The 55149-nt window shown below is 67.7% G+C and carries 55 protein-coding genes and 3 tRNA genes (2 of these 58 only partly in view); 37 read left to right on the top strand and 21 right to left on the bottom strand.

The window, feature by feature from the left end; all coding sequences use genetic code 11:
- Positions 1 to 331, bottom strand: partial view of a GNAT family N-acetyltransferase gene (locus tag N177_RS16215; RefSeq protein WP_160170938.1) — the start only. 830 nt of this gene lie to the left of the window's left edge; only the first 331 of its 1161 coding nucleotides appear in the window; it begins with the start codon at positions 329 to 331; its stop codon lies beyond the left edge, outside the window.
- 149 nt (positions 332 to 480) lie between these two features.
- Between N177_RS16215 and N177_RS16220 the strand changes: the two genes are divergently transcribed.
- A complete protein-coding gene (locus tag N177_RS16220) occupies positions 481 to 1539 on the top strand; it encodes a polysaccharide deacetylase family protein (RefSeq protein WP_023433476.1) in 1059 nt (352 codons plus the stop codon).
- Here N177_RS16220 and N177_RS16225 read toward each other — a convergent pair.
- Complete coding sequence (locus tag N177_RS16225) at positions 1528 to 1746, bottom strand: DUF2842 domain-containing protein (protein WP_023433477.1); 219 nt, start codon at positions 1744 to 1746, stop codon at positions 1528 to 1530. The two genes, N177_RS16220 and N177_RS16225, sit on opposite strands and share 12 nt — an antisense overlap.
- 213 nt (positions 1747 to 1959) lie before the next feature.
- On the opposite strand from N177_RS16225, the gene N177_RS16230 reads away from it, so the two are divergent.
- A complete protein-coding gene (locus tag N177_RS16230) occupies positions 1960 to 3081 on the top strand; it encodes a COX15/CtaA family protein (protein ID WP_023433478.1) in 1122 nt (373 codons plus the stop codon).
- A 40-nt stretch (positions 3082 to 3121) separates the two neighbouring features.
- Here the strand turns inward: N177_RS16230 and N177_RS16235 are convergent, their stop codons facing one another.
- From N177_RS16235 to N177_RS16245, 3 genes are all read right to left on the bottom strand, one after another.
- Positions 3122 to 4408 carry an O-acetylhomoserine aminocarboxypropyltransferase gene (locus N177_RS16235; RefSeq protein WP_023433479.1) on the bottom strand — a complete coding sequence of 429 codons (1287 nt, stop codon included), beginning with the start codon at positions 4406 to 4408 and terminating at the stop codon, positions 3122 to 3124.
- A 64-nt stretch (positions 4409 to 4472) separates the two neighbouring features.
- Positions 4473 to 5015 (bottom strand): CoA-binding protein, encoded by a 543-nt coding sequence (locus N177_RS16240; protein WP_023433480.1) that lies wholly within the window; start codon positions 5013 to 5015, stop codon positions 4473 to 4475.
- Entirely contained in the window at positions 5012 to 5845 is an 834-nt protein-coding gene (locus N177_RS16245) for an enoyl-CoA hydratase (RefSeq protein WP_051402427.1), read from the bottom strand. The genes N177_RS16240 and N177_RS16245 overlap by 4 nt, the downstream gene beginning before the upstream one ends.
- A 105-nt stretch (positions 5846 to 5950) precedes the next feature.
- On the opposite strand from N177_RS16245, the gene N177_RS16250 reads away from it, so the two are divergent.
- From N177_RS16250 to N177_RS16270, 5 genes are all read left to right on the top strand, one after another.
- Positions 5951 to 6397 (top strand): PaaI family thioesterase, encoded by a 447-nt coding sequence (locus N177_RS16250; protein ID WP_023433482.1) that lies wholly within the window; start codon positions 5951 to 5953, stop codon positions 6395 to 6397.
- Between the two features lie 190 nt (positions 6398 to 6587).
- Positions 6588 to 7052 (top strand): 50S ribosomal protein L13, encoded by a 465-nt coding sequence (gene rplM, locus N177_RS16255; protein WP_023433483.1) that lies wholly within the window; start codon positions 6588 to 6590, stop codon positions 7050 to 7052.
- Complete coding sequence (gene rpsI, locus N177_RS16260) at positions 7052 to 7543, top strand: 30S ribosomal protein S9 (RefSeq protein ID WP_023433484.1); 492 nt, start codon at positions 7052 to 7054, stop codon at positions 7541 to 7543. The genes rplM and rpsI overlap by 1 nt, the downstream gene beginning before the upstream one ends.
- Before the next feature lie 106 nt (positions 7544 to 7649).
- A complete protein-coding gene (argC, locus tag N177_RS16265) occupies positions 7650 to 8681 on the top strand; it encodes an N-acetyl-gamma-glutamyl-phosphate reductase (RefSeq protein ID WP_023433485.1) in 1032 nt (343 codons plus the stop codon).
- 143 nt (positions 8682 to 8824) lie between these two features.
- The gene (locus N177_RS16270; RefSeq protein WP_023433486.1) at positions 8825 to 9091 is read left to right on the top strand and encodes a GlsB/YeaQ/YmgE family stress response membrane protein; all 267 of its coding nucleotides are present in this window, start codon (positions 8825 to 8827) and stop codon (positions 9089 to 9091) included.
- 49 nt (positions 9092 to 9140) lie between these two features.
- Here N177_RS16270 and N177_RS16275 read toward each other — a convergent pair whose 3' ends face one another.
- Positions 9141 to 9983, bottom strand: coding sequence for a DMT family transporter (locus N177_RS16275; RefSeq protein WP_023433487.1), 843 nt, complete (start codon positions 9981 to 9983; stop codon positions 9141 to 9143).
- Positions 9984 to 10130: 147 nt separating this feature from the next.
- Here N177_RS16275 and N177_RS16280 point away from each other — a divergent pair, with 147 nt between their 5' ends.
- Positions 10131 to 10949, top strand: coding sequence for a lipid-binding SYLF domain-containing protein (locus N177_RS16280; protein ID WP_023433488.1), 819 nt, complete (start codon positions 10131 to 10133; stop codon positions 10947 to 10949).
- 38 nt (positions 10950 to 10987) lie between these two features.
- Here N177_RS16280 and N177_RS16285 read toward each other — a convergent pair whose 3' ends face one another.
- A complete protein-coding gene (locus N177_RS16285) occupies positions 10988 to 12730 on the bottom strand; it encodes a DEAD/DEAH box helicase (protein ID WP_051402461.1) in 1743 nt (580 codons plus the stop codon).
- 338 nt (positions 12731 to 13068) lie between these two features.
- On the opposite strand from N177_RS16285, the gene N177_RS16290 reads away from it, so the two are divergent.
- Entirely contained in the window at positions 13069 to 13602 is a 534-nt protein-coding gene (locus tag N177_RS16290) for a DUF6790 family protein (protein ID WP_023433491.1), read from the top strand.
- Between the two features lie 34 nt (positions 13603 to 13636).
- On the opposite strand, the gene phaC is transcribed toward N177_RS16290, so the two are convergent.
- Positions 13637 to 15457 carry a class I poly(R)-hydroxyalkanoic acid synthase gene (gene phaC / locus N177_RS16295; protein WP_051402462.1) on the bottom strand — a complete coding sequence of 607 codons (1821 nt, stop codon included), beginning with the start codon at positions 15455 to 15457 and terminating at the stop codon, positions 13637 to 13639.
- A gap of 194 nt (positions 15458 to 15651) precedes the next feature.
- On the opposite strand from phaC, the gene N177_RS16300 reads away from it, so the two are divergent.
- The 5 genes from N177_RS16300 (at position 15652) to recJ (ending at position 21524) form a co-directional block, all read left to right on the top strand.
- Positions 15652 to 15975 (top strand): hypothetical protein, encoded by a 324-nt coding sequence (locus N177_RS16300; protein WP_023433494.1) that lies wholly within the window; start codon positions 15652 to 15654, stop codon positions 15973 to 15975.
- 17 nt (positions 15976 to 15992) lie between these two features.
- Entirely contained in the window at positions 15993 to 17213 is a 1221-nt protein-coding gene (locus N177_RS16305; protein WP_040486079.1) for an LL-diaminopimelate aminotransferase, read from the top strand.
- A gap of 37 nt (positions 17214 to 17250) precedes the next feature.
- Positions 17251 to 18555: a homoserine dehydrogenase gene (locus tag N177_RS16310; protein ID WP_040485956.1), complete on the top strand. Its 1305-nt coding sequence runs from the start codon at positions 17251 to 17253 to the stop codon at positions 18553 to 18555.
- A 124-nt stretch (positions 18556 to 18679) separates the two neighbouring features.
- A complete protein-coding gene (gene glpX / locus N177_RS16315; protein ID WP_023433497.1) occupies positions 18680 to 19666 on the top strand; it encodes a class II fructose-bisphosphatase in 987 nt (328 codons plus the stop codon).
- Positions 19667 to 19691: 25 nt separating this feature from the next.
- Positions 19692 to 21524, top strand: coding sequence for a single-stranded-DNA-specific exonuclease RecJ (gene recJ / locus N177_RS16320; protein ID WP_023433498.1), 1833 nt, complete (start codon positions 19692 to 19694; stop codon positions 21522 to 21524).
- A gap of 8 nt (positions 21525 to 21532) precedes the next feature.
- Here recJ and N177_RS16325 read toward each other — a convergent pair whose 3' ends face one another.
- The 4 genes from N177_RS16325 to N177_RS16340 all read right to left on the bottom strand — a co-directional run bounded on the left by N177_RS16325 (position 21533) and on the right by N177_RS16340 (position 27674).
- Positions 21533 to 23551, bottom strand: coding sequence for a transglycosylase domain-containing protein (locus tag N177_RS16325; RefSeq protein ID WP_023433499.1), 2019 nt, complete (start codon positions 23549 to 23551; stop codon positions 21533 to 21535).
- A gap of 171 nt (positions 23552 to 23722) precedes the next feature.
- Positions 23723 to 26245 carry a DNA ligase D gene (gene ligD, locus N177_RS16330; protein ID WP_023433500.1) on the bottom strand — a complete coding sequence of 841 codons (2523 nt, stop codon included), beginning with the start codon at positions 26243 to 26245 and terminating at the stop codon, positions 23723 to 23725.
- Position 26246: 1 nt separating this feature from the next.
- Entirely contained in the window at positions 26247 to 27200 is a 954-nt protein-coding gene (ku, locus tag N177_RS16335; protein ID WP_023433501.1) for a non-homologous end joining protein Ku, read from the bottom strand.
- Positions 27201 to 27308: 108 nt separating this feature from the next.
- Positions 27309 to 27674, bottom strand: a complete 366-nt coding sequence (locus tag N177_RS16340; protein WP_023433502.1) for a PRC-barrel domain-containing protein — start codon at positions 27672 to 27674, stop codon at positions 27309 to 27311.
- A 108-nt stretch (positions 27675 to 27782) separates the two neighbouring features.
- On the opposite strand from N177_RS16340, the gene N177_RS16345 reads away from it, so the two are divergent.
- The gene (locus N177_RS16345) at positions 27783 to 28154 is read left to right on the top strand and encodes a PH domain-containing protein (protein ID WP_040485957.1); all 372 of its coding nucleotides are present in this window, start codon (positions 27783 to 27785) and stop codon (positions 28152 to 28154) included.
- Here the strand turns inward: N177_RS16345 and N177_RS16350 are convergent.
- Positions 28151 to 28660: a CYTH domain-containing protein gene (locus tag N177_RS16350; RefSeq protein ID WP_051402428.1), complete on the bottom strand. Its 510-nt coding sequence runs from the start codon at positions 28658 to 28660 to the stop codon at positions 28151 to 28153. The two genes, N177_RS16345 and N177_RS16350, sit on opposite strands and share 4 nt — an antisense overlap.
- Positions 28661 to 28803: 143 nt before the next feature.
- Between N177_RS16350 and N177_RS16355 the strand changes: the two genes are divergently transcribed.
- The 3 genes from N177_RS16355 (at position 28804) to N177_RS16365 (ending at position 31404) form a co-directional block, all read left to right on the top strand.
- Positions 28804 to 29676, top strand: coding sequence for a DUF3750 domain-containing protein (locus tag N177_RS16355; protein ID WP_023433505.1), 873 nt, complete (start codon positions 28804 to 28806; stop codon positions 29674 to 29676).
- Positions 29677 to 29710: 34 nt separating this feature from the next.
- Entirely contained in the window at positions 29711 to 30733 is a 1023-nt protein-coding gene (locus N177_RS16360) for an LLM class flavin-dependent oxidoreductase (protein WP_023433506.1), read from the top strand.
- 158 nt (positions 30734 to 30891) lie between these two features.
- Positions 30892 to 31404 (top strand): flavin reductase family protein, encoded by a 513-nt coding sequence (locus N177_RS16365; protein ID WP_023433507.1) that lies wholly within the window; start codon positions 30892 to 30894, stop codon positions 31402 to 31404.
- A 15-nt stretch (positions 31405 to 31419) separates the two neighbouring features.
- Here N177_RS16365 and ppc read toward each other — a convergent pair whose 3' ends face one another.
- Positions 31420 to 34206: a phosphoenolpyruvate carboxylase gene (gene ppc, locus N177_RS16370; protein ID WP_023433508.1), complete on the bottom strand. Its 2787-nt coding sequence runs from the start codon at positions 34204 to 34206 to the stop codon at positions 31420 to 31422.
- A 420-nt stretch (positions 34207 to 34626) separates the two neighbouring features.
- On the bottom strand, positions 34627 to 35274 hold the full coding sequence (locus N177_RS16375) for an SOS response-associated peptidase (RefSeq protein ID WP_023433509.1): 648 nt from the start codon (positions 35272 to 35274) through the stop codon (positions 34627 to 34629).
- A gap of 471 nt (positions 35275 to 35745) precedes the next feature.
- Between N177_RS16375 and N177_RS21470 the strand changes: the two genes are divergently transcribed.
- From N177_RS21470 to N177_RS22115, 3 genes are all read left to right on the top strand, one after another.
- Positions 35746 to 36936, top strand: a complete 1191-nt coding sequence (locus tag N177_RS21470) for a hypothetical protein (protein WP_152527945.1) — start codon at positions 35746 to 35748, stop codon at positions 36934 to 36936.
- 91 nt (positions 36937 to 37027) lie between these two features.
- Positions 37028 to 37306 carry a hypothetical protein gene (locus N177_RS22110; protein ID WP_040485958.1) on the top strand — a complete coding sequence of 93 codons (279 nt, stop codon included), beginning with the start codon at positions 37028 to 37030 and terminating at the stop codon, positions 37304 to 37306.
- The gene (locus tag N177_RS22115) at positions 37266 to 37550 is read left to right on the top strand and encodes a tyrosine-type recombinase/integrase (protein ID WP_244444294.1); all 285 of its coding nucleotides are present in this window, start codon (positions 37266 to 37268) and stop codon (positions 37548 to 37550) included. Before N177_RS22110 ends, N177_RS22115 begins: the two co-directional genes overlap by 41 nt.
- 65 nt (positions 37551 to 37615) lie before the next feature.
- Here N177_RS22115 and N177_RS16390 read toward each other — a convergent pair.
- Positions 37616 to 37690 (bottom strand) — tRNA-Glu (locus N177_RS16390).
- 55 nt (positions 37691 to 37745) lie between these two features.
- The gene (locus N177_RS16395) at positions 37746 to 38186 is read right to left on the bottom strand and encodes a VOC family protein (RefSeq protein ID WP_023433513.1); all 441 of its coding nucleotides are present in this window, start codon (positions 38184 to 38186) and stop codon (positions 37746 to 37748) included.
- An 86-nt stretch (positions 38187 to 38272) separates the two neighbouring features.
- Here N177_RS16395 and N177_RS16400 point away from each other — a divergent pair, with 86 nt between their 5' ends.
- The 6 genes from N177_RS16400 (at position 38273) to N177_RS16425 (ending at position 40843) form a co-directional block, all read left to right on the top strand.
- A complete protein-coding gene (locus N177_RS16400) occupies positions 38273 to 39031 on the top strand; it encodes an SIR2 family NAD-dependent protein deacylase (RefSeq protein ID WP_023433514.1) in 759 nt (252 codons plus the stop codon).
- Between the two features lie 107 nt (positions 39032 to 39138).
- The gene (locus tag N177_RS16405) at positions 39139 to 39711 is read left to right on the top strand and encodes a cold-shock protein (protein WP_023433515.1); all 573 of its coding nucleotides are present in this window, start codon (positions 39139 to 39141) and stop codon (positions 39709 to 39711) included.
- Positions 39712 to 39722: 11 nt separating this feature from the next.
- A complete protein-coding gene (locus N177_RS16410) occupies positions 39723 to 40175 on the top strand; it encodes a DUF192 domain-containing protein (RefSeq protein WP_023433516.1) in 453 nt (150 codons plus the stop codon).
- A gap of 83 nt (positions 40176 to 40258) precedes the next feature.
- Positions 40259 to 40335: transfer RNA gene (locus N177_RS16415), tRNA-Pro, on the top strand.
- A 72-nt stretch (positions 40336 to 40407) separates the two neighbouring features.
- Entirely contained in the window at positions 40408 to 40713 is a 306-nt protein-coding gene (locus tag N177_RS16420) for an ETC complex I subunit (RefSeq protein ID WP_023433517.1), read from the top strand.
- Between the two features lie 53 nt (positions 40714 to 40766).
- Positions 40767 to 40843, top strand: a tRNA-Arg gene (locus N177_RS16425).
- 95 nt (positions 40844 to 40938) lie between these two features.
- Here the strand turns inward: N177_RS16425 and N177_RS16430 are convergent.
- The gene (locus N177_RS16430; RefSeq protein ID WP_023433518.1) at positions 40939 to 41562 is read right to left on the bottom strand and encodes a Stf0 family sulfotransferase; all 624 of its coding nucleotides are present in this window, start codon (positions 41560 to 41562) and stop codon (positions 40939 to 40941) included.
- 375 nt (positions 41563 to 41937) lie between these two features.
- Between N177_RS16430 and N177_RS16435 the strand changes: the two genes are divergently transcribed.
- Complete coding sequence (locus N177_RS16435; protein ID WP_081718613.1) at positions 41938 to 42900, top strand: GSCFA domain-containing protein; 963 nt, start codon at positions 41938 to 41940, stop codon at positions 42898 to 42900.
- A gap of 310 nt (positions 42901 to 43210) precedes the next feature.
- Here the strand turns inward: N177_RS16435 and N177_RS16440 are convergent, their stop codons facing one another.
- On the bottom strand, positions 43211 to 44017 hold the full coding sequence (locus N177_RS16440; protein WP_023433520.1) for a sulfotransferase family 2 domain-containing protein: 807 nt from the start codon (positions 44015 to 44017) through the stop codon (positions 43211 to 43213).
- Between the two features lie 131 nt (positions 44018 to 44148).
- Between N177_RS16440 and N177_RS16445 the strand changes: the two genes are divergently transcribed.
- The 4 genes from N177_RS16445 (at position 44149) to N177_RS22405 (ending at position 48082) form a co-directional block, all read left to right on the top strand.
- Positions 44149 to 45036, top strand: coding sequence for a sulfotransferase domain-containing protein (locus N177_RS16445; RefSeq protein ID WP_040485960.1), 888 nt, complete (start codon positions 44149 to 44151; stop codon positions 45034 to 45036).
- Complete coding sequence (locus tag N177_RS16450) at positions 45033 to 45866, top strand: FkbM family methyltransferase (protein ID WP_023433522.1); 834 nt, start codon at positions 45033 to 45035, stop codon at positions 45864 to 45866. The genes N177_RS16445 and N177_RS16450 overlap by 4 nt, the downstream gene beginning before the upstream one ends.
- Before the next feature lie 137 nt (positions 45867 to 46003).
- On the top strand, positions 46004 to 47107 hold the full coding sequence (locus N177_RS21140) for an exostosin domain-containing protein (protein WP_160170939.1): 1104 nt from the start codon (positions 46004 to 46006) through the stop codon (positions 47105 to 47107).
- A gap of 102 nt (positions 47108 to 47209) precedes the next feature.
- Positions 47210 to 48082: a sulfotransferase family 2 domain-containing protein gene (locus N177_RS22405; protein ID WP_425280806.1), complete on the top strand. Its 873-nt coding sequence runs from the start codon at positions 47210 to 47212 to the stop codon at positions 48080 to 48082.
- Positions 48083 to 48156: 74 nt separating this feature from the next.
- On the opposite strand, the gene N177_RS16460 is transcribed toward N177_RS22405, so the two are convergent.
- Both N177_RS16460 and metC read right to left on the bottom strand, forming a co-directional pair.
- Positions 48157 to 48966 (bottom strand): ABC transporter permease, encoded by an 810-nt coding sequence (locus N177_RS16460; protein ID WP_051402429.1) that lies wholly within the window; start codon positions 48964 to 48966, stop codon positions 48157 to 48159.
- A 208-nt stretch (positions 48967 to 49174) separates the two neighbouring features.
- Positions 49175 to 50332, bottom strand: a complete 1158-nt coding sequence (metC, locus tag N177_RS16465; RefSeq protein ID WP_040485963.1) for a cystathionine beta-lyase — start codon at positions 50330 to 50332, stop codon at positions 49175 to 49177.
- A gap of 263 nt (positions 50333 to 50595) precedes the next feature.
- Between metC and N177_RS16470 the strand changes: the two genes are divergently transcribed.
- The 5 genes from N177_RS16470 to N177_RS16490 form a co-directional block, all read left to right on the top strand.
- Positions 50596 to 51609, top strand: a complete 1014-nt coding sequence (locus tag N177_RS16470; protein WP_023433526.1) for an amino acid ABC transporter substrate-binding protein — start codon at positions 50596 to 50598, stop codon at positions 51607 to 51609.
- Positions 51610 to 51711: 102 nt separating this feature from the next.
- A complete protein-coding gene (locus N177_RS16475) occupies positions 51712 to 52923 on the top strand; it encodes an amino acid ABC transporter permease (RefSeq protein ID WP_023433527.1) in 1212 nt (403 codons plus the stop codon).
- 2 nt (positions 52924 to 52925) lie between these two features.
- The gene (locus N177_RS16480; protein ID WP_023433528.1) at positions 52926 to 54065 is read left to right on the top strand and encodes an amino acid ABC transporter permease; all 1140 of its coding nucleotides are present in this window, start codon (positions 52926 to 52928) and stop codon (positions 54063 to 54065) included.
- A 76-nt stretch (positions 54066 to 54141) separates the two neighbouring features.
- Complete coding sequence (locus N177_RS16485; RefSeq protein ID WP_244444306.1) at positions 54142 to 54888, top strand: amino acid ABC transporter ATP-binding protein; 747 nt, start codon at positions 54142 to 54144, stop codon at positions 54886 to 54888.
- 102 nt (positions 54889 to 54990) lie between these two features.
- On the top strand, positions 54991 to 55149 hold the 5' portion of the coding sequence (locus tag N177_RS16490; RefSeq protein WP_081718618.1) for an AI-2E family transporter. It continues 1032 nt past the right edge of the window; 159 of the gene's 1191 nt are visible here — the first part of the coding sequence; its start codon is at positions 54991 to 54993; its stop codon lies off the right edge, out of view.

The following is a 55149-nucleotide window of genomic DNA, read 5'->3' on the forward strand; positions in this document are numbered from 1 at the left end:
CAAGAGACCGGGCGTAGAGACCCATCTGATAGTTGGCGAAGCGTCCGCCGAGCCAGCTCGCGATCCTGACGCCGAGGGCCTGCCGCACGCCGAGCGGCCACACCAGCACCGGCTGCCCTGCGGCATCGTAGCCGACGACGACGGCCGGCTCGATGCCGTCCGAAGCACCGATGTGGCGCTGCCAGGCCGCCATCCATTCGTATCGATGGTTCGGCGTCGCGATGCCCGTCGCCTCGAGATGGCGCCAGGCAGGCTCGGCCCCCTCGAGGTCGAGCACCGTGGCGCGAACGATGACGCCCGCATCCTCGCCGCTCAGGGGCAGGCTGCTCACGGTGGTTGAGATCGCCAAAGGGATCCTCGCGCTCGGAAAAGGAGGTTGCGGCGGTTCTATCAAGCAAAGATCAATAAATCCTTGGGCAAATGCTCCACGCATGAGGGCCGCGGCAGGCGCCCGGACGGCGGACGCGGAAGGCGCAAGAGATGGACCGGCGGAGAACCGCCCTGCTGCAGGCGGGGCTGAAGACCCTCTACTACACCGGAGCACATAAGGTGCTGGCGCCGCTGACGCGGGGTGAGGGCATCATCTTCACGCTGCACCATATCGTGCCGGGCGAGCCCGAGCCCTTCTCGCCGAACCGGATCCTCGCGATCACGCCCGAGTTCCTTTCGGCCGTGATCGGGCGCGTGAAGGCTTCGGGCCTCGAGATCGTCTCTCTCGACGAGATGCGGCGTCGGCTGCTCGAGCCTCCGGAGAACGGACGTCGGTTCGCCTGCTTCACGATCGACGACGGCTACCGGGACAACCTCGTCCATGCTCACCCCGTCTTCGAGCGCCACGAGGTGCCTTACGCGATCTACGTGATGACCGGCCTCGTCGAGCGGAACGTCGCCCTGTGGTGGCGCACGCTCGAGAAGGTCGTTTCAGATCGCGAGGAGATCGTCGCCCGGATCGATGGCCAGAGCGTCACGCTCCCCGCGCGCAGCCTCGAAGAGAAGTACGCGGCTTACGAGAAGATCTACTGGCACGTGCGGAGCCTCGGCGGTCCGGAGCGGGCGAGCGCCGTGACGGGGCTCGCCGCTGAGGCGGGGATCGACGAGCGGGCGCTCGCCAGGGACATGGGCATGAGCTGGGACGAGGTGCGCCGGCTGAACGAAAGCCCGCTCGTCACGATCGGCGCACACACCCTGACCCATCCGGCGCTGGCGCAGATGTCCGAGGCCGATGCCTCGTACGAGATGGCCGAGAGCCGTCGCATCATCGGCGAGGAGCTCGGAGAACGGCCGCGCCATTTCGCCTATCCCTACGGTAACCCCGCCGCCGCCGGCCGCAGGGAGTTCCAGCTCGCGCAGCGCCTGGGTTTCGCGACCGCGGTGACGACCAGGCCCGGCATCGTCTACCGCGAGCATGCGGGGGCGCTGTGGTCGCTGCCCCGCGTCTCGCTGAACGGCGACTACCAGAACCTGAAGTTTCTCGACCTGTTCCTCAGCGGCGCCCCGTTCGCCCTGGCGAACCGGTTCCGCAAGGTCTCAGCCGCCTGAGCCGCGCTGCCCCCCGCGCGACCAGGCGATGATCAGCATCGCCGGAAAGACCCACGCGATGCCCGCCACGGCGAAATACAGGATCTGGACCACCGGATGGCGTTCCGGAAAGTGAACGGCGCCCACCACCATCGCGACCGCGATGTAGACGATGACGAAGAGGACGAGGCCGACGCGGCCGATGATGCGCCGGGATCGTGAAGCCATTATCTGAGACCCTGGTTGAGGCAACGTGACGCGCGGGCCCGGCCGGGCGCCGGCTTGTCAGTCGCGGAACTATGGCCTTACTAGATCAAGAGGTCCTCGGGCGAAATCGTCGCGGGGCCCGAATTCGCATGACGGCCGGCCCTTGGAGGGTCATTCCCGCCCGCGGCACGGCTCTCTCGGCAGGCTCCGGAGCGGCACCAGCGACGAGCACCGATGTCTTCCCAAACACCTTCCCTCGACTACGTTCCCATGTCGCGCGCGGAACGGGCGCGGCCAGCCGTCCGGGCGTGGCTTCTCGTCGTGGCCCTCTTCGTCCTCGCGATGGTGGTGGTCGGTGGGGCCACGCGACTGACCGAATCCGGCCTCTCGATCACCGAGTGGAACGTCGTCACCGGAGCGCTGCCGCCGCTCAGCGAGGAGGCATGGGAAGAGGAGCTCGAGAAGTACCGGCAGATCCCGCAGTACCAGGAGATCAACCGGGGGATGTCGATGGAGGACTTCCAGTTCATCTACTACTGGGAGTGGGGCCACCGGCTGCTCGGACGGATCATCGGCTTCCTGTTCCTGATCCCGTTCCTGTTCTTCCTGTTCACGGGCCGGCTCGAGCGGCGCCTGGTCTGGCCGCTGACGGGACTGTTCGTGCTCGGGGGGCTCCAGGGCGCGCTCGGCTGGTACATGGTGATGAGCGGGCTCGTCGAGCGGGTCTCGGTCAGCCAGTACCGGCTGGCCGCTCATCTCGGGCTCGCGGCGGCGATCTTCGCCCTGCTGATCTGGGTCGCGCAGGGGCTTCGCAATTCGTATCCCGAGCGGGTGAGCGGCGGGCGCATCCGCGCCACCGCCTGGGTCATCGTCGGGCTGGTGCTCCTGCAGGTCCTCGTCGGCGGGCTCGTCGCAGGCCTCGACGCGGGCTTCGTCTACCAGACCTGGCCGCTGATGGACGGCAGCTTCGCGCCCGACGGCCTCATGTTCCACGATCCGTGGTGGATCAATTTCTTCGAGAACATCGGCACGGTGCAGTTCGAGCACCGCATGGTGGGCTATCTCATCCTCGCCGTAGCCCTTCTACATCTCCTCGACGCCTATCGCAGCGATGTCGAGCGGAGCGTCCGCCGGCGCGCGCATGCGATCGCCGGCATGGTGTTCGTGCAGATCGCGCTGGGCGTCGCGACGCTGCTGACCGGCGTCAATCTGTGGATCGCGCTCCTGCATCAGGCCGGCGCGATCGTCGTGCTCTTCCTGGCCGTCACGCACGCCCGCGACCTGCATGACGCCGTGCGCGAGCAGCGAGCCGTTCGCGCGGTCTCCTCGCGTCGCATCGTCGCCGGAACCCACTGAACCGCGAGCGGGGCGGTGGCTGCCGCCCCGCGCCGCGGCCTCAGATCTGGGCCAGGGCCTGATCGAGATCGGCGATGATGTCGTCGAGATCCTCGATGCCGACGGACAGGCGCACGACCTCCGGTCCCGCGCCGGCGGCCGTCTTCTGCTCGTCGGTCAGCTGCCGGTGCGTCGTCGAGGCGGGGTGGATCACGAGGCTTCGGGTGTCGCCGATATTGGCGAGATGCGAGAACATCGTGAGGCTCGAGACGAGCTTGACGCCCGCGTCGTAGCCGCCTTTCACGCCGAAGGTGAAGACGGCGCCCGCGCCCTTCGGCGTGTATCGCTGGGCGAGGCCGTGGCTCGAGTCGCCAGGCAGGCCCGCATAGTTCACCCACTCGACCTTCTCATGGCGCGACAGGTGCTCGGCGACCGCCTTCGCATTGTCCGAATGACGCTGCATGCGCAGCGATAGCGTCTCGGTGCCGGTCAGGATGAGGAAGGCGTTGAACGGGGAGAGGGCGGGCCCGAGGTCGCGCAGGCCGAGGACGCGGCAGGCGATCGCGAAGGCGAAATTGCCGAAGGTCTCGTGCAGCACCATCCCCTGGTAGGACGGGCAAGGGGCCGAAAGGCTCGGGTAGCGATCGTCCTGCGACCAGTCGAACGAGCCGCCGTCGACGATGAGGCCGCCGATCGAGTTGCCGTGGCCGCCGAGGAACTTCGTGAGCGAGTGCACCACGATGTCGGCGCCGTGCTCGATGGGCCGGCAGAGATATGGCGTGGCGAGCGTGTTGTCGACGATCAGCGGCACCTTCGCCTTCTTCGCGATCGCGGAGACGGCGGCGATGTCGGTGACGATGCCGCCGGGATTCGCGATCGACTCGATGAAGATCGCCTTCGTCTCCGGCGACAGGGCCTTCTCGAAGCTCGAGGGGTCGGTGGCGTCGGCCCAGACGACGTTCCAGCCGAACTTCTTGAAGGCGTGGTTGAACTGGTTGATCGAGCCGCCGTAGAGCTGGCCCGCGGCCACGAACTCGTCGCCCGGCTCGAGCAGCGTGTGCATCACGATGAGCTGTGCGGCGTGTCCCGACGCCACGGCGAGCGCCGCCGTGCCCCCCTCGAGCGCCGCGACGCGCTCCTCGAGGACGGCGCAGGTCGGGTTGCCGATCCGGGTGTAGATGTTGCCGAAGGCCTGCAGCCCGAACAGCGATGCCGCATGGTCGACATCCTCGAAGACGAAGGACGTCGTCTGGTAGATCGGCGTCGCGCGGGCGCCCGTCGCCGGGTCGGGTCGCGCGCCGGCATGGATGGAAAGGGTATTGAAGCCCGGAGTCTTCTCGTTGCTCAAGCCTGCCTCCCGTCTGTTCTGGCGTTGATGCCAGTGGTGTTCATGCCGTTTCGCGGCGCTTCGCTCAAGCGGAGGGCCCGCCGCGCCCCGTTCTGAGCGACAGGCGCTGGATCCCGCGCCCGGAAAGTGACGGGCGCCGGGCATCGATCGTCCGGCTGTTGACGCCCTGCCAGCCGATCTCGCCCGACAGGCGGCCGTATTCGATCTTGGGGCAGCGGTCCATGACGACCTTCAGGCCCGCGGCTTCCGCCCGGGCCGCCGCCTCGTCGTTTCGCACGCCGAGCTGCATCCAGATCACCTTCGGCAGGGGCGTCAGGGCGAGGGCCTCGTCGACGATCCCGCCGGCGGCCGACGAGGCGCGGAAGATGTCGACCATGTCGACCGGCTCCGGAATGTCGCTCAGGCGGGCGAACGTCGCGCAGCCCGCGATCTCCCTGCCGGCGTGGCCGGGATTCACGGGAAAGCACTTGAACCCCTTCTCCGCGAGGTACTTCGTCACGAAGAAGCTCGGGCGCACTTCCCTCGGGCTCGCCCCGACGATCGCGATCGTCCGCACGCCCGACAGGATGCCGGAGATGTAGTCGTCGCCGTAACGGTCGTGGTTCATTCGCCCGTCCACCGTGCCTCGCGCTTCTCGATGAACGCGCCGATGCCTTCCTCCGCGTCGCGCGCCAGCATGTTCTCCGTCATCACCCGCGCGGTGTGGCGGTAGGCTTCCGAGAGCGGCATCTCGAGCTGCTCGTAGAACGCCTCCTTGCCGATCCTGAGGACGAGCGGCGACTTCGCGGCGACCTGCCGGGCGAGATCGGTCGCCGCCGCGAGTGCGGTGCCGGAGGGCACGACGCGGTTGACGAGCCCCAGGCGCTCCGCCTTCTCCGCCCCGACCATCTCACCCGTCAGAAGCATCTCCATCGCGTGCTTGCGCGGCACGTTGCGCGTCAGCGCCACCATCGGCGTGGAGCAGAAGAGGCCGATATTCACGCCGGGCGTCGCGAAGCGCGCCTGGTCGCCGGCGACGGCCATGTCGCAGCTCGCGACGAGCTGGCACCCGGCGGCCGTGGCGATGCCGTCGACGGCCGCGATGACCGGCTGGCGCAGGTGGACGATCTGCTGCATCACGTTGGAGCATTTCGTGAACAGGCGCTCGAAGGCGGCGCGGCCGCGGTCGAGGCTGTTGCGCGCCTCGTTCATCTCGCGCAGGTCGTGGCCGGCGCAGAAGGCCGGCGGCGCACCCGCCAGCACCACGACGCTCACGTCGCGGTGGGCCTCCACCCGCAGGAGCGCGTGCGACAGCGCGTCGAGGAGGTCCTCCGACAGGGCATTGCGCGCCTTCGGGCGGTTGAGGGTCAGCGTCGCGATGCCGCCGTCGCGCTCGACGAGCAGCACCTCGCTCTCCGCGCCGGCGGCCTGACGTGGCTCAATATCATCGATGCTCATGGGCACTGTCGCTTCGTTGCGTCGATTTCTCGGTTCCGGCGCTTGCGGCTTCGGCCCCGTCGCGGCCTATGCTTGTCGCCCACCGGAACGGGGAGGGAGTCTAGGATGGACGGCGAGGCGGCGCCACCGCGAATGAGCGCGGCGGAGATCGAGCGATTCCTCGAGACCGAGTTCCCGCAGATGCACGAGGGCGGAAGGAGCGTGTCGATCGAATCCGTCCGCCGCATGGGGGCGGTCCTGCGGATGGCGTATCACGAGCGCCATCTTCGCCCGGGCGGCACGGTCTCCGGCCCCGCGATGATGGCGCTCGCCGACTACGCGATGTATGTCGCGGTGCTGGCGCAGCTCGGCCCGGTGGCCCTGGCTGTGACGACGAACCTCTCGATCAACTTCCTGAGGCGGCCGGCCCGGCGCGACATGCTGGCCGACTGCACCATCATGAAGCTCGGCCGCAGGCTCGCGGTCGGCGAGGTCGCTCTGCGGTCCGAGGGCGAGGAGGATCTCGCCGCCCACGTCGTCACCACATACTCGCTCCCAGGTGCGGTAAAATAATACCACATTGCCAACTTCACTGAATTCATTGAGGTTTTTCCGGCGGCCGGTCCATCTTCGCCCTTGACGTGGACATGGGGGCAAAGTAGATACCGCAGCCAAGGTTCGCTGCCGCCCGACGCGGCGCGAAGGACGTATTCGCGGCGATCCGCTTGTCGGATCCCGGGCATCCATTCCGACAGGTGAAGCAATGAAGACCTTTTCGGCGAAAGCGGCCGACATCGAGAAGCAGTGGGTGCTGATCGATGCCGAAGGGCTGGTCGTCGGCCGGCTCGCGGCGTTGATCGCCACGCGCCTGCGCGGCAAGCACAAGGCTATTTTCACGCCGCATGTCGACTGCGGCGACAACGTGATCGTGGTGAATGCGGACAAGGTGGTTCTCACGGGCCGCAAGCGCGAGAACAAGAGCTACTTCTGGCACACCGGCCATCCCGGCGGCATCAAGGAGCGCAAGGCGCACCAGATCCTCGACGGCCGTTTCCCCCAGCGCGTGGTCGAGAAGGCGGTCGAGCGCATGCTGCCGCGCGGCCCGCTCGGCCGCCAGCAGATGAAGAATCTCCGCGTCTATGGCGGCGCGGACCATCCGCATGAGGCGCAGCAGCCGCAGAAGATCGATGTGGCCGCGCTCAGCAAGAAGAACGTGAGGGTCCTCTGATGGCCGAGCAGGAAATCCAGTCCTTCGAGCAGCTGGGCCAGGCGATGGGCAACGCGCCCGTCTCCGAGAACGAGGCCCCGATCTACGAGCAGAAGCTCGACAAGCAGGGCCGCGCCTACGCGACGGGCCGCCGGAAGAACGCGATCGCCCGCGTGTGGGTGAAGCCGGGCGCCGGCCGCATCATCGTGAACGGCAAGGACTACAAGGAGTACTTCGCGCGGCCGGTGCTGCAGATGGTGCTCCAGCAGCCGCTCGAGCTCGTCCAGCGCTCCGGCCAGTACGACGTGATGTGCACGGTCACCGGCGGCGGCCTCTCCGGCCAGGCGGGTGCGGTGCGTCACGGCCTGTCGCAGGCGCTCACCCGCTACGAGCCCGAGCTGCGCTCGCCGCTCAAGAAGGGTGGCTTCCTCACGCGTGACCCGCGCACCGTGGAGCGCAAGAAGTACGGCCGCGCGAAGGCGCGCCGCAGCTTCCAGTTCTCGAAGCGCTGATCCCGCGCCCGGATCGGCGGGCACACGACGACGACACTGGAAAGGGCGCCTCGGGCGCCCTTTTTCATTCCATCCTGCACTCAGTGAAAACGAACGGAGACGGAAGATGGCGGACAAGACCCGCATCGCGATCCTCGGGGCCTCGGGCTACACGGGCGCAGAGCTCGTGCGACTGCTCGCCCGCCATCCGCACGTCGAGATCGTCGCGCTGACCGCCGACCGGAAGGCCGGGGAGCAGATGTCGGACGTGTTCCCGCATCTCGTCATGCTCGATCTGCCGACCCTCACGTCGATCGACCAGGTCGACTGGTCGGGCGTCGACGTGGTCTTCTGCGCTCTGCCGCACGCGACGACCCAGGTGGTGCTGGCCGGCTTGCCGGCGCACATCAAGATCGTCGACCTGTCGGCCGACTTCCGGCTGCGCGACCCCTCGGCCTACGAGAAGTGGTACGGCCATCCGCACCAGGCGATCGAGCTCCAGAAGGAGGCGGTCTACGGCCTGCCGGAGTTCTACCGCGCCGACATCGCGAAGGCCCGGCTCGTGGCGAACACCGGCTGCTACGTCGCGGCCTCGATCATTCCGCTCGTGCCGCTCCTGAAGGCGGGCGTAGTCGAGCCCGATCCGATCGTGATCGACGCTGCGTCCGGCGTGACGGGGGCGGGGCGCGGCGCCAAGGAGGCGAACCTCTTCGCCGAGGTGTCCGAGGGCTTCCACGCCTACGGCGTCGGCGGCCACCGGCACTCGGCCGAGATCGACCAGGAACTGACCGTCGCGGCCGGCCGCGAGGTGATGCCGAGCTTCACGCCGCATCTCCTGCCGCAGAACCGCGGCATCCTCGCGACCTGCTACGTCCGCGGGGACGCTGAGGCTGTCCACCGGGCGCTGAAGGAGGCCTACGCGGGCGAGGCCTTCGTTCACGTTCTCCCGTTCGGCAGGACGCCCGCGACGCGCCACGTCCGCGGATCGAACCACTGCCTGATCGGCGTCGTCGCGGACCGGCAGCCGGGCCGCGCCATCGTCATCTCCGCGATCGACAACCTCGTCCGGGGGGCGAGCGGGCAGGCGGTGCAGAACATGAACATCATGATGGGGTGGCCGGAGACGACGGGCCTCGAGCAGCTGCCGCTCTTCCCCTGAGACGCGGCGAGACCGCTGGCGATACCGTCGCCGGCCGCGTCTCCTCCGGAACTTCCCGGCCGTTTCTCCGGTTTTGCATCCGGCGGGTTTGATGGCGAACATGAATCCGCCGGGCAGGGCAGGCAAGAGACAGGAGATACGAAATGGAAGGCGCAGGCGTGGGCTGGATCGCGGCCATCATCATCGGCGGCATCGCGGGGTGGCTGGCCGAGCAGTTCATGAAGAGCGACATGGGGCTCCTCATGAACATCGTCCTCGGCATCGTGGGGGCCGCCATCGCGAGCTTCCTGTTCGGGCTGATCGGCATCAATTTCGGCGGGTGGCTCGGCTATCTCATCGCCGGCTTCATCGGCGCGTGCATCCTCATCGCGATTGCGAGGATGATCCGCGGGAACCGCGCCGTCAGATAGGGCGCGCGGCGGGGCGACAGGGCTCGCCCCGCACCGCCTTCCCTCGTCGTCAGAGCCTGAGGATCGCGAGCCCCGCGAGCACCACGAGGATCGACGCGAGGCGCGGCACGCTCAGGCGCTCGCCGAGAAAGACGATCCCGATCCCGACCGCGAAGAGCACGCTCGTTTCGCGCAGCGCCGCAACGAGCGCGATCGGCGCCACCGTCATCGCCCAGATGACGATCCAGTAGGCGCCGAGCGACAGCATTCCCGCCACGCAACCCGAAAGCCAGCTCAAGCGGAGCGCCGCGATCGCTTCGCCGCGACGCGTCGCGAAGACGTAGATCGCCAGCGGCAACCCGTCGAGCGCGAACAGCCAGAGCGTGTAGGCGTGCGCGTTGCCGGCAGCGCGCGCGCCGAGACCGTCCGAGACCGAATAGGCGGAGATGAAGAGCGAGGTGATGAGCGCGAAGGCGGTGCCCCTCGGCGCCTGGAGCAGCACGCGCCAGCCACGCTCGAAGGTCAGCGCGACGATGCCGCAGCCGAGGAGGACGATGCCGAGCGTGGCCTGGGGGGAGAGCGTCTCGCCGACGAGGAACACGCCCGCGAGGAGCGTCACCAGCGGCGCCGCGCCGCGGGCGAGCGGATAGACCTTGCCGAGCTCCCCGTACCTGTAGGCGGTGCCGAGGAACAGGTTGTAGCCGAGATGGAGGAAGACGGAGGCCGACAGCCACGGCCACGCGGCCGCGGGCGGAACCTCGACGAAGGGCAGGCCCGCCAGCGCGACGATCCCCGAGGAGCCGGTGAGAAGCGCGAGAGTGACCATGCGGTCGCTCGAGAAGCGGAGGATCGCGTTCCAGCTCGCGTGTAGTAGGGCGGCCAGGAGGACGGCCGTGGCGACGGTCAGGGACAAGAATGGGCCGTGGCGGGAATCCGGAGGTTCTTCTGTAGCAAGTGCTGGCCCGCCACGCCATGGGGCTGGAAACCGGACGGGAAGGAACAGCGCGCACCACTCTCCGTTAGCCAGCCACGTCGAGAAACGCGCGAGAGGAGCGATCCCATGGGCGACACCTTCCACGTGACCCGGGCGGGCGCAGTGGCCCTCGCCTTCATGACGGCCGCCTTGCCGGTTGCCGCGCAGGAGGCGGACGAGACAGAGCTCATCGCGCCCGAGGAGGGCCTCATGGGCGTCTCGCCCGACCGTCACGGCGAGGTGGCCGGCGGCGGGGAAGGGACGCCGGACGGCACGCTCGACCGCAGCCCCGTCGAAAACCAGGAGGCCGACAATCTCGACGCGCGCCTCGAGGCGCAGGAGCTCTTGGATGAAGCCGCCCGGGTGGCGGACGCCTTGCGGCACGACAGCGACCTGATGCTCCTTCTCGGCCGGGCGCGTGCCGTGTTCATCGTGCCCGAATACGCGAAGGGAGCCCTCTTGGTCGGCGGCTCCTCGGGCGAGGGCGTCATGCTGATGAACGAGACGGAGGGCTGGGGCCAGCCCGTGTTCTACGATGTCGGCAGCTTCGAGGTGGGGCCGGCGGTGGGGGCGGCCTCCGGAGCGATCGCGATGCTGCTGATGACGGAGGATGCGGTCTCGGGCTTCCTGGAGGAGAGCAACTTCTCCCTCGACGCGAACGCGGGGCTGACGCTCGTCGAGTACTCCGCGGAGGCACAGGGATCCTGGGGGAACGAGGACGTCGTTCTGTGGACCGACATGACGGGGCTGTTCGCGGGCGTCACGCTCGGCCTCTCCGACATCGCCTATGACGGGGAGACGACGAACGCCTACTATGGCGGGGAGTTCACGCCGGCCGCCCTCCTCGGCGGCCAGCCCGTCGAAGCGGGCGGAACGGAACGGCTGCGGGACGCCCTGCCCGGATGAGGCAGGGCCATCGACAGGGACGGGGCTGTTCGCCCCCGTCAGCCCTGGCGTACCCGCTTCTTGCCCTCCGCATAGGGCTTCCGCTCGCCGCGCTCGCTCTTGCGGAAGGGTTTCGCCGGCTGCTCGCTCCGGGGACGCGGACGTCCGCGGGGCGCGGAGCGGGCGGGGGGCCGCCAGTCCGCCCCGAGCTGCTCGATCCTGACATTGTCGCCATCGGGCCGCCCCGCTGCCTGCGCGAAGTGCGGCGCGAGATCGGAGGCGACTTCGAAGGCGGTTTCGCCGTCGAAGATGCGGATCGAGCCGATCGCGTCCCGGTCGACGTCGCCGCGGCGGCAGATCATCGGCAGGAGCCACTTCGGGTCGGCGTTCTGGGCGCGGCCGAGGCTCAGCCTGAACCACACCGTCGATTTCGGCGCGTCCTTCCGGCCCCGCTTGGCGAGCGCCTCGGGTCTCGTCCGGCTCTCGCGCGACGCGCCGAGCTCGGTCACCTCCTCGGCGGCCGGGAGGCGGAGCCGATAGAAGCGCGCGAGGATCGCCGCGAGCCGCTCGGGCGTATGCGTCTGCAGAAGCTCCCGCCCGACCGCGAGATCCTCCTCGCTCGGCACCTCGCTCAGGATGGGATCTGCCAGCAGGCGCTTCCGGTCGAGCTCGCGCACGGCATCGGCCGACGGCGCGCTGCTCCAGACGGGCTCGATGCCGGCGGCGCGCATCAGCGCCTCGGCCTTGCGCATCCGCGATGGCGCGACCAGCATCACGCTGACGCCCTTGCGGCCGGCACGGCCGGTGCGGCCGCTGCGGTGCTGCAGGACCTCCGGATCGTGCGGCAGGTCGGCGTGGATGACGAGGCCCAGGCCAGGCAGGTCGATGCCACGCGCCGCCACGTCGGTCGCGACACAGACGCGCGCACGCCCGTCGCGCAGCGACTGCAGCGCCGCGTTGCGCTCGTTCTGGCCCATCTCGCCCGACAGGGCCACCACCGCGAAGCCGCGCTCCTGAAGCGCCGCGTGCATCTCGCCGACGGCGCGGCGGGTGTTGCAGAAGACGATCGCGCTGGGGGAATCGACGTGGCGCAGCGTGTTCACGACCGCGTGCCGGAACTCCGACCCGACCACGCGCATCGCACGGTACTCGATGTCGGCGTGCCCGCGCTCTGCGGCGGAGATCGCGATGCGCAGCGCGTCGCGCTGGAAGCGGGTCGCCAGCGAGATGATGTCCGGCGGCAGGGTCGCCGAGAACAGCAGGGTGCGCCGCCCCTCGGGGGCGGCGGCCAGGATGAACTCGAGGTCCTCGCGGAAACCGAGGTCGAGCATCTCGTCGGCCTCGTCGAGGACGACCGCCCGCAGCTCGGTCAGATCGATGTTGCGCCGCTCCAGGTGATCGCGCAGGCGACCGGGCGTGCCGACGACGATATGGGCGCCGAAGCCGAGCTGCCGGCGCTCCTCGCGGGGGTCCATGCCGCCGACGCACGAGATCACGCGCGCGCCGGTCTCCGCATAGAGCCAGACGAGCTCCTGATGGACCTGCTGGGCCAGCTCGCGCGTGGGCGCGACGATGAGCGCGAGGGGCGCGCCGGCGCGTCCGAGCCGTTCCTCTCCCTGCAGGAGAGTGTCGCCGATGGCGAGGCCGTAGGCGACGGTCTTGCCGGACCCGGTGCGGGCCGAAACCAGGAGGTCGCGGCCCTGCGCGCGCTCCTCCAGAACGGCCGCCTGGACGGGCGTGGCCTCGGTGTAGCCGCGAGCGTCGAGCGCGCGCCCCAGCGGGGCCGGCGTCGTGAAGTTCACCACGTGATCTTGAACCTGTCAGTTGGGGATGAAGCACGCCGCTGCGTCGGCGGGTGCGCATCTTGCGGTGCCCGGCCGCAAGCGACGCGGCCCTATCATTGCAGTGCATATAGCGGATCCGGGCCCCGATTGCCATGGTGCTCGCGCCATGGCCGAGGTGAGCCGGACGCATAGCGGGACATGGCTCCGCCAGGGGACAGCTTCACCGATGGGGCCGACACCGAGACTTCGCGGATTCCCGGTGACGAGGGCGTAACCTCTCGGGCGCAACTCTGCGCCAGGGCATTCGGGGACCGCCGGAACGAGAGTCCGTTCCGGCAGTGGGGCAGGGGGACACGATGATCGGCCAGGCGATCGCACTCGTACTCAGCAACTTCACCGCGACCTTCTTCGTGCTCGGCGTGGTCGCGGCCGTCATCTCGATCACTGTCAGGCGCGGCTGGACGGACGGCGGACGGATCGCGGAGGAGTTCCTCGCCTTCTACCTGCTCTTCAACATCTTCCTGAGCTTCTTCTACAACTTCGTCATGCACGTCTTCTTCGGCGATATGGCGGCGTCCTTCATCGGCTGGCAGAACAGCCCCTTCCAGGCGGAGGTGGGGTTCGCGAGCCTCGGCTTCGCGGTGGTCGGTCTCATGGCCTTCCGTGCCGGCGCCGGCCTGCGGCTCGCCGCGGTCGTGGGGCCAGCCTGCTTTCTCCTCGGAGCGGCCGGGGGCCACGTCTACCAGATGATCACGGCGCACAACTTCGCGCCCGGGAATGCCGGGGCGATCTTCTGGACGGACATCCTGATCCCGCTCCTCGGCCTCGCCCTCGTGTGGTGGCGCCACCACCGGGAGCCGGGCCGGCGCCACGTCGCGGCCTCCGCCTGAGCGGGCGGCCCAAGTCGCGCGCGACGGGCTTCCCTCAGGCGCGGACCTTCACGTAGGAGCCCGGCGCGTCCTCGATCGCCTCGTAGCTGCCGGCGCCGGGAACCCGGGCCGGCACCTTCGCCTTGCCGCCCTGCTTCAGGATCCAGGCGAGCCAGTCCGGCCACCAGGAGCCCGGATGCTCCTTCGCCTTCGCGAACCACGTGTCGAGATCACCCGTCGGCTTTCCGCCGACCCAATACTGGTACTTGTTGCGCGACGGCGGGTTCACGACGCCCGCGATGTGTCCTGACCCGGTCAGGACGAAGCGCACCGGGCCGCCGAACGAATTGCAGCCCAGGAACACCGAGTTGGGGGGAGCGATATGGTCCTCGCGGGTGGCGAGGTTGTAGATCGGCACCTTCACCTTCTTGAGGTCGATCCGGATGCCGCCGAGCTCCATCTCCCCCTTGGACAGCTTGTTCGAGAGATAGCAGTTCCTGAGGTAGAAGGAGTGGTTCGCCGCCGGCATGCGCGTCGAATCGGAGTTCCAGTAGAGAAGGTCGAAGGCCGAGGGCGGCTTACCCTTGAGGTAGTTGTTGACGTAGTAGGACCAGATGAGGTCGTTCGCGCGCAGCATGTTGAAGGCCGAGGCCATCTTGCCGCCCTCGAGATAGCCGGCCCGGGCCATCTGGCTCTCGAGCTCCGTTATCTGCTCCTCGTCCGCGAAGACCTTCAGATCCCCCGCATGGGCGAAGTCGACCTGGGTCGCGAGGAGGGTGGTGCTCGCCGCGCGCTCGTCGCCGGTCGCCGCCATGTAGCCGAGCGTCGAGGACAGGAGCGTGCCGCCGACGCAGTAGCCGATCAGGTGCGCCTTGTCTTCGCCCGTCACCTCTCCGGCCACGTCGAGCGCCTTCAGGATGCCGTCGCGCATGTAGTCCTCGAAGGACTTCGCCGCGAGCCGGGCATCCGGGTTGACCCAGGAAACGACGAAGACGGTCAGGCCCTGATCGACCGCCCACTTGATGAACGACTTCTCCGGCGTGAGGTCGAGGATGTAGAACTTGTTGATCCAGGGCGGGACGATGACGAGCGGCACCCGGTACACGCTTTCGGTCGAGGGCGTGTACTGGATGAGCTGCATCAGGTCGTTCTGGAAGATCACCTTGCCGGGCGTGACGGCGAGGTTCCTGCCGACCTCGAAATTGCCGGGATCGGTCTGGCGGATCTTCAGCTGGCCGCTGCCCGCCTGCACGTCCTCCGCCATCATCCGCATGCCGCGCACGAGGTTCTCGCCGTTCGTCTCGAGCGTCTCGCGCAGGAGCTCCGGGTTCGTGAGGACGAAGTTCGACGGCGAGAGCGCGCTCGTGAACTGCTTCACGTAGAAGCGTGCCTTGTGCCGCTCATGCTCCTCCAGCCCCTCGACCTCCTCGACGACCTGCTCGGCCCATTGCGACGTCAGGAGGTAGGCGCGGCGGAGGAAATCGAACATCGGGTTCTCGGCCCACGCCTCGTCGGCGAAGCGCTTGTCGCCGGCCGGGGCCGGCTCGGGCTCCGGGGCGCCGGCCGACATGCGCCGCAGCGTGTCGGTCCACAGGCCGAGATAGCCGGTCCACAGCCTCGTCTGCGCGGCGAAGGCCGCCTGCGGGTTCGAGAGCCACTTCTCCACGACCTGGCCGAGCGTCTTCGAGGCCTGCCCGAACTCCTCGGGAACGCGGAGGCCGAGCGCCTCCCGCTCGTGTGGCTCCACGATCGCCGCCAGCACCTTCCCGCCCTCCTCGGCGAGGCGGGCCATGTTGCGGGCGAAGGCCTCCGGGTCCTTCACCTGGTATGGCGGCTCCGTCCGGGTGGGGCCCGGCGCGGCCGGCGCGTCGTTCATCTTCACCATCCCATGGGCAGACCTGCTTCGCACGCCGGTGCAGAAGATCCTCACAACTATCGGCGGCGCGCAGGCTTTTCGTCATCGTGGTGCCCGGCGACTGCTGCCGCCGCTCGAGCATTTCCTCGGGATCGTTTGTAGCATAGTCTCCGCGCCACGAGAACGTGGCGAACCTGCGCAAGGGGAAGGCGACAATGACGCGTGGACGCTCGAAGCGGGGCTCGGCCGGGCGCGCGCGCCGCGTTGGCATAGCCGCGGCGGTCGTGGCAGTGGCCGGCCTCGCCGTCGCCGCCTGCGGGCAGCTGCCCGATCCGAAGCGCTTCGCCCCCGTGACGCCGGCCAACGTGCTCGTCTCGCAGGATGTCGACTACCCCAACATCAACAACGCGCCCGACCGCCCGTCGAAGCTGAAGGCACCGGAAGAACAGCGGGCGCTCGAAGAAGAGTTGCGCCGCCGCGGCGCGAACCATGTTAGAAGCACCCAGAGGGTGATCGAGACGACGAACCGCCGACAGTGAGCCTCGGGACGATCGACATGCAGGACTTCCACCGCATCAAGCGCCTACCGCCCTACGTCTTCGAGCAGGTGAACCGGCTGAAGGCCGCCGCGCGCGCCCGCGGGGAGGACATCATCGACCTCGGCATGGGCAATCCCGACCTGCCGACGCCGCCCCACATCGTGGAGAAGCTCGTCGAGACGGTCGGCAGGCCGCGCACGCACCGCTATTCGACCTCGAAGGGCATTCCGGGCCTGAGGCGGGCGCAGGCGGCCTACTACCAGCGCCGCTTCGGCGTGAGCCTCGACCCCGACACCGAGGTCGTGGCGACGCTCGGCTCGAAGGAGGGCTTCGCCAACATGGCGCAGGCGATCACCGCGCCCGGCGACCTCGTGCTCGTGCCGAACCCGACCTATCCGATCCACCAGTTCGGCGTGATCATCTCGGGCGGATCGATCCGCCAGCTGCCGGCGGTGCCGGACGAGAACTTCATCCGGGCGATGGAGCGCGCGGTCGTCCACTCCGTGCCGAAGCCGATCGCCGTGGTGCTGAACTATCCCTCGAACCCGACGGGCTTCGTCGCCACGCTCGACTTCTACCGCGACGTCGTCGCCTTCGCGAAGAAGCACGAGCTGTTCGTGCTGTCCGACCTCGCCTATGCCGAGATCTATTTCGACGAGACACCGCCTCCCTCCGTGCTCGAGGTGCCGGGGGCGAAGGACGTGACGGTGGAGTTCACCTCGCTGTCGAAGACCTACTCGATGCCGGGCTGGCGGATGGGCTTCGCGGTCGGCAACGAGCGGCTGCTCGCGGCGCTGGCGCGGGTGAAGTCCTATCTCGACTACGGCGCCTTCACGCCCGTCCAGGTCGCCGCGAGCGCCGCGCTCAACGGGCCGGACGAGGTGGTGGCGGAGATCCGCGAGACCTACCGGCAGCGCCGAGACGTGATGCTCGACGCGTTCGGCCGCGCGGGATGGCAGGTGCCGCCGCCGGCCGCGACGATGTTCGCCTGGGCGCCGATCCCGCCGGCCTACGCGCATCTGGGCTCGCTCGAGTTCTCGAAGCTCCTCTTGGAGAAGGCGGGCGTCGCGGTCGCGCCGGGCGTCGGCTTCGGCGAGGACGGCGAGGGCTTCGTGCGCATCGCCTTCGTCGAGAACGAGCAGCGGATCCGCCAGGCCGCCCGCAACATACGCCGCTTCCTTGCTTCCGAGCCTGAAAGCATGCACAACGTCGTCGCGTTCGGGACGACTCGCGGCTGAGGACCGCGATCGCTCCACATCTAGAAACAACGGGGCGATGGCAGAGACTTTGCGCGTGGGGATCGCCGGCTTGGGAACGGTCGGCGCCTCGGTCGTTCGGCTGCTCGGCGACAAGACGGATCATCTATCGAAACGCAGCGGCCGGGACGTCGCCGTGACGGCGGTGTGCGCGCGCGATCGCGGGCGCGATCGCGGCGTCAGCCTCGACGGCCTCTCCTGGCACGACGACCCGGTCGCACTCGCCGAGAGCGACGGGATCGACCTGTTCGTCGAGCTGATGGGCGGCGAGGGCGATCCGGCCGCCGCGGCCGTGAGCACGGCGCTCCGCAGGGGCCGGCCGGTCGTCACCGCGAACAAGGCGCTGCTCGCCGCCAGGGGCACCGAGCTCGCCCGCCTCGCCGAGGAGAACGGCACGACGATCGGCTTCGAGGCCGCCGTCGCCGGCGGAATCCCCATCGTGAAGACGATGCGGGAGGCGATGGCCGGCAACCGGGTCGAGCGCGTCTACGGGATCCTGAACGGCACCTGCAACTACATCCTGACGCGCATGGAGGAGGAAGGCCTCTCCTTCGCGGATTGCCTCGCGGAGGCCCAGCGGCTCGGCTACGCGGAGGCCGACCCGACCTTCGACATCGAGGGGCACGATTCCGCCCACAAGCTCGCGCTCCTGAGCTCGCTCGCCTTCGGCGTCACGACCGACTTCGACTCCATCCATCTCGAAGGCATCGCCTCGATCACCACGGAGGATCTGAAGGCGGCGGCGGAGCTCGGCTACCGGATCAAGCTCCTGGGCGTGGCGCGCCGCACCGACACGGGCATCGAGCAGCGGGTGACGCCGACGATGATGCCGCGCAACCTGGCGCTCGCGAATGTCGATGGCGTCCTGAACGCGGTGGCGGTCGACGGCGACGAGGTGGGCGAGATCACGATGGTCGGCCCCGGCGCCGGCGGGTCGGCGACCGCCTCGGCCGTGGTGGCCGATATCGTCGACATCGCGCGCGGCCGCTGCCTCCCGGTGTTCGGCATCCCCGCGGCGGAGCTCGAGCCCTATCGACGCGCCCGGATGCGCAAGCACGCCGGCGGCTACTACATCCGTCTCTCGGTCTACGACCGGCCCGGCGCCTTCGCCGCGATCGCGCAGCGCATGGCGGAGGAGCAGATTTCGCTCGAGAGCATCGTGCAGAAGGAGGCGAAGGGCGCCAAGGGCGCGCAGTCCGCCCGCCGCGTTGTCCTCATCACGCACGACACGATGGAGGCGCAGATCCGCAAGGCTCTGCAGGCGATCGAGGATGACGGCCAGATCGCGGAGCGTCCCCACGTGATCCGCATCGAGAAGCCTTGAGGGGAAACCGTCCGCTTGGACGGGCGGTTGCCCCGACGAACGAGAAACGTTCAACTTGGGCGAGAGGGGCGGCCAGCCCTTGCCCGGAGTTGATCCGGAGGATTGAAGAGGAAGGCTTGCCAGCATGGGCACCGACGAGAGACACGAGACGAGCCTGGACCGCGTTCTGACGCTCGAGATCGCGCGCGTGACCGAGCGCGCCGCCGTCGCGGCGGCCCGCCAGCGCGGGCGCGGGGACGAGAAGGGCGCCGACCAGGCCGCCGTCGACGCCATGCGGAACGAGTTGAACAAGCTCCCGATCCAGGGCGTCGTCGTGATCGGCGAGGGCGAGCGGGACGAGGCGCCGATGCTCTATATCGGCGAGGAAGTGGGCCTCGGCAGCGGCACGAAGGTCGATATCGCGCTCGATCCGCTCGAAGGCACGACGCTCTGCGCCAAGGACCAGCCGAACTCGCTCGCCGTCATCGCGATGGCCGAGGGCGGCACGCTCCTCAACGCGCCCGACGTCTACATGGACAAGATCGCCGTCGGCCCGGACCTCCCGCAGGGCGTGATCGACCTCGACGCCTCCGCCGGCGACAACCTGCGAGAGCTCGCCAAGGCGAAGGGCGTGCCGGTCGAGGCGCTCACGGCCTGCGTGCTCGACCGTCCGCGCCATGCCGGACTCATCGAGGACATCCGCGTCGCAGGCGCCGGCATCAGGCTGATCGGCGACGGCGACATCGCGGGCGTCATCCACACGACGGAGCCCGACGAGACCGGCATCGACATCTACATGGGCATCGGCGGCGCCCCCGAGGGCGTGCTCGCGGCGGCGGCCCTGCGCTGCATCGGCGGCCAGATGCAGGGGCGGCTGATCCTCGACAGCGACGACAAGATCCGGCGCGCGAAGAACATGGGCATCGACGACCCGCACCGGAAGTACAACATGGAGGACATGGCGCAGGGCGACGTGCTCTTCTCCGCCACCGGCGTGACGGACGGCAACCTCCTCTCCGGCGTCCATCTCGGCCAGGGCTGGATCAAGACGGAGACGCTCGTCATGCGCGCCTCGAGCCGCACGGTGCGCTGGATCCGCTCGCGCCACACGCGGCTCGAGAAGTTCGCCTGAGGGCACTGGACGAACCGGAGGATCATTGGTCGATCTGCTGACGGCAGGCTCCGGGGCGCGCGATGATTCAAGGCGCGCCGTGCTCGGGGTCGAGCGCTCCGCCACCGGCCGGCGCTGGGTCGACAGGCTCGACCCGGCGCGGCACCAGGCAGCTCTGGCGATCGCCCAGCGCCACGACGTGCCCGATCTCCTGGCGCGGGTGCTGGCGGCCCGCGACGTCGGCCTCGAGGGGGTCGAGGCCTATCTCGATCCGAGCCTCAAGGCGCTTCTGCCCGACCCTTCGACCCTCGCGGGGATGGACCAGGCGGCGGCGCGCATCGCCGCCGCTGTCCGGCAGGGCGAGAGAATCGCGATCTTCGGCGACTACGACGTCGACGGCGCGACCTCGGCGGCGCTGCTTGCCCGGTTCCTGCGGGCGAACGGCCTCGATCCGCGCATCCACATCCCCGACCGGATCATCGAGGGCTACGGCCCGAACGTCGCCGCCATCGAGGCGCTCGCCGCGGCGGGCGTCAGGCTGCTCGTGACGGTCGATTGCGGCGCCACGAGCTTCGAGCCGCTTCAGAGGGCGCGCGAGCTCGGCATGGACGTGGTCGTGGCGGACCACCACCAGATGGGGGAGGCGTTGCCGCCGGCGGTGGCTGTCGTCAACCCGAACCGGCAGGACGACCTGAGCGGGCAGGGGCATCTCGCCGCTGTCGGCGTCGTCTTCCTGCTCGTCGTGGCGGTGAACCGCGCGCTCCGCCAGGCCGGCTGGTATCACGGGCGCCGGGAGCCCGAGCTTCTGTCCTGGCTCGACCTCGTCGCGCTCGGAACCGTCGCCGACGTCGTGCCGCTCGTGGGGCTGAACCGCGCCTTCGTGCGCAAGGGGCTGATCGCCCTCAGGCGGCGGCAGTTCGTCGGGCTGACGGCCCTGTGCGAATCCGCCCGCATCACCTCGCCGATCGACTGCTACCACCTCGGATTCCTCCTCGGGCCCCGCATCAACGCCGGTGGCCGGATCGGCGATTCCGGCCTCGGCGTCTCGCTTCTCCTGTGCGAGGACCCCGACGAGGCCGCGACGATCTCCTCCACGCTCGAGGAGCTGAACCGCGACCGGCAGGAGATCGAGAGGCGCATCCTCGACGAGGCTCTGGCGATGCTGGGCGAGCCGCCGGGCGAGGGAGGGCCGAACGTGGTGATCGCCCACGCCGACGAGGACTGGCATCCCGGCGTCCTGGGGCTCGTGGCGACGCGGGTGAAGGACCGCTTTCGCCGACCCGCCTTCGCCGTCGCCTTCGACGGCAGCGGGCAGGGCACCGGCTCCGGTCGCTCCGTGCCCGGCGTCGACCTCGGTGCCATCGTCCGTGCCGCGGTGGCCGAGGGGCTGCTCGTGAAGGGCGGCGGGCACGGCATGGCCGCCGGCGTCACCTTGCGCCGCGACCGGCTGGAGGAGTTCCGCAGTTTCGCCGACGCGCGCGCGGCCGAAGGGCTCGCGGCCGGCGCCTCGGGCGACCTCGAGGTCGACGCGCCGATCACGGCGGCGGCCGCGAGCGTCGAGGCGATCCGCAGGCTCGAGGCCGCGGGGCCCTACGGGCAGGGCAGCCCCGATCCGGTCGTGGCGCTGCCCGCACACAGGCTCTCCTTCGCCGAGGCGACTGAGCATGGTCATGTGCGCTGCCAGCTCACGTCTCCTGACGGGACGCGCCTCAAGGCGATCGCGTTCCGGGCCATGGAAGGCGATCTCGGGCCGGCGCTCATGGCCGCGCGCGGCGACGACCTGCACGCCGCGGGCACGTTGCGCATCGACAGCTGGGGCGGCCGCGAGACGCCGAGCCTGCAGCTGCGCGACGTCGCGAGGCCCGGCCGAGGCGCTTGAGCCCCGCGTCAGGGGCGGTGGCCGTTCGCCACCAGGACATCCGGCGGAACCCGGCCGCGGGCATCGAGAGCGAGCCGATAGGCGCGCAAGCGCGACCATCGAAGCGCGGCCTGAGGGAAGGCCAGCACGCCTGCGAGGATGACGAGGCCGAGGGAGGCGAGGAGACGGGACACCTCCTGCAGGAGGTGGCGCGTGCGGACCTCGTTCCAGCCATACGCCGCGCCCTGCGGCGTCTCGCGGAACCCGGGCGCCGGCCGCGCGGCGGCTGCGTTCTTCGGGATCCAGTAGCGGTCGACGACCTTGGAGAACTGCGCCGCCGGATAGCCGCCGCCCGCGACCGGCTGCATGACCGGCTCGGTCGCGTAGGCCCAGATGCCGCCGACGAAGTCCTGCGTGAAGCCGACGAACCAGGCGTCGCGGTTGCCGTCGCTCGTGCCGGTCTTCCCCGCCACGTGGGCCGAGCGGCTGGGGCTCGCGGCGAGGTGGGCCGTGCCGCCCTTGCGGGTCACGGGTGCCCGCAGGTCGATCGCCACCTTCGTGGCGACCTCGCGATCGATGATCCGTCGGGGCGCGTGGCGCTCGATGGCCCCCATCTTGCCGTCCCTGTCGACGGCGGCGAGGAGGACACGGGGCTCGACCAGCAGCCCGCCATTCGCGATCGAGACGAACATGCCGGTGACGGCGAGGAGGTTGCCGTGCACCCCGCCGAGAGGCGTCAGGACCGCGTTCTGCGGAGGATAAAGCCCGGCAGCCGCCACGAAGTCGTTCCCGCGATCCTTCAGGTCGACGGCCAGGCGGGCGAAGGGGCGGTTGCAGGAGTGGGCGAGCGCGTCGACGAGCGTCACCTCGCCGCGGCACCAGGCGCTCGGCTCGTGCGGCGAGTAGCCGTCGATCGGGTCGGTGGAGTAGCGGCGGCGCAGGAGGTCCGGCTGCTCCTGCGCCAGAACGTAGAGCGGGACCTTGCCGAGCGACCCGATCGAGCGGCGCGCCTCGAAGGCCGCGTTGTACTGGACGCTGCCGTAGCTCGGGCCGCCGATGGCCAGCACGTCTCCCGCCGGCGACATGAAGAGCGCGGAAGCCTCGTATCCCGGCGGGCTCGCCGCCGCGGCGGCGTCGGCCCATCTCTGGAAGCGCGGGTCGAGCGTCACGACGAGCCGTCGCGCACCCTCCCGGGGCAGGCCCGCCTCGTCGAGCTGCTTCAGGGCGAGGTCGCGGACCCGGCGGTGCTCGAACGGGCGCCGGGCCGCGGCCCGTGCGGCCGCCGATATTTGAGGCAGGCGCCTGCCGAGGATCTGGAACTTCGCGTCGATCTCGGCCTCTTTCGCCTCCTCCGGCGTGACGAAGCCCTGGTCGCGCATGAGCCCGATTCGATCGACCGTCGCCCGGTAGGTCGCCATCGGCGCGGCCACGGGATCTCGGACCGGGCGCGGCAGCATGGAGACGAGGAGGGCGGCCTCCATCACGGAGAGGTCGCGCGCGCTCTTGCCGAGATAGTATCGGGCGCCGGCCTCGAACCCGAACAGGCCGTGCCCGAGCGGGGCGACGTTCATGTAGCGCGCGAGTATCTCCTCCTTCGCCGCGACATCCTCGATGCGCCGGGCGAGGATCCATTCCTTGAGCTTGCGCTCGTAGCGGGAGCTCCGCTCGAGGAGGAGGATCCGGGCGAGCTGCTGGGTGATCGTGCTGCCGCCGCTCTCCTCCTTGAGCCGGACGGCCCCGAGCGCGGCGCGGAACACGGCGATGGAATCGACGCCGCCATGCGACAGGAAGCGGCGATCCTCCGACGCGATGAGGGCCGCGTGGAGGGCCGGCGAGAACTCCGTCGGCCCGAGCTCCTGCGGACAGAGCACCGCCTCGAAGCCGAACTCCGGGGTGATCTGGCAGTTGGCGAGGACCGTGCGCAGCTCCTCGCCCTCCGGCAGGTCCCGCGCCAGGGGCGAGCGGTCCGCCGCGACGAGCGCGATCTCGGGCGCGAGGCCGGCGAGGCCGAGGAAGAGGACGGCGAGGATGGCTGCGGCACGCAGCATGGCTGATCCCGGCGAAACAGGGCGGATGCCCCCGCATCCACCCACCGCGACGGCATTCGCCGCCGCCCGAAGCGCCCCCGACGCCAATCTACAGGATCGGCGGGGGGCGTCCACTTCTCGTTAACCATGTCGGAAACGGGCGCGGGCACGGGGCCGGGCGGCGCAAGAGGCTCAGCCCTCGAGCGCGACGCCGATGCGTGTCAGCTTCGTCTTCGTAAGGCGCTGGCGCGTCGTGGCGTAGCCGGCCCAGGGGTCGGGGCCGTCGAGCCGCGCGACGACGTCGGCGAAGCGGAAGACGTTGCCGGCCTCGATGTCGTCGAGCTCGTCCCAGGAGATAGGGGTCGCGACGGGAGCGCCCTCCCGTGCTCGGGGGGAGAAGGGCGAGATCGCGGTCGCGCCGCGCTGGTTGCGGAAGTGGTCGATGAAGATCCGCCCCTTGCGCTTCGCCTTCGTCATCGTCGCGACGAAACGCGAGTGGTCGATCTCGGCGATCTTCTGGGCGAAGGCCTTCGCGAAGCCGGTGACGACCGGCCAGTCGTGCCGCCTCGCGATCGGGATCACGAGGTGCAGCCCCTTGCCGCCGGTGGCGAGCGGGAAGCTCGTCAGGCCGCCCTCCCGCAGGATCGCCGCGATCTCGCGGGCCGCCGCCCGCACCTCCGCGAAAAGCAGGTCCTCGGCGGGGTCGAGGTCGAAGACGAGGCGGTCGGGCTGCTCGATCCGGTCGCCGCGGCTGCCCCAGAGATGCAGCTCGAGCGCGCCGATCTGGGCGCAGGAGACGAGCGCCTCGCGGCTCGGCACGGTGATGTAGGCCTCGGTGCCGCCGTCCTTCTCCGGGATGTCGACGGAGCCGAAGGCGGGGGGCATGCCTTTCGAGGCGTGCTTCTGGAAGAAGCAGGAGCTCTGCCGCCCCTCCGGGCAGCGCACGAGGCTGACGGCGCGGCCCTGAAGATGCGGCAGCATCGCGTCGGCGACCGCGTCGAAATACTCGGCCACGTCGCGCTTCGTCGCCTTGGCCGAGGCGTAGAGCACCTTGTCCGGGTTCGTCAGGCGCACGCCCGCAATCGCGCCGTCCCCGCCGGAGCCCGACCGGGCGGTGACCGTCTGAACATCCTCCGCGACCTCGCGGCCGATCTCGCGGGCGGGCTTGTCCTCGCGCAGGCCGACGAAGACGCCGTGGCGGACGGAGCCGTCGCGGGTGATCTCGGTGAAGCGGATCTCGGCGGCGAGCTCGGGCTTCAGCCACCGTGCCTTGCGCCTGATGTCGGCGGGGACCGGCGTGACGGCCGGCGTCTTGCGCTCGAGCGGCTCGAAGCGCGCCATCAGGTCGTCGAGCGTCGCGTCGTCGAAGCCCGTGCCGACCCGGCCGGAATAGCGCAGCTGGTCGCCGTCCCACAGGCCGAGGATGATGGAGGAGAAGCGGCGCTTCGTCGAAGGCGTGTAGCCGCAGATCACGAACTCCTGGGCCTTCACGCACTTGATCTTCAGCCAGGAGCGGCTGCGCGTCGAGCGGTAGGGCGCGTCCGCCCGCTTCGACACGATGCCCTCGAGCCCCTTCGTGCAGGCGGCGCCGGCCATGCGGTCGCCGTGCCCCTCGACGTGGTCGGAATAGTAGACGGGGCCGTGCCCGCCTTTCGGCACGAGGGTCGCGAGCTCCGCCTTTCGGTCGATCAGCCGCTCGCCCGTGAGGTCGCGGCCGCCGAGGGCGAGAAGGTCGAACACGAAGTAGGAGATGGGGCCGCCCTCGGAGAGCGCCTGCTGCAGCGAGCCGAAATCCGTACGGCCCTCGGCGTCGGCGACCACGGCCTCGCCGTCGAGCAGCGCGCCGTGCAGGCCGAGCTTCGCCACGCCCTTGGCGATCATGGGGAAGCGGTCGGTCCAGTCCTGCCCGGAACGGGTGTAGCAGCGCACATCGTCGCCGTCGGCCGCGACGATCAGGCGGTAGCCGTCATACTTCACCTCGTGCAGCCAGCCCTCGCCGGACGGTGCCTCGTCGACGAGGGTCGCGAGCTGCGGCGCGACGAATTTCGGCAGGCCGGATTTCGGCGTCGACGATGCGGTCTTGCGGGAGGCCGCGCGCTGGCGCTTCGCCGCGCCCTTCTTCGCGGCCGCCCGGGCGTTCCCGCCAGCCGGTGCATGCGCGGCGATCTCGTCCATCGTCCGGCCGGTGTCGATCGAGGTGAGGAACGTGTCGATCTCCCAGTCGGGATCGACGCGTTCGTCCTTCTCCTTGATCATCAGCCAGTTCTCGCGCTTCTCGCCCTTGCGCGGCTTCATGCGGACGAGGGCGAAGCGGCCCCTGAGGCGCTCGCCTTCGAGCTTGAGCTTGAGGCTGCCCTTCTCGAGCCCCTCGCGCGGATCCTCCACCGCCTCGTAGGCGCCGCGGTCCCACAGCATGACCGTGCCGCCGCCATACTCGCCCTTCGGGATCGTGCCCTCGAAGTCGGCGTAGTCGAGCGGATGGTCCTCCGTGCGCACTGCGAGGCGCTTCTCGCGCGTGTCGTAGCTCGGGCCCTTCGTCACCGCCCAGCTGACGAGCACGCCGTCGAGCGCGATCCGGAAGTCGTAGTGCAGCCGGGTCGCGTCGTGCTTCTGGACGATGAAGAAGCCGTCTTCGGGGTGCTTGCCCTTGCCCTGCGGCTCCTTCGTCCTAGAGAAGTCGCGCTTCTCGCGGTAGGTGGCGAGCCGGTCGGCCATGTCAGGCGGCCTTGGAGCGGCGGCTCCGGCTCGTGCCGCTCTTCGAGCCGGCGGGCTTGTCGGGCTCCGCTTCCTTGCCGGCATCCGCCGACTTCGCCTTCGCCTTCGACGGCGTCTTCGCGGCAGCCTTCGACGCCCCGGCGGACTTCGGCTTCGAGGCGGAGCCCGGCTTCCCCTGGTTCAGGCTCTGCTTCAGCGCGTCCATCAGGTTGACGACGTTCGACCCGGCGTCGGGACCTTCGTCGGCGGAGACCTTCGTCGACTTGCCCTTCGACTTCTTCTGGATGAGATCGCGGAGGGCCGCCGTGTACTGGTCCTTGAACACCGACGGGTCGAACGGCCTGGAGTTGCGCTCGATCAGCTCCTCGGCGAGGTTCAGGAGCTGGTCGTCGGATTTCTGGTCGCTGATCGGAGCGAAATAGGCGTCCGACCGCCTGAGCTCGTCCTCGAAGCGCAGCGTCTCGAGCAGCATACCCTTGGAGCAGGGCTTGAGCGCCGCGATGTAGGACCGGCCGCGCATGACGATCTGGCCGAGGCCCACCTTCTTCTGCCGTCTCAGCGCGTCGCGCACGACCCTGAACGCGTCCTCGGCGAGCTCGTCGTCGGGCACGACGTAGTAGGGCCGGTCGAAATAGATGGGGTCGATGTCGGTCTGGTCGACGAACTGGACGAGCTCGAGGGTCTTCTTCGCCTCGATCTTCATCTCGTCGATCTCCTCCTGGGTCAGGAGGACGTACTCGTCCTTCTCGATCTCGAAGCCCTTGATGATCTCGTCGCTGTCGATCGCGCCGACCCCGGGCACGGTCTTCTCGTAGCGGATCGGTTTGCCGCTCGGCTCGTGGATCTGGCGGAAGGAGAGCTTCGCCTTCGATTCGGTGGCCGTGTAGAGCTTCACCGGAAGCGAGACGAGCGACAGTCGGATGTGGCCCGACCAGACTGGACGACCGGTAGCCATGGGGATCCACCTGTTGAACGCTGCACCGAGGTCAGCGAATCGAACGAATCCCCGGGACGGCGGTTCCACGGGACGATCGTCCCGTGGAACCCGATGGTCGGAACGGCGTCAGTCGTTCCACTCCGGCAGCGCCTCGAGCTCTTCCTTCGTCATGTCGAGCATGAGGTCGTCGCCTTCGGCCGCGACCGAGAAGCGGTCGAGCGGCACGATGACGGTCTTCTCGCCGATGCCGAGGAAGCCGCCGACGTCGACCGCGAGGGCGTTGATCTCGCCGGCCTCCATGAGCACCTCGTCGACCTCGCCGATCTCCTCGCCGGAGGCGCCGACCACGTCGGCATCCTCGACCTGCTCGACCGTCATGTTCAGCGGCGCGACGCTCAGCGTGTCGTCTTCGACCTCCTGATAGGTCTGGGCGCCTGCGGCGGTGGCCGCGAGCAGGCCGGCCGCGAGGATGGGGAGCAGTTGCTTCTTCATTCGGGTTCTCCTCATTTCGAGTGGCTGGGGAACGCCGGCCGAGAACCCGAGGTTCCTGATGAAGCGGAGGGAAACTCCGCCCGAAGGTGAAGGAAACAGGAGAATTCGATGGGTTTGTTCGATGGTCTGCTGGGTCACGGCAGCAAGACGGACGTGGGGGCGGCCCAGCGGGAGCTCGAGGGCGTGCTCCTGCCGGGCGAGACGGTCGAGATCGCCTTCCGCACGGTGCGGGACCTGCTCGTCTTCACCGACCGGCGGCTGATCGTCGTCGACAAGCAGGGACTGACGGGCCGCAAGGTCTCCTACACTTCGGTTCCCTACCGGGCGATCAACGCCTTCTCCGTGGAGACCTCCGGCACGTTCGACCTCGAGGCCGAGCTGAAGATCTGGGTCTCGGGGCTGCCGGGCCCGGTCGAGAAGACGCTCGCGAAGGGCACCGACGTGAAGGCCGTGCAGGCGGCGATCGCGGCGATACTCTAGCGGGCGGGGCGGCCCGCACCGTTCGTGCTTCCGTGCGGCAGGGTCGAGCCCTCCGGCGCCATCGACATGCTCGCGTTTCCATAGCGCGGATCCTCGGTCACCTCCGGCCCGAGCCAGGCCGGCATGTCGAGCGAGGCGTCGGCGGCGTCGAGCTCAACCTCGGCCACGACGAGGCCCGGCTGCGGCGTCTCGAACTCGTCGACCTCCCAGACCCGGCCGCCGAACGGGACATGGTGCCGGCGCTTCTCGATGATCTGTCCGCTCACGAGCGTGTCCAGCATCTCGTCGGCATCCGCGACGGGTATCTCGTACTCGTATTCGGGGCGGGAGCGGCTCGCCTTCGCGCCCTTGATGGTGACGAAGGCCCTGTCGCCGGCCTTGCGCACACGGACCGAGCACTCGGTGCCGGGGGCGAGATAGCCTTGCCGGATCAGGTAGCTCTTGCTGACCCTCTCGCGCCAGCTGTCGTCGGCGACGAGGAACTTTCTCTCGATCTCGGTGGGCATCCGCCCCTCCCGCTCTTGTGCAGGTGCGGCAGGACACTTGTTCTTCCGCTCGCCGATGGCAAGGGCCATCTTGATCGACGCCGCATCGGTGGATGCGGCCGTCGGGGCTTCACAACCCCGCTCGAAGCACCAGATCATGAAGCATGCGACGCCTCAGAACGCCCCTCATCGCCCTCGTCTTCGTCTTCTTCGTGCCGGTCTGGGTGAAGGCCGGCGTCTGGTACATGTCGGAGCGCCCGGCGAGCTGGCGGGAGGCCAACTGGTCGAGCGCCGGCCTGCTGCCGGCGGCCGCGGAGGAGCCGGAGGCGTCGATACGGGTGATGTACGCGCGCACCGGCGGCCTCAAGGGCGTCGTCGCCGTGCACAGCTGGATCGTGCTGAAGGAGGAGGGCGCGCCGCGCTACGAGCGCTACGACGTGATGGGGTGGGGCGACCCCGTGAGGCGCGACCACCGCGCGGCGGACGGCTACTGGTACTCGCATTCCCCCGAGGTGGCGGTCGAATTGAAGGGGGAGGCGGCGCAGCGCCTCATCCCGCGGGTGCGGGCGGCGATCGCGGAGTACAGGTGGTCGGCGCGCGGCAGCTACAGGGTCTGGCCGGGACCGAACTCGAACACCTTCGTCGCCACCATCCTGCACGAGGTTCCCGAACTCGGCGGACGCCTGCCGCCGACGGCGATCGGCCGCGACTATCTGGGGGACGGCTTCGTGTCGACCCGCCTGCCGACCGGCGGGTGGATGGCGACCTATCGCGGCATTCTCGGCATCGCCGCGGGCCCGCGCGAGGGGCTGGAGATCACCGTGCTGGGCCTTGTGGCCGGCGTGAGGTTTCAGGATCCGGCCCTCATCATCCCCGGCTTCGGCGTGCTGGGCGGCAGCGAGGCCATCGGCGTCGGGGCGGAGCCTGAAGAGCGGGCCGCCGACGCTGCCGGTTCCGGCGGGGAGGGGTGGTTGTTCGATCGCTCTCGAATGACGACATTGGAGGGAGAGCCCACCGCCGCCGCCGGCCGTATCTGACGCCCGGCCGCCACCGTTCTCGAGGGACCGCCCGATGATACCGTTCTCCATCCTCGACCTCGCCCCCATTCCGGAAGGGAGCGACGCGAGCCGAGCCTTCGCCAACACCCGCGACCTCGCCCAACATGCGGAGGGGTGGGGCTACAACCGCTACTGGCTCGCCGAGCATCACAACATGCCGGGGATCGGCAGCTCCGCGACCTCGGTGCTGATGGCGCATGTGGCGGGAGCGACGAAGACGATCCGCGTCGGCTCGGGCGGCGTCATGCTGCCGAACCACGCCCCGCTCGTGATCGCCGAGCAGTTCGGCACGCTCGAATCGCTCTTCCCCGGCCGGATCGACCTCGGGCTCGGCCGGGCGCCGGGCACCGACATGCTGACGGCGCGGGCGCTGCGGCGCGACCTCGAGACGAACGCGAACCAGTTCCCTCAGGACGTCCTCGAGCTCCAGGCGCTGTTCGCCAAGCCCCAGGAGGGCCAGAGGGTGCATGCGGTGCCGGGCGAGGGGCTCGAGGTGCCGATCTGGCTCCTCGGCTCGAGCCTCTTCTCCGCGCAGCTCGCCGCGATGCTGGGCCTGCCCTTCGCCTTCGCCTCGCATTTCGCGCCGGAGATGCTTCACCAGGCCCTCGAGGTCTATCGCAGCCGCTTCGAGCCCTCCGACCAGCTCGACCGGCCGCACGCGATGCTGGGCATCGGCGCCGTCCTCGCCGAGACGGACGCGGAGGCCCGGCTTCTCTTCACCTCGCAGCAGCAACAGTTCGCGAACCTGCGCATGGGCATGCCGGGCAAGCTGCCGCCGCCCCGCGAGGACATGGACGCGTTCTGGACGCCGCAGGCGAGGCAACTCGTCGAGACGACGCTGCGCTACTCCTTCGTGGGCGCCCCGGAGACGGTGCTGCCCCGGCTCCGGACGTTCCTCGAGGAGACGCAGGCGGACGAGCTGATGATCACCGGGCAGATCTTCGACCACGCGGCGCGGCTGCGATCCTTCGAGATGATGGCGGGCCTGCGCGACAGGCTCCGCGCTCCCGCGGCGGCCGAGGCGGCCTCGGGCTGAACCTCCGGCGCGTCCGGCACGGTGCGTGGCGGGCTGGACAGCCGCGCCCGCGCCGCCTACTCAGCCTTCCGGCGTCGGGGGCCGTCACCGGCCTCGACCCATCTTCAGAATTCGGCCCGGGGACCTATCTCTCCCGTCGGGCCAAGCGAGGATCGACGATGCAGGTTTCCGCCGCAAACGAGATCGAGCGGGTCGATCCGGACGCGTTCCGCCGGGCGATGGGCTCCTTCGCGACGGGCGTGGCGGTCGTGACGTCGATCCAAGAGGGCGCCTATCACGGCATGACCATGAACGCGCTCACCTCGGTGTCGCTCGATCCCTGCCTCCTCCTGATATGCTGCCGGACGGGCAGCCAGACGGGACGCGCGATCAAGACGAGCGGCGAGTTCGTCGTGAACGTCCTGGCGGAGCACCAGAACGAGCTTTCGGCGCGCTTCGTCGGCTCGGTCGAGGAGCGGTTCTCGGGGCTCGAGATCGAGCACACCGAGGTCGGCGTGCCGATGCTGCCGGGCGCGCTCGCCCATATCGGCTGCCGCGTCCATGCCGTCCACCCGGGCGGCGACCACGACATCATCGTCGGCGAGGTGCGCTTCTGCCGGGCGGAGGCGGGCGATCCGCTCGTCTTCCACCGCGGCGCCTTCGGCGGCTTCGCGCGCGGCACGCGCCGCTGACCGGCAGCGGCCGGATCAGCCGCTGTTGCGCAGGCCGGCCGAGATGCCGTTGATCGTCAGCTGGATGCCCCTGAGCGTCTGCTCGTCGCTCTCGGACGACCGGTGCTTGCGCAGGAGCTCGACCTGCAGGTGGTTCAGCGGGTCGAGATAGGGGAAGCGGTTGCGGATCGAGCGGTCGAGCAGCGGGTTCGTCTCGAGAAGCTGCTCCTGCTCCATGATCTTCAGGATCGCGTCGATCGAATCCTGCCACTCCTGCCGGATGCGGCCGAAGATCTCGCGACGCAGGGCGGCGTCCGGGACGAGCTCGGCGTAGCGGGAGGCGACGGCGATCGAGCTCTTCGCGAGCACCATGTCCATGTTCGACAGGAGCGTGCGGAAGAAGGGCCACTCCCGGTACATCTCGCGCAGGATGTCGAGCCCGTCCTCGGGCCGTGCCTCGAGCCACGCCTTCACGGCGGATCCGAAGCCGAACCAGCCGGGCAGCATCAGCCGGCACTGCGCCCAGCTGAACACCCAGGGAATCGCCCGCAGGTCCTCGATCCGGCGCGTCTTCTTGCGCGAGGACGGCCGGCTGCCGATGTTCAGCGTGGCGATCTCGGTGATCGGCGTCGAGGCCCAGAAATAGTCGGCGAAGCCGTCGGTCTCGTAGACGAGCGCGCGGTAGGCCGCGAAGGCCCCGGCGGAGAGCGTCTCCATCGCCTCGAGATAGCCCTCGTCCGGTGCGCGGTGGTCGGGCGCGAGGAGCGAGGCCTCCATCATCGCGGAGGCGAGGATCTCGAGGTTGCGGCGGCCGACCTCCGGGTTCGAGTATTTCGAGGCCACGACCTCGCCCTGCTCGGTGATGCGGATGCGGCCCTGCACCGCGCCGCCCGGCTGGGCGAGGATCGCGTCGTAGCTCGGGCCGCCGCCGCGGCCGACCGAGCCGCCGCGGCCGTGGAAGAGCCTGAGCTTCAGCCCGTGCTTGCGGGTGATCTCGACGAGGCCGATCTCGGCCTTGTAGAGCTCCCAGCCCGAGGTGACGAAGCCGCCGTCCTTGTTGGAATCCGAGTAGCCGAGCATGATCTCCTGCACGCCGCCGCGGCTCTCGATGAGCCGGCGGTAGGCGGGGAGGGCGAAGAGCGCGTCCATGAGGGCCGGGCAGCGTCGCAGATCGTCGATCGTCTCGAAGAGCGGCACGATGTTGAGGAGGCTGCCTTCGCCCGGCCGCACGAGGCCCGCCTCCTTCAGGAGGAGGGCGATCTCGAGGAGGTCCGACACCGATTCCGTCATCGAGACGATGCAGTTCTCGATCGCATGCGCCCCGTAGCGCTGCCGGATGCGCGCCGCCGTGCGCAGGATGCGGAGCTCCGACGCCGTCTCCTCCGACCACTCCGCGAAGGGCGATAGGAGCGGGCGCCGGCTCTCGAGCTCGCGCGTCAGGAGAGCGATGCGCTCCTCCTCGGCCATGTCGAGATAGTTCGTGCCGGGCAGCACCGCCTCGAGGATCTCCGCGACCGTGCGCTCGTGGACCTCGGAGTTCTGGCGCATGTCGAGCGTGGCGAGGTGGAAGCCGAAGCAGTCGACCGCGCGCCGCAGCTTGCGGAGCCGGCCGTCGGCCAGCACCTTCGCGCCGTTCTTGGCGAGCGAGCGCGACAGCGCGTCGAGATCGGCGCGGAACTCCGACGGCGAGGCGTAGGGCGCGGGATCCATCTCCGCCGCCTCGTCCTCGCCGTGCCCGAGCGCCAGGTCTGTCGCCTCGAGCCGCGCCGCGATCAGCGCGATCGCGAGCCGGTAGGGCTCGTTCTGGCGGTGGACCGTGTGGTCGGGCGAGCGGCGGGCGAGATCCCTGACCTCCTCGCTCACCTCGACGAGGAAGTCGCTGATCGGCAGCTCCGCCGTCAGCGCCTGCAGCTCCTGCAGGTAGAAGGCGACGGCGCGGCCGCGCTGCAGGCCGATCGTCTCCTTCATCACGTCCGCGGTGACGAAGGGATTGCCGTCGCGGTCGCCGCCGATCCAGCTGCCGACGCGGAAGAAGCAGGCGAGCTCCTCGTCATCGCCCTCGCTCTCGCGTGCCGCGAGCCAGTCCTCGAGGCGGCAGATCAGGCGGGGCAGCTCCCGCAGGAACACGTTGTCCCAGGAGGAGAGGCCGTTCGAGACCTCGTCGGCGACGGTCAGCTTCGTGCGCCGCAGGAGCGGCGTCTGCCACAAGGCGAGCACAGCCTCGCCGATCAGCGCGTCGCGCTCCTCCCGCTCCTCGGCGGTCAGCTCCGTGCGGTCCATCTCGTCGAGCAGGCGCGCGATCTCCATCTCGCGGCCGCGCGTGCTCGCCCTGCGCACCTCGGTCGGATGCGCCGTGATCACCGGGCTCACGAGCGCCTCGGCGAAGAAGGCGCGCAGCGCCGCCGGGGAGAGGTCGGCCGCCTCGATATTCGCGAGCGTCCTGGCGAGCGTGCCGGGCTTCGGCGCGGAGCCGGCCAGGGCATGGGCGCGGTTGCGCCTTATGTGGTGCTGGTCCTCGGCGATGTTCGCGAGGTGCGAGAAATAGCTGAAGGCGCGGATGATCCGCACCGCCTCGCCCTGCGACAGGCGGTTCAGGATCTTCTCGAGCTCGCGCTGCGCCTCCTGGTCCTCGCCGCGGTGGAAGCGGATCGAGGTCTGGCGGATCGCCTCGACGAGGGCGAAGGTCGATTCTCCCTCCTGCTCGCGCACGGTCTCGCCGAGGATGCGGCCGAGCCGCCTGATGTCCTCGCGCAGCGGCAGGTCCTTCGCGGGGCCCTCGGCGCGTTCCGCCCTGATGTCGACGTCGCTCAGCGGCTCGATCATTCCGTCGCCCGGTTTCGAGGTGGAGTGGCGCGCATCATGTGCCGAGGACGGCGCCGCGGCAACCCTCCCGCATGCGCGAAGCGGCCCCGATCGGACGGCTTCGGTCGCCTCGGCCGGCTACCCGGGCGCTGGTAACCGCCGCGACGGGCCGGGAACCGGCGGTTCGCGCGCGCCCGCGCACGCGGGGGCCACCTGGCGCCGTCTGGCGCCGCCCTCCGCCCCGGCCACAGTCTCGCCGCAGGCCTCCGCTACCTCCTGCTGGAGAAGCCGAGCGGTTCCCCGCCCGACCCCGGGCGGCGCATTCGGCCGCCAGCCCATTCCAGGCGGTCGAGGCGGGCTGCGCCCTTCCTCTCTGGTCATCCTCCAAGGGGCGCGGCCCGCCACCCTCGCGGCCGGCGGACACGCGAGGATGCCGTGCGCTCAGGCCGCCGCTTCGTCCTTCCGCTCGCCCCGGGCCACGATCTTGAGCGTCCCGTCCGGCAACGGCCGCTGCAGGGCCTTCGCCTCGTCCCACGGCGCGCGCATCCAGGCGTCCATCTCCTCCGGTGTCGTGAGGATCGCCGGCATCGCCTGCGGGTGGATCGGCGCGACCTCGGCGTTTGCCGGGCAGGTGAGGAAGCCGAAGAGCCTGTGCTCGCCCTCGACGGGGTCGGCCTTCGTGCCGCGCGTGCCGTGCCAGGTGCACCACAGGCCGGCGAAGGCGAAGAGCGGCCGGCCCTCCTCGAGCGCGAACCACACCGGCGTCTTCCGCGGCTTCGTGTCCTCGTACTCGCAGAACGACGTCGCCGGCACGAGGCAGCGGCAGCCGGGCCCGAGCCAGCGCCGCCAGTGCGGTGAGCCCGTATTCCGGATGTTCGTCACCGGCCGCTCGCCGAACGCCTTCGGCCCCGGCATCCCCCAGCGCATCATCGTCAGCTCGCGGCCGCCGTCCCCGTTGCGCACGACCGGCGCCAGGTAATCGGGGAAGATGCCGGGCAGGGGAGGCAGGTTCCCGGCCGAATCGTGCATGGCGCCGGCGAACTCCCGGATCGCCTGCTGGCCCTTTGTGATGGAGTAGAGGTTGCACATCGGCTGAGGCCCGCGCTCGAGCGGCGGCTGAGGCGGGAGAGAGTACGCTCGGGAGAGGGCAGATCAAGCGCCGGCGGAACGAAGCAAGGACGCTTCTTGTCAAAACCTTCGGTCTGGCAGGTGTCTAACCTGCCCCGGATCGTCCGCTAAGTCGTTGAAAATAATGGCGCGCCCTACGGGAGTGCACCTTCCGAGCGAAAACAACGAGTTAGGGTGGCTAACCCTCTCCATCCTGCGCATTGACTTGATTTCGTTTTTCGGCGCGTTGGCTAACCCCTCGCGGGCCCGGAAGGACCTCATGGGGGAGCGGCCCCCTGAAATGAGAAACGCCCCCCGGCAGGCATCCGGGAGGCGCTTCGATCAGGACGAAGAAGCTGCTGCGTGCTTCCGCGCAGAATCCTACCCGCGGCGAATCGCATGGCGCAAGAGTGACCGCAACAGGGCCACGTCCCGGCTCATGGGAGGCGGGGCATGAGGAAGCGGACCTTCGACCTGCACACGCGGTGCTGCAAGATTGCCGGGGGCGCCCGAAACGGGGCTTTGCTCTTCCATATCGCCCGGTGGCAGCCGCACGCGACCAAGACCTTTAAGGGCGCCGGTTCTGATCCGTGGATCTACCGCGACAGGAAAGAGTGGGCCGACATGGCTGGGCTCTCCTTCGATCAGGTGAAGCGTGCCCTGGCGGCATTGCGGAACGAGGAGCTGATCGAGACCCGCAAGGCGATGGCCAACGGCCGCTCTATCGTGCACGTGAGGCTCACGGGCAAGGCTCGCGTCCGCCTGGGCATCGGTGGGTCAGAAGCCACGACCGCCGGGAAGGGTGCACCGGCCGGTTGGGGCGAAACTGCACCGACTATAGTTGGCGCGGAATTGCACCAACCGGTTGGCGCGGAAGTGCACCAACCCATGAACAACGAGACAGACAACGAGACCAACGAGACAGCATCTTGCGTGCCGCCGCACGCGATGCCCGGAGGAAGTCCCTCTCAGCTCCCGGGAAAGGAGAGCGAGGAAGGGAAGGGAACAAAGGCGAAGAAGGGGAATCTCTCCCCGAGGAAGAAGAAAGCCCCCCCAAGCCCCCCCAAATCCGAAGCCGCGCCGACCGCCGATCTTCGGGCCGTGTGGGCGACCGCCTATCAGGCGCATCTCGGGGAGATCGCGCCTCCGCTGACAGCGAAGGAGCAGGGGCAGCTGAAGAACTTCCACGAGAAGTGCCCGGAGGGAGAGGCGGCTGCCGTGCTCAATCGCGTGGTGCGGGAGTGGCACGAGTTCTGCGGGTGGGCGAAGCACGACGCGGGGATCCACAAATCCCCGGACAAGCCGCACATCGGCTTCGTGCTGAAGTTCATCGGGCCTGCCGTGGACTTCCACCGCGATGCGCTGAAAACGGCACCGAAGCCGAAGGCGACCGCGCCGAAGAAGCCCCTGCAGGTTCTCCAGGTGCCGGCTCAGGACTGGACGCAGGATGTGCAGAACGCGTTTGAGGAATGGGCTGAAGACAAGATCCCGGCGCCGATGGATGACGTTTGTGAGCTGATGGGATGGGATCCCTCCAGCATAAGCGACGAGATGCGTAAGAAGCGGGAGGAGGAGCGCCGGCAGGCTCGGAAGAAGCTCATGGTGGAGTTCTGGCACGATTACCAGAAGGAGCTGGCGAACTAGCGCCGGTTTCAGCGATGGGCCACTAAGCCTCTGCCCATATTGTGATTTCCGCCCGTCCGACTCACGTTGCTCCTGAGAATGGAGGGGCGAAGTGTTCGGACTTCTGCGGAGATCACAACGGCAGACTGAGGAGCGGGCGGCGACCCTTGCCGCGCCCGATGCCGCGCTCCTGGAGCTTTTTGGCGCCACCCCCACGGTGGCCGGCGCTTCCGTCACCCCCGCCACCGCGATGCGATGCACGGCCGTCCGCTGCGCGGTGCAGGCCATCGCCGAAGCGATCGGCCAGCTTCCCGTTCACGTCTACGAGCGCGGCGAGGACGGTGCATGGCATGCCGCGTTCGGAAAAAGCATTCACGAACTGGCTGTGTGAGGCGGCGGAGAAGGCCGGCCTTCCCCCTCACAGTTCGCCTCACGGCCTCCGCAAGGCGGCCTGCAGGCGGCTCGCTGAAGCTGGCTGCACTACGTCGCAGATCATGTCCATCACGGGCCACAAGAACCTTGCCGAGGTGGAGGCGTACACGCGCGACGTGAACCGGCGGCGTCTGGCCACCGAGGCTATGGCGACGATCGATGACGAGTGGAAGGAGACCGAACCGGAAACAAAGACTGGCTAACCCCATCCGGCCGATAGCCAAAACAGGAGCTAAGACATTGAAGTTTCAGGCTGCAAATGCGGGGGTGGCGCGCCCTACGGGAGTCGAACCCGTCTTTCCAGATTGAAAATCTGGCGTCCTAACCGATAGACGAAGGGCGCGGCGCAGGGGTGCCGTATAGAAGGGAATCGTCCCTCCCGCAACACCCGAGTTTGATCACCAGTGGCCGGTGTTCGGCATCGAGGCCCACGGCTCGGCGGGCGCCTTCGCGTCGCCCTTCTGGAGAAGCTCGATCGAGACGTTGTCGGGCGAGCGCACGAAGGCCATGCGGCCGTCGCGGGGCGGGCGGTTGATCGTCACGCCGGCCTTCATCAGCCGGTCGCAGGCCTCGTAGATGTCGTCGACCACGTAGGCGAGGTGCCCGAAATTTCGGCCTTCGCCGTATTCCTCCGGGTCCCAGTTGTAGGTGAGCTCGAGCTCCGGCGCCCGCTCCGCGCGCGAGCGGCCCTCGTCCTCGGGGGCGGCGAGGAAGATCAGGGTGAAGCGGCCCTGCTCGTTCTCGATGCGCCGGATCTCCCTGAGGCCGAGCTTGTTGCAGTAGAAGTCGAGCGACTGCTCGATGTCGCGGACGCGGACCATCGTGTGGAGATAGCGCATGTGGCAATGCCCCCTTGGCGGGTTTCGGAACGGCCGATGCCGCGCTAGGTAGTCCTCGAAGGCGGCTGCGCCAAGGGGATATGCCGATGCTCGAGCGGTCGGAGACGGAGGATCTCGTAGCGATGGTGCGCGAGGCGCGCCGGGTCGTCGCGTTCACCGGCGCGGGCATCTCCACGGAATGCGGCATCCCGGATTTCCGCAGCCCCGGGGGCCTCTGGGCGACGAACCGGCCGATCGACTACGACAGCTTCGTCTCCTCGGCCGGGATGCGCCGCGAGGCCTGGCGGCGCGTCTTCGCGATGGAGCCCGTGTTCCGCGCGGCCGAGCCGGGAAGGGGGCACCGGGCGCTCGCCCATCTCGTGCGGATCGGCAAGGCCTCGGCGATCATCACCCAGAACATCGACAACCTGCACCAGCGCTCGGGCGTGCCTGCCGGCAGGATCGTCGAGCTGCACGGCAACGGCTCCTACGCGACCTGCCTCGGCTGCGGCCTGCGTCACGAGCTCGACGAGATACGTGGGCCTTTCCTGGAGACGGAGGAGCCTCCCGCCTGCCGCGGCTGCGGCGGCATGGTGAAGACGGCGACCGTGTCGTTCGGCCAGACGATGCCGGAGGACGAGATGGCCCGCGCCGCAGAGGAGGCGGAGGCGTGCGACCTCTTCCTGGCCATCGGCTCCTCGCTCGTCGTCTATCCCGCGGCCGGGTTTCCGCTGATGGCGAAGCGCGCCGGCGCCCGGCTCGTGATCGTCAATCGCGAGCCGACGGACCTCGATCCGTTCGCGGATATGACGATCACAAGCGATATTGGCGACAGTCTTGTGGCCCTGACGCAATTGAACGCCTGAAAGGCGAATCAGTTAATCTTTGGGCGTTCCCACCCAGCGTTTGGATGATACTCTGACGCCGCCAGGGAACTGGACGGCCCGGGTGTGGATGCGAGCTGGAGTACGGTATGGGGGCCAAAGAAGCGGCACGGGCGTTCGTCGAACTCTCTCCGGGCGAGGAGGGCGGGGTCGACGTCGTCGAGATCGCCGGAACCATCAAGTGGTTCGACGCGGGCAAGGGCTACGGCTTCATCGTGCCAGACAGCGGCCTGCCGGATGTCCTCCTGCACGTGACCTGCCTGCGCCGGGACGGCTACCAGACGGCCTATGAGGGCGCGCGGATCGTCTGCGAGGCGCTGGAGCGGCCGCGTGGCCTGCAGGCCTTCCGCATCCTCTCGATGGACGATTCCACCGCCGTTCACCCCTCGCAGGTCGTGGCGCGCACCCACGTGCAGGTGACGCCCGAGGGCGAGTTCGAGACCGTCCACGTGAAGTGGTTCAACCGGGTGCGCGGCTACGGCTTCCTGACGCGCGGCGACGGGACGGACGACATCTTCATACACATGGAGACGCTGCGCCGCTTCGGCTTCGCCGAGCTCAGGCCCGGCCAGACCCTGCTCGTGCGCTTCGGCGACGGGCCGAAGGGCCTGATGGCGGCCGAGATCAAGCCCGAGACGCCCGCCGGGCCGTCGTCGCACTGAAGGGTCCAGGCATGACGGTGACGCTGCGGCGGGCGATGCTCGCCCTTCTCCTGTTCGCGGCGCTGCCGCTCGCGGCGGTTCGTGCCGAGCCGCTGACGATCGAATCGGGCGGCGAGGCGCACGTCTTCGACGTCGATGTCGCGCGCACCGTGGCCGAGCGCGGCCGCGGGCTCATGTTCCGCAAGGAGATGGCCGAGGATTACGGCATGCTCTTCGACTTCGGCGGCGAGGGCGAGGTGTCGATGTGGATGAAGAACACCTTCATCCCGCTCGACATGCTGTTCGTCCGCGCCGACGGCACGATCCACCGCATCGCCGCGCGCACGACGCCCTTCTCGACGCAGTCGATCCCGTCGCGCGGGCGCGTGAAGGCGGTGCTCGAGCTGAAGGGCGGCACGGCGGGCAGGCTCGGCATCGCGGCGGGCGACGTCGTGCGCCACGAGGTGTTCGGCAACGCGGAGTGAGGGGGGAGGCACAGGCGCCGCGATGCCTTCCCGCGGGCGGCGAATTCCTCTATATCGGCGGCAGAGCGATGGTCGTTGGGAAGCGGGGCATAGCGCAGCCTGGTAGCGCACCTGGTTTGGGACCAGGGGGTCGCAAGTTCGAATCTTGCTGCCCCGACCACGACCTGGCCGGCGACGTGCCGGTTCGGCGCCCCCGCGGGGGCGCGCGACTTTGGAGGAGGACGGAGGCGACATGACGGCCCGGATCTACCGCCCGGCCCGCAACGCGATGCAGTCGGGCAAGGCGAAGACGCGCGACTGGATCCTCGAGTTCGAGGCGGAGGCCCCGCGCGAGATCGAGCCGCTGATGGGCTACACCGCCTCCACCGACACGAAGGCGCAGGTGAAGCTGCGCTTCGAGACGAAGGACGCCGCGGTCGCCTATGCCAGGCGCAACGGCATCGCCTACACCGTGCACGAGCCGCACGACAGCGTGCGCCGGCCGATCTCCTATTCCGACAATTTCCGCTTCGACCGGAAGAACCTCTGGACGCACTGACCGGTCGACCCGTCCGGCGCGGCCCGCGCAAGGCCGCCCCGCACCGGTCCGACGGCCCCGTAGCTCAGCCGGATAGAGCACCGGCCTTCTAAGCCGATGGTCGCAGGTTCGAATCCTGCCGGGGTCGCCATTCAAATATTCGGACGTTGATGTCGCTGACGTTTCGGCTCGCGGCCCCGCACCCGTGGTCGAGGTGCCGGGCCCGCGAGCCGCCGGCCGACGCCGCTACTCCGTCGAGAAATAGCCGGTGCCCCAGAGCGGGTCCTCCGGACCGAAGCTCTCGATCGGGCGGGGCTTCAGAAGGTTGCGGTAGGCTTCGTTGATCGCCCCGGCCTGCTTCACGGTCGTCATCTGCGAGGCGTCGAAGTCCTTCGGCTCGACGCCCACGTGATCGGCGATGCGGCGGATCGTGCCGGCGAGGTCGGCGCTCGACTCCCTGTAGCCGATCCGCAGCGGCTCGAGCCCGAAGGTCTGGAACACCGTTTCCCAGCCCATCGCGGCGCGGCGCAGGCTCTTCACCTGCTTGATCAGCAGCGCCAGGTCGACCTCGGGCTCGCGCTGGGCCTCCATGCGCACGTTCCACTGCTTCGTCTGCAGCGCGATCGCCAGCGAGGCCGCCTGGTCGACGATATCCTCGCGGTAGAGATAGACGAAGCGCCGCTCGCCGGGCCGGCGGAAGTAGCCGGCGTTCAGCAGCCAGACGAAATGCGAGAGGTGGGTCTTCGCGGTGAAGACGCCGTTTCGCGACCTGCGCTCGTGTTGTTGTTGAAATAATCGTACGGTCGGCCGATGCCAGCATGCAGCAGCCCCTCTGCCACATAGGTCGAGCCGCAGCGCGGCGTCGTGCACAAGAACAGTTCGATCATCAAGGTCCCCTAGCTCACGCGGCACAACCTACCCCACGTCACCCGGCCCGTCAGGCCCAAATTCGCGGGTTTCGCCCACACCCGGGCACCCGCCGCGGCGGGGGTGGCGGTGTCGCCTTGCCAAAGGAGGGAGCGTCACCGCCGGCCGCCGCGAGCTCGCCATGGGATTGCGCCGCGTGGCTTCCGAGGTGTGGAAGGAGAATGAGGCGGAGGGTACTCATAACTGGACAAGCACGCATATGCGCGTATCGTCCCGTCGGCGGGTGTACGGCATGGGCGATGAGCTACCCGTGCGAGTCGAGATGTGACCGTGCGATCACCGTGATCGATGTGCCGAGGCTTGTCAAAGGATCGATGAATGCAAGGTTTGAGGACACTTCAGCTGGCACTGAAGAATAAGTCTAGAGCATATCCTGATCGGAAGGATCAGCGATATGTTGATGAGAGACTGCTCCCCACTGTCAAGCCGAGCTTTTCGATAGACGACACATCGACAGTCTTCACGATCGGGTCGTGCTTTGCGCGAAATGTCGAGGAAGTGCTTGCGGAAGCGGGTGTCAGCGTCCCGACGCTGGGATTCAGCGCTCCGCTGGAGGAGGCGCCGGGGCGCTCGAACCGGATTCTGAACCAGTACAATCCCGGCACCATGAAGCAGTGCGTGTCGGTCGTGCACCGGCAGGATATTGACGATCTGGGCCTCATAGAGCGCGAGAACGGCTGGCAGGACCTGTTGCTTGCCACCGGAAAGTTGGTCACGAGGGAGAGAGCGCTAGAGCGCAGAGTGCAGATCCGAAATCTCTATGTCGGCGGGCTCGCCTCTGCGGATGTCGTCGTGATTACATTGGGGCTTATAGAGTGTTGGTATGACAAAGTATCCGATCTTTATCTCAACGTGATGCCGGCCCCGGAAGTCCTCAAAAGGGATCCGGATCGGTACATCTTCAAGAGAATGGGTGTCGATGAAAGCGTTGACCTTATATCAAAGACAATAGAGGGTATATTCAGTTTTGGTATCCCAAAAAAGATAATACTTATAGTCTCGCCAGTGCCCTTGCAGACGACCTTCAGCGATCAGGATGCCGTGACAGCCAATTGCTTCTCGAAGGCGGTTCTGCGGGTCTGTGCCGAGAAGATCTGCAGCGAGTACCCGCAGGTCGACTACTTCCCCAGCTACGAGATCGTGAGCTCGATGGGCATCCACGCGATGACTCCCGATAACGTGCATGTCAGGCCCGGGGTCGTGCAGAGCGTCATCGCGCACATGATGGCCCACTACGGTGCACCGACGATGCCGCAACACGCTGCACTTGGGCAGGCCTGATCAGGCGAACGTTCGCCAGGACGATGGAAGCGTCCAACGCCGGGCCGGCCGGAGACGTCCATGGCCTCTGCTCTTCGCCGAGCGGATCAACTTGGCCTGCCGACCCCTGTCCAAGTCAGTGCGGCACCGGATGGGCCCGCGCGGCCCCACCGCAAAGCTGGCGCGGAACCTCGTGCCACTTGCCCGCGCCCCACAGGTTTCGGCCGCCGGCCGCCGGAAGCGCGCGACGAGGTCAGGGCCCGTGGCCTCCCAAGTGATAGAGCATGATCTCCTCGCCGTAGAAGGCCGCGATCAGCCGCTCCTCCGCCTCTCAGGTGGCGCGGCCGATCTCCAGCGCCTCGCCCTGGGAGCGCATGTTCCTCAACGGCGGGATCTCGACGCCCCCGCGCCCGGCGACGAGAGCCAGCGCCTCGTCCAACTCCTCCATGCGGAAGATCCTGTCGATCCTGCCGGGCTCCCTGCCGAGGAAGCCGACGAGCGTGTCGGTGTGGTGCCTGAAGTCGCGGAACACCGCGCGGTAGCGGTGGAAGTCCGCGATGATCTCGTCGTAGGAGGGCGAGGTGGACAGGCCGTAGAAGACGTCCTTGCCCTGAGACTCCCGCATCAGCGAACGGGCCTCCGAGACGTTCTTCCGCCAGTAGGAGCGAAGCCGTTCCCGCGGATGGCGGATGACGGTGAAGGAGGTGTGGTCGCTGTAGCGCGTCTTCAGGTCGGCGAAGGGCACGGGCCGCGCGTGCCGGCTCGTCCGCCGGTGCGACCGCTCGCCCGCGGGCCTCTCGCCCCGGGCGACGAGGAATGCGTCCTTCACGGTGGAGGAGGCGCATTTGGGAACGGCGAAATAGAGAAGCCTCATGTCGTCGAACGCGTGCGCCATGCCGACAGGCACGCCGGCGGTGACGAGGTCGACGACGTGGACGCTCGGCAGGCGCCGCCAGATGTTGCGCAGGATCGCCCGCGCGCGCTCCTCTTCCCCGGCGACGACGTAGCAGCGGGCGAGGTGATACCAGGCCTGCGCGTCGTGCTCCCGGCGCAGCAGGCTCCTCAGGGCCGAGATCGCCTCCTCGGCCCGTTCCCCGGCGAGGAGCTGTCTGGCGGCGGTGATCTCGGGTCGAAGCATGGTGGCCGCGGGGCTTGCGGGCGGGCAGGTGCGTATCGCAGCTTGAGATGCCTACCGCAATGCAGTAGGCCTGCCGGAGGCAGATAATGGCGTCCCGCCACGGCGCCGGCCACAGTGTCTGGAAGGGCCGCATGGCAGCAGAACTCTTCGACAACCTGTTTCTCAGCGTCGGCGCCATGAAGGCGGGAACGACGTGGATGCACCGGGTCCTCGAGCTGCATCCGGAGATCTACTTCACGCCGGAGAAGGAGATCCACTATTTCGCTCACGCCTACGTGCCGGGCGAGGCGCCGCTGTCGCCGCAGGGCCGGCTGAACCGCGCGCGCGCCCACACGGCGATTGACCCGCAGCGCTCGCAGCTCCAGGGCGCCCGGGCGCGGCTTCTCTGGGCCGCGAACTACCTGGCCGATCCGATAGACGACCTCTGGTACAAGAACCTCTTCCTGTTTCGGCGCAAGCAGACCTACTGCGCGGATTTCAGCAACCTCTATGCGCTCATCGAGAAGCCCGGCTGGGACCGCATGAACGCCTCCGTCGGCCGGCTCCGGGTCATGTACACGATGCGCGACCCCGTCAAGCGCCTGTGGTCGCACGCGAAGTTCCACTCGCAGTTCATCGGCAAGCAGGACGCGGTCGCGGGCTGGACGCCGAAGCAGGCGGAGGAATTCCTGCGGCGCGACTTCATGTGGAAGCATGCCGAGTACGGGCAGATCGTGCGGCGCCTGCGCGGCGCGCTCGGCGAGGACCAGCTGCGCCTCTACTTCTTCGAGGAGCTGCACAAGGACCAGCGCGCTTGGCTCCGCGACGTCGAAACCTTCCTCGGCATCGCGCACCACGACTATCCCGAGGCCCGGCTCTCGGCGCGCGTGAACGAATCCTTCGACGCCCCGATGCCCGACTGGTTCCCCGGCATCTTCCGCAAGGATGTGGAGCGCATCTACCGCGAGCTCGACGCCGAGGGGCTGACACCGCCGCAGAGCTGGCTGTCGCAGTTCGAGAACAGCGCGAGCGTCGCGTGAACGGGGCGATGGAGCGGCTCGACGCCGCGAACCGGAAGGCCCTCGCGCGCCGCGATGCCTTCCGCGACGAGCTGAGGCAGGGGCAGGCCGGTCATGGCGGCTTTCAGAAGCTGAAGCACGAGTTCCCTTACGTGGGCTTCGTCGAGTGCCGCGCCGAAGACATCGACTTCCTGATGTTCCACGCGAACGACGACGTGGTCGCGTGGGAGTATTTCTGGCTCGGCGACGATGCCTATGAGCGGCCCATCATCGCCCAGTGGCTGACATGGGCGCGGGAGGCGAAGTCGGTCCTCGATATCGGGGCATACACGGGCCTCATGTCGATACTAGCAGGGCTCGCAAATCCCGATGGCGCGGTTCACGCGATGGAGCCGATCGAGCGCACGGTCGAGCGCATGAAGATCAACCTGCGCGCCAACGGGCTGGCGCAGCGCGTCACCATCCATCCGCGGGCTGCGTCCGACGAGTTCGGACCGGAGATGATCAACTACTACCGCGACGAGGACTTCCTCGGCACCGGCAACTCGATCCACGACAAGGGCAAGGAGATCCACGCCCGCCGGATGATCCAGATGGTCAACACCGACCAGTTCCTGGGCTCGAAGCACAAGTTCGACCTGATAAAGGTCGATGTCGAAGGCTTCGAGACCCACGTCCTCGACGGCCTCCGCCGCATCATCGCGCGGGATCGTCCTAGGCTCGTGCTGGAGGTGTGGAAGGAGAACGAGGCGGAGGTGTTCTCGCGGCTGGACAAGCAGGGATATGCCTATCGCCCCGTCGAGGCGAAGCCGGCACGGGTGATGAACTATCTGTGCGAGCCGCGTCCTTGACTTACTGTATCCGCCAAAATCTGGTGAGAGCGCCTGGCACTTATACGTGATCCTGTTGGGGTGCGGACAAAAAGAGGTATCTCGACCAATCTGCGTGGGAGGGGTGCTCAATTTCAATGTCCGAGGAAGGGGGCTTAATGACTGGATCTCTGAATGGCGCAGTTGGGTACAACGCCGTATATACGCTTGATCCTGGTCCAGAATTCAATATTATACCTCTATGCAAATACTTTCGAGTTTCTGAGGGTGATTTCAACGATATTTACGATTTGGTTGTTGGGAGGGAGATTGCTTCTGGTTGGTTTAACACAGATCAATTTACCTTAGAGCCCTTATTTTACTACTCTATAGCACGATCTGGGTACGGTGTAGCTGATCCCGAGTCGGCCACAAGTATATATATACCATTTTTTATCGGGTTGGCATCGATGCGATTGACTCCTGAAGAATACATGGAGTTATTCGAGAGATTCTGTCGTATATGCAATCTATATAATAATAAGACCATTATTCTTCCGACTTCTAGAATATTTCATTTCTTTATGGCGAATCTGAAGTACAGGGTTTCTCTACCGGATAATGTTGTGGCGGTAACGATAGAAAAACAACTGAGCTTGGGCAGTGTTATTGCGGCTCCATACCCGACTAATTACCATGCAATAGAGGGGCTGTCTGCATCAGAGATTGAGTTTCGGGCCCTGGATCAGAAGGAGTACTTCGCCTCCTTTTGCGGAAACATACGTTCTCCTGCCCGGGAGAGCCTGTTGCGTTCTTTCCAGTCATCACCCGTTCCTGTTGATGTGGTGCCTGTAGACGTGAAGTTACGGAAGCACTATCCAACTGATGAGTCAGCTCTCCGGATGGTATTCTCGAAAAACAAGAGTGTATTCTCTATCGAGCCGGCAGGAGATTCTCCATCGCGTAAGTCGATATACGATTCACTTGCAGCGGGATGTATTCCGGTAATTTACCAGAGCGCTCGATTTCATATGCCGTTCGAGGCGCTGATAGATTGGGCCAAGGCATGTGTTTTTGTTCTAGGTAATGACGAGAAGCGGGATATCATTTCCTATTTGCGTGATATCCCGAATGAAGAGATCGAGGAGAGGTTGGAATACATCTGGTCTATAAGGAACTACCTGCAGTTCCCTATAGGTGCTCCTGCTGATAGGAAGAATGCGCTGGACCAGATCCTTTTGGAACTCGAGATGGCGAGGCTCCGGCGCCTCTCGGCTGCCTGATATCGATGCTGATCCAATTGCACAACCCATGCAGAGGTAATCATGGCACTGCCTAATGTTCTGCAGGAGCTATATGCCTTAGACAGTCAGATGGCGGAGGCTATGGCGACCCGGCTTACATACGGGAGCTTTGTGTGTAGCGATCGGGGCTATTTATTTGTTGAGACGCCTAAGGCGGCGTGTTCAACGCTTAAATGGATCCTTGCAGAACTCAGCGGCCATAAGGTTACGCCTCGCAGGGCAGGCGCGGAGACCAGCCGGAAGATGTGTATTCATCTCAGGCGGATTCATCCTGTCCCTTCACTGGCACAGATGTCAGATAGTGACATTGTTGCATTTCTGACAAGTCCGGAAGTCGTCCGCTTTACTGTCGTCAGAAATCCCTACTCTCGAGTGGTGTCAGCGTTTAACGACAAAATTCGAAATGGAGAACCAAACTATAGAAAGTTTTGGTCTATCATTGGCACGCATGTGGGGCATTCAGAAAAAGATTATTCTCCGAGTTTCCCTGATTTCGTTGACTGGCTCCATCGGAAGCAGTCACCGGACAGGTGTAATCTTCATTGGCAGGCCGTGAGTTCCTTAAACTACCACAAATTAATCGGATACACTCACGTTATAAACGTTGAGGAACTGGCGGAGGGGCTCCGACCCGTCTTCCACCGCATCGCAGAAGGGCGGGACGTGGGCGATCTTCTTCAATCGAATAGGGTCAATGAGAGTCTTCCTTCAGACTGGCGAAGATATTACAACCCTGACATAGCTCAAAAAATCTTCACATTCTACAAGGATGACTTCCATATGTTCCGGTACGACGCAGATTCTTGGTCTGCGCCTGCCAAAGGCGCGGTGGCGGCTTCAGAAATCGAGAGATCCGCTGTCTCGGCGATACGCGATCGGAACGAAGTGATAGCGGATCTCCTTGATGAGCTCCAAGCCGCGCGCCGTGCATCTCGGAGTCGTGGAGGAGGCTAATGCGGTTGAAGGGCCGGAGTGGCGATCGATGGCTCTCGGTATGAGCGCACACGATTTCCTGGCAAAGCCGCAGCCTACACCTGCATGTATCTCTCCGCCCGCCTCAGCAGCAGGAGGCCGAGGATCACCAATCCGACGCCCCAGGCGAAGAGGTAGAAGGGGTCGTAGAAGAAGGTGTGGTGCGATCCCATGAAGCCCGCGCGGAACATCTCGACCGCGTGGGGCAGGGGGATCCAGAGGAACGGCTCGCGGATGTTCGTCGGCAGCCACGCCATCATCGTGAAGACGCCGCTCAGGGGCAGCGTGAGATACATCAGCGGCTGCACGAACTTCTCGACGATCTCCACCATCTCGCATACCGCCGCGAGGATGAGCGAGACCCCGAAGCCGAGGAGCCCGAAAAGGAGCCAGGCCGACACCATCAGGAAATGGTCCTCCGCCGGCGGCACCAGGCCGAGGATCAGGAGCATCACGTAGGCGATGATGAAGGCCATCGCGCAGCCGAGGATCTCCGTCAGCGCGCCGGCGATCATCATGTCGAGCACCTGCACGTTCTGGTGGAACAGGAGGCCGCCGCCGGCCTTGATGCCGCCCGCGCCCTTCGGCGCGGTGTGGCGCCAGAGGGTGAGCATCGAATAGCCCGTCAGGATGAAGGTGACGGCGGAGATGCCGTGCTTCTCGCCGCCCATGAACATCGAGCGCAGGGCGACGATGCCGAGGATGAGGATCAGCGGCTCGCCGGCGAGCCACAGGAAGCCGAGATTGCGCCGGCCGTAGCGGCTCATCAGGTCGCGGATCATCAGCGCCCGGATGACGCGGAGCTGCACCTTCAGGCGCGCGGCCAGCGTGTCGTAGCCCACCGGGCCCTGGGTGAGGTCTACCATCGTGTCGTGCCACTCCGTCTCTTAGTGTGCCCGCCGCCCGCGCGCCCGGTCCGGGCGGGCGAGGTGGGGCGCGCCGCCGGGCGCGGCCCGGCGGGTAGGTTCCGTCGATGCCGCCGGCCTGCGGGAGGGACCGGCTGGTGCCGCCCGCTCGGGGCGTCCGCCGCCTCCTCTGCCACGGGATCGTGGAGGGAGAATGGCGGCGGAGCGATCACGCGGCGCCTCCCGTCTCGCGCCAGCGGGCTAGCCCCGCGTCGAGGTCGGCCTTCAGGTCGTCCGTCGCCTCGAGGCCGATATAGAGCCTGACGGCGGGGCCGGGCTCCTGCCATCTCGTCGCGGTGCGGACCGGCTGGAAGGGGATCGCGAGGCTCTCGTAGCCGCCCCAGGAGGCGCCGATGCCGAAGAGCGCGAGTTCGTCGAGGAAGGCGTGCAGCGCCGACTTCGGCCCCTCCTTCAGGACGATCGCGAAGAGCGAGGTCGCGCCGGTGAAGTCGCGCTTCCAGATCTCGTGGTCGGGATGGCTCGGCAGAGCGGGGTGGATGACCTTCGCGACCTCCGGCCGGGCTTCTAGGTAGCGCGCCATCTCGAGGCCCGATTCCATCGACCGCTCGAGCCGCACGTGCAGCGAGCGCATGCCGCGCTGGCCGAGATAGGCGACGTCGCCGCCGGCGAACTCGCCGAAGACGGAGAACGTCTCCTTCAGCGCCGGCCACAGCCGGTCGTTCGCCGTGACGGTGCCCAGAAGCGCGTCGGAATGGCCGGTGAAGAACTTCGTGCCGGCGTGCAGCGAGATGTCGACGCCCATCGCGAGCGGCTTCAGGAAGAGCGGCGTCGCCCAGGTGTTGTCGATGATCGTGGTGATCCCGCGCGCCCGCGCGACGGATACGATCTGAGGTAGGTCCTGAAGTTCGAATGTGAGGGATCCGGGCGATTCGAGCAGGACGGCCCGGGTTTCGGGCCGAATGAGGCCCGAAATGCCCGCCCCGATGCGTGGGTCGTAATAGGTGGTGGTCACGCCGAACCGGTCGAGAAGCTTGTCGCAGAGCTTGCGGGTCGGCAGGTAGCACGAATCGGTGACGAGCAGGTGATCGCCCGATTTCAGGGCCGAAAGCAGCGCGATCGAGATCGCCGAGAGGCCGGAGGAGGTGAGAACCGTGCCTTCGCCGCCCTCGAGCCGTGTGACGACCTCCTCCAGCGCGTCGGTCGTGGGGCTGCCGGAGAGGCCGTAGGAGTAGCGCGCGTCGCGTTTCTCGAAGGTCGCGGCGTCGGGATAGAGCACCGTCGAGCCCCGATATAGAGGTGGGTTGACGTAGCCGAACTGCTCCCCCGGCCTCCGCCCGACATGGACGAGCTCGGTGTCGGCAAGCAAAGGCCGCGTCTCGCCGGCAGCTGACCCTGCGACAGTTTCCTTTTTCGCGCCCGTCATTTGCACCCGCTTCTTTCAACGAACGAACAACTTGACCCGCCGCGCCCGATCGCATGTGATGATTGTCCTCAGCCGGCCGCTCGATACGGAGCGGGCATGGCCGGCTCAATCACAGTGTGGGTGGGCCGTCTTCCTCGAGATGTCGAGGCGGAGGGTTTCAAGCCGATAACACACGACTTCCAACGGGTAACAGAGAGAGCACCTTGATGAAAACGAAACTCTTCGTCGCGGTTATGGGGGCCGCGTTCGGTGTCACGGCGGCCGCGTCCGCAGCCACGCTCGACGACGTGAAGTCGAACGGACGCCTGAGTTGCGGCGTCAGCACGGGCCTCGCGGGCTTCAGCGCGCCGAACGACGCGGGCGAATGGTCCGGCCTCGACGTCGATTACTGCCGGGCGATCGCCGCGGCCGTGTTCGACGACCCCGAGGCCGTTTCCTACGTGCCGCTGACGGCGAAGGAGCGCTTCACGGCGCTGCAGTCGGGCGAGGTCGACGTCCTGAGCCGCAACACGACGTGGACGATGTCGCGCGACACGCAGCTCGGCCTGAACTTCGCGGGCGTCAACTACTATGACGGCCAGGGCTTCATGGTGCCGAAGGAGCTCGGCGTCTCGTCCGCGCTCGAGCTGTCCGGCGCCTCGGTCTGCGTCCAGACCGGCACCACGACGGAATTGAACCTGACCGACTATTTCCGCGCCAACAGCATGGACTACAACCCCGTGGCCTTCGAGCGCCTCGAGGACGTGAACACGGCCTACTCCTCCGGCCGCTGCGACGTCTACACGACGGACGCCTCCGGCCTCTACTCGATCCGGCTGACGCTGCCCAGTCCCGACGACCACATGGTGCTGCCGGAGATCATCTCGAAGGAGCCGCTCGGGCCGGCCGTGCGCCAGGGCGACGACCAGTGGTTCAGCGTCGTGAAGTGGGTGCACTACGCGCTCCTGAACGCCGAAGAGCTCGGCGTGACGTCGGAGAACGTCGAAGAGATGACGAGCTCCGAGAACCCCGACATCCGCCGCCTGCTCGGCGCCGAGGGCAATTTCGGCGAGTCGATCGGCCTCGAGGCCGACTGGGCCGTCCGGGTGATCAAGCACGTCGGCAATTACGGCGAGCTGTTCGACCGCAATGTCGGCCCTGACACGCCGCTCGGCATCGCCCGCGGCCTGAACGCGCTGTGGACCGAAGGCGGCATCCAGTACGCGCCTCCCGTCCGATAAGACAGGCGCGGCGGCCCCGGTGACAGGCGAACACGCCGCCCGGGGCCGCCGGCAGCTCGATTTCGTGACGTTGCATCAGCCGTTTGCGCAATGGGGGCGCGGATGAGTGTCGAAGGTGCGGCCGGCCGTGCGGCCGCCGCCGGCGGGGGCGGCGTGGCGAAGGCCCGTCTCCTCTACGATCCGCGATTCCGGTCGTGGGCGTTCCAGATCGCGCTCGTCGTCGCGGTCGTCCTGTTCTTCTTCTGGATCGCGGGCAACGCCGCGCGGAACCTTCAGCAGGCGAACATCGCCTCCGGCTTCGGCTTCCTCGACGTGCGGGCGGGCTTCGTCATCGCCGAGACGCCGATCCACTACACCGACAATTCGACCTATGGCCGCGCCTTCCTCGTGGGGCTCCTCAACACGATCATCGTGGCGTTCCTCGGCATCGTCTTCGCGACGGTCCTCGGCTTCGTCATCGGCATCGCGAGGCTCTCGAAGAACTGGCTCGTCGCCCGGCTCGCGACGGCCTATGTCGAGGTGATGCGGAACATCCCGCTGCTCCTGCAGCTCCTGTTCTGGTACAAGGCGGTGCTCGCCGTCCTGCCGTCGCCGCGGCAGGGCCTCGAACTGCCGCTCGGCGTGTTCCTGAACAATCGCGGACTTTTCATCCCGCGCCCGGTGATGGAAACCGGCGGCGGGATGCTGCTCGGCGCGATCGGCATCGCGGCGCTCGCGACCTATCTCCTCGCCCGCTGGGCGAAGGCGCGCCGGATGCGCACCGGCCACAGCTTCCCGATGCTTCGCGTGGGCCTCGCCATCATGCTGGGGCTGCCGTTCGTCGTCTACGTGCTGGCGGGTGCCCCGATCACCTTCGACGTGCCGGAGCTGCAGGGCTTCAATTTCACGGGCGGAAAACAGGTGTCGCCCGAGTTCACGGCGCTGCTCCTCGGCCTGTCGATCTACACGAGCGCCTTCATCGCGGAGATCGTGCGCGCCGGCATCCTGTCGGTCAGCCGGGGGCAGTGGGAGGCCGCGGGGGCGCTGGGCGTCCGCTACGGCCGCATCCTGCGGCTGATCATCATCCCGCAGGCGATGCGGGTGATCATCCCGCCGCTGACGAGCCAGTATCTGAATCTCACGAAGAACTCCTCGCTGGCGGTCGCGATCGGCTATCCCGACCTCGTGGCCGTCTTCGCCGGCACCGTTCTGAACCAGACGGGGCAGGCGGTCGAGGTGATCCTCATGACGATGGCCGTCTACCTGACGCTGAGCCTGCTCACGTCGGCCTTCATGAACTGGTTCAACGCGCGATACGCGTTGGTGGAGCGGTAGAGATGGCCGAGCAGCATTCCGAGGTCGACCGCTTCTTCGTGCGCGAGCAGATGGTCGAGGCCATGCCGCCCCCGGGGGTGCGCCGCGGCGCGGGAGACTGGTTCCGGCGGAACCTGTTCTCCTCGGTCCCGAACGGGATCATGACGATCCTGGCGCTCCTCTTTCTCGCGTGGTCGATCCCGCCGTTGATCCAGTGGGCGTTCATCGACGCCGTCTGGGAGGGCACGAATCGCGAGGCCTGCCTGGGCCCCGACGTCGGGGCGTGCTGGGCCTTCGTGAAGGCGAAGTTCGGCCAGTTCATCTACGGCCGCTATCCGATCGGCGAGCGCTGGCGGGTCGACCTCGTCTTCCTGCTGCTCGCGGCGGGCCTCGTGCCGATGGCGATCCCCTCGGCGCCCTACAAAGCCCTGAACGCGCTGTTCCTGCTGGTGATCTTTCCGGTCGCGGCCTTCATCCTGCTCACGGGCGGCTTCGGGTTGCGGGTGGTGCCGACCGAGTTCTGGGGCGGCCTCCTCGTCACGCTCGTCGTGGCGATCACCGGCATCGTGGTTTCGTTTCCGCTCGGCATCCTGCTCGCGCTCGGACGACGATCGAAGATGCCGGCCGTGCGGCTCCTGTCCATCGCGTTCATCGAGCTTTGGCGGGGCGTTCCGCTGATCACCGTCCTCTTCATGTCGAGTGTGATGCTGCCGTTCTTCCTGCCGGACGGTGTCAGCTTCGACAAGCTCCTGCGGGCGCTGATCGGCGTCGCCTTCTTCTCGTCGGCCTACATGGCGGAGGTCGTGCGCGGCGGCCTGCAGGCGATCCCCAAGGGTCAGTATGAGGCCGCGGCCGCGATGGGGCTCGGCTACTGGCCGATGATGTACCTGATCATCCTGCCGCAGGCGCTGAAGCTCGTGATCCCGGGGATCGTGAACACCTTCATCGGCCTGTTCAAGGACACGAGCCTCGTTCTCATCATCGGCCTGTTCGACCTCCTGGGGATCGTGCAGTTCAACTTCACGGATTCCAACTGGGCCACGCCGCAGACGGCGGCAACGGGGTTCGCCTTCGCGGCCCTCGTCTTCTGGATCTTCTGCTTCGGCATGTCGCGATATTCGATGTTTATCGAGCGCCGGCTCGAGACCGGCCACAAGCACTGAGGTTGTCATGAGCACTCAAGAGGGCGCGTCGGCCGTCGCCGAGGAACAGGCGAGAATCGCCGAAGAGGTGCGCGCGATGGCTGCCAAGGACCAGCCGGCGATCGAGATGATCGACGTGCACAAGTGGTACGGCGAGTTCCACGTGCTGCGCGACATCAACCTGCGGGTGAAGGCCGGCGAGAGGATCGTCGTCTGTGGCCCGTCCGGCTCCGGCAAGTCGACGCTGATCCGCTGCATCAACCGCCTCGAGGAGCATCAGCGCGGCCGGATCATCGTCGACGGCATCGAGCTCAGCGACGACCTGAAGCGCATCGACGAGATCCGCCGCGAGGTCGGCATGGTCTTCCAGCACTTCAACCTGTTCCCGCACCTGACGATCCTCGAGAACTGCACGCTGGCGCCGGTCTGGGTTCGCAAGATGCCGAAGAGGCAGGCCGAAGAGATCGCGATGGAGTACCTGACCAGGGTAAAGATCCCGGAGCAGGCGCACAAATATCCGGGCCAGCTCTCGGGCGGGCAGCAGCAGCGCGTCGCGATCGCCCGCTCGCTGTGCATGAGCCCGAAGATCATGCTCTTCGACGAGCCCACCTCCGCGCTCGATCCCGAGATGATCAAGGAGGTGCTGGACGTGATGGTCGATCTCGCCCAGTCCGGCATGACGATGGTCTGCGTCACCCACGAGATGGGATTCGCGCGGCAGGTCGCCGACCGGGTGATCTTCATGGATGCGGGGCAGGTGATCGAGCAGAACGTTCCCGCGGAGTTCTTCGAGAACCCGCAGCACGAGCGCACGAAGCTGTTCCTCAGCCAGATCCTGCACTAGCCGCTCGTCCGCGGCGCGAGCCTTCCTCGGTCGTGGGGCGGTCGGAGGAACCGGCGGCATCAGCCGGCGTTCCTCTGCGACAGTCCCGAGGCTCGCAGCGACATGACAACGAACGACACCCCCGCGACGCCGACAGGTCCGGCCGGAGGGGGAGACGGCGCACCTCCGAAGGTGACGTTCGAAACCCGCCTCGTTCGTGTCTCGACGGTCGGCCTCTTCCTGATCGCGCTCTGCGGCGCGCTCTACTTCGCGTCCGACTTC

The organism is Lutibaculum baratangense AMV1 (assembly GCF_000496075.1).
GTDB lineage: Bacteria > Pseudomonadota > Alphaproteobacteria > Rhizobiales > Tepidamorphaceae > Lutibaculum > Lutibaculum baratangense.

Excerpts from the sequence above, each read along its gene's own strand:
- ppc (WP_023433508.1), bottom strand. The coding sequence starts at position 34,206 with ATGATCGAGCCGCTGAGCGACGTCGACATCAGGGCGGAACGCGCCGAG.
- N177_RS16305 (WP_040486079.1), top strand. The coding sequence starts at position 15,993 with ATGCAGGACTTCCACCGCATCAAGCGCCTACCGCCCTACGTCTTCGAG.
- N177_RS16470 (WP_023433526.1), top strand. The coding sequence starts at position 50,596 with ATGAAAACGAAACTCTTCGTCGCGGTTATGGGGGCCGCGTTCGGTGTC.
- N177_RS16435 (WP_081718613.1), top strand. The coding sequence starts at position 41,938 with ATGCAAGGTTTGAGGACACTTCAGCTGGCACTGAAGAATAAGTCTAGA.
- N177_RS16485 (WP_244444306.1), top strand. The coding sequence starts at position 54,142 with ATGGCTGCCAAGGACCAGCCGGCGATCGAGATGATCGACGTGCACAAG.
- N177_RS16270 (WP_023433486.1), top strand. The coding sequence starts at position 8,825 with ATGGAAGGCGCAGGCGTGGGCTGGATCGCGGCCATCATCATCGGCGGC.
- N177_RS16350 (WP_051402428.1), bottom strand. The coding sequence starts at position 28,660 with ATGCCCACCGAGATCGAGAGAAAGTTCCTCGTCGCCGACGACAGCTGG.
- N177_RS16445 (WP_040485960.1), top strand. The coding sequence starts at position 44,149 with ATGGCAGCAGAACTCTTCGACAACCTGTTTCTCAGCGTCGGCGCCATG.
- N177_RS16290 (WP_023433491.1), top strand. The coding sequence starts at position 13,069 with ATGATCGGCCAGGCGATCGCACTCGTACTCAGCAACTTCACCGCGACC.
- N177_RS16345 (WP_040485957.1), top strand. The coding sequence starts at position 27,783 with ATGGGTTTGTTCGATGGTCTGCTGGGTCACGGCAGCAAGACGGACGTG.
- N177_RS21470 (WP_152527945.1), top strand. The coding sequence starts at position 35,746 with ATGAGGAAGCGGACCTTCGACCTGCACACGCGGTGCTGCAAGATTGCC.
- N177_RS16375 (WP_023433509.1), bottom strand. The coding sequence starts at position 35,274 with ATGTGCAACCTCTACTCCATCACAAAGGGCCAGCAGGCGATCCGGGAG.
- N177_RS16355 (WP_023433505.1), top strand. The coding sequence starts at position 28,804 with ATGCGACGCCTCAGAACGCCCCTCATCGCCCTCGTCTTCGTCTTCTTC.
- N177_RS16280 (WP_023433488.1), top strand. The coding sequence starts at position 10,131 with ATGGGCGACACCTTCCACGTGACCCGGGCGGGCGCAGTGGCCCTCGCC.
- N177_RS16220 (WP_023433476.1), top strand. The coding sequence starts at position 481 with ATGGACCGGCGGAGAACCGCCCTGCTGCAGGCGGGGCTGAAGACCCTC.
- N177_RS16360 (WP_023433506.1), top strand. The coding sequence starts at position 29,711 with ATGATACCGTTCTCCATCCTCGACCTCGCCCCCATTCCGGAAGGGAGC.
- N177_RS16460 (WP_051402429.1), bottom strand. The coding sequence starts at position 48,966 with ATGGTAGACCTCACCCAGGGCCCGGTGGGCTACGACACGCTGGCCGCG.
- argC (WP_023433485.1), top strand. The coding sequence starts at position 7,650 with ATGGCGGACAAGACCCGCATCGCGATCCTCGGGGCCTCGGGCTACACG.
- N177_RS16480 (WP_023433528.1), top strand. The coding sequence starts at position 52,926 with ATGGCCGAGCAGCATTCCGAGGTCGACCGCTTCTTCGTGCGCGAGCAG.
- N177_RS16405 (WP_023433515.1), top strand. The coding sequence starts at position 39,139 with ATGGGGGCCAAAGAAGCGGCACGGGCGTTCGTCGAACTCTCTCCGGGC.
- N177_RS16310 (WP_040485956.1), top strand. The coding sequence starts at position 17,251 with ATGGCAGAGACTTTGCGCGTGGGGATCGCCGGCTTGGGAACGGTCGGC.
- N177_RS16225 (WP_023433477.1), bottom strand. The coding sequence starts at position 1,746 with ATGGCTTCACGATCCCGGCGCATCATCGGCCGCGTCGGCCTCGTCCTC.
- N177_RS16240 (WP_023433480.1), bottom strand. The coding sequence starts at position 5,015 with ATGAACCACGACCGTTACGGCGACGACTACATCTCCGGCATCCTGTCG.
- N177_RS16420 (WP_023433517.1), top strand. The coding sequence starts at position 40,408 with ATGACGGCCCGGATCTACCGCCCGGCCCGCAACGCGATGCAGTCGGGC.
- N177_RS16365 (WP_023433507.1), top strand. The coding sequence starts at position 30,892 with ATGCAGGTTTCCGCCGCAAACGAGATCGAGCGGGTCGATCCGGACGCG.
- N177_RS21140 (WP_160170939.1), top strand. The coding sequence starts at position 46,004 with ATGACTGGATCTCTGAATGGCGCAGTTGGGTACAACGCCGTATATACG.
- N177_RS16440 (WP_023433520.1), bottom strand. The coding sequence starts at position 44,017 with ATGCTTCGACCCGAGATCACCGCCGCCAGACAGCTCCTCGCCGGGGAA.
- ligD (WP_023433500.1), bottom strand. The coding sequence starts at position 26,245 with ATGGCCGACCGGCTCGCCACCTACCGCGAGAAGCGCGACTTCTCTAGG.
- N177_RS16250 (WP_023433482.1), top strand. The coding sequence starts at position 5,951 with ATGGACGGCGAGGCGGCGCCACCGCGAATGAGCGCGGCGGAGATCGAG.
- ku (WP_023433501.1), bottom strand. The coding sequence starts at position 27,200 with ATGGCTACCGGTCGTCCAGTCTGGTCGGGCCACATCCGACTGTCGCTC.
- N177_RS22405 (WP_425280806.1), top strand. The coding sequence starts at position 47,210 with ATGGCGACCCGGCTTACATACGGGAGCTTTGTGTGTAGCGATCGGGGC.
- N177_RS16395 (WP_023433513.1), bottom strand. The coding sequence starts at position 38,186 with ATGCGCTATCTCCACACGATGGTCCGCGTCCGCGACATCGAGCAGTCG.
- N177_RS16300 (WP_023433494.1), top strand. The coding sequence starts at position 15,652 with ATGACGCGTGGACGCTCGAAGCGGGGCTCGGCCGGGCGCGCGCGCCGC.
- N177_RS22115 (WP_244444294.1), top strand. The coding sequence starts at position 37,266 with ATGCCGCGTTCGGAAAAAGCATTCACGAACTGGCTGTGTGAGGCGGCG.
- rplM (WP_023433483.1), top strand. The coding sequence starts at position 6,588 with ATGAAGACCTTTTCGGCGAAAGCGGCCGACATCGAGAAGCAGTGGGTG.
- N177_RS16400 (WP_023433514.1), top strand. The coding sequence starts at position 38,273 with ATGCTCGAGCGGTCGGAGACGGAGGATCTCGTAGCGATGGTGCGCGAG.
- N177_RS16340 (WP_023433502.1), bottom strand. The coding sequence starts at position 27,674 with ATGAAGAAGCAACTGCTCCCCATCCTCGCGGCCGGCCTGCTCGCGGCC.
- N177_RS16230 (WP_023433478.1), top strand. The coding sequence starts at position 1,960 with ATGTCTTCCCAAACACCTTCCCTCGACTACGTTCCCATGTCGCGCGCG.
- N177_RS16245 (WP_051402427.1), bottom strand. The coding sequence starts at position 5,845 with ATGAGCATCGATGATATTGAGCCACGTCAGGCCGCCGGCGCGGAGAGC.
- N177_RS16475 (WP_023433527.1), top strand. The coding sequence starts at position 51,712 with ATGAGTGTCGAAGGTGCGGCCGGCCGTGCGGCCGCCGCCGGCGGGGGC.
- glpX (WP_023433497.1), top strand. The coding sequence starts at position 18,680 with ATGGGCACCGACGAGAGACACGAGACGAGCCTGGACCGCGTTCTGACG.
- N177_RS16325 (WP_023433499.1), bottom strand. The coding sequence starts at position 23,551 with ATGCTGCGTGCCGCAGCCATCCTCGCCGTCCTCTTCCTCGGCCTCGCC.
- rpsI (WP_023433484.1), top strand. The coding sequence starts at position 7,052 with ATGGCCGAGCAGGAAATCCAGTCCTTCGAGCAGCTGGGCCAGGCGATG.
- phaC (WP_051402462.1), bottom strand. The coding sequence starts at position 15,457 with ATGAACGACGCGCCGGCCGCGCCGGGCCCCACCCGGACGGAGCCGCCA.
- N177_RS16410 (WP_023433516.1), top strand. The coding sequence starts at position 39,723 with ATGACGGTGACGCTGCGGCGGGCGATGCTCGCCCTTCTCCTGTTCGCG.